We start from the raw sequence: 55,119 nt of genomic DNA on the forward strand, positions 1-55,119 counted from the left end.
GGCGTAGAGCATTGTCTAGTTCTCTCTTTTGAGGGGGCGGGACATCAGCCCCGCGACGACGGTTGTGATGTCGGCCTGCTGTGTCAGCACCTGTTGGACTGCGCCGATCAGCGGCGCGTCGACCCCAAGGCTTCGGGCCAAGGCGTCGGCGACCGGGGTCGTAGCGACGCCCTCGGCCAGCTTGGCGCCCGAAGCGATGATATCGGTAGCGGCCTGGCCGCGACCTAGCGCAATGCCGAACTGATAGTTTCGCGATTGGGTGGAGGTGCAGGTGAGGGTAAGGTCTCCAAGCCCGGCGAGACCGGTGAGGGTGTGGGCGGAGCCGCCCATGGCCGTCACCATGCGCTCCATCTCGGCAAAGGCACGCGCCAGCAGCGCCGAACGCGCGGATAGGCCAAGGCCAGCGCCCTCAACGGCGCCGCAGGCTAGCGCATAGACGTTCTTCAGCGCTCCCGCGATCTCGACGCCGATGCGGTCGTCGGCGGCGTAAGGGCGGAAGCTGGGGCCGGCCAGAGCGGCTGCCAGTTCTGCTGCAAGATCCACACCGTCTCCTGCCAACGTTACGGCGGTGGGGCGGCCAGCAGCGACGTCGGCGGCAAAGCTGGGACCGGACAAAACCAGTGGCAGTGTGTCGGGCGCGATACTGGTGACGATCTCGCTTTGGCGGTCGAGCGTACCAGCCTCAAGGCCCTTGGCTGAAACGATCACAGGCTTGCCTGCTAGCAGCGTCGGCTCCATTTGCTGCAGAACCTGCCGTGTTGACTGCGCCGGTACTGCCAGAATGATAAAGTCTGCCGGTGCGACGGTGGTGGTCGCAACGATGGCAGGATGCAGTGGCTGCGCGCCCAGATAGGTGCTGTTGGTGCGCTGGTTGTTCACCTCGTCAGCTTGTGCGGCGTTCCGCACCACCAGCGATACATTGCGCCCAGCGATCGCAGCCGCCTGGGCAAGCGCCGTGCCCCAGGCGCCCCCGCCGATGACACTGACTGTCTCAAGCCGCATTGGGTGACACCTTCATGTCCTCAAGATCGAGCGGCCAGCGCGGGCGGGCCGTAAAGTCCAGCGCGTTGCTGGCGCCCAGCACTAGCCGCTCGGCGCCTGCCCAGGCGACCATGGCGCCATTGTCGGTGCAAAGCGCGCTGGGCGGTACAACAAGATCGGCGTCGCTCCTAGCGCAGACACTCGCCAGTGCCGCGGCGATCGCCTGGTTGGCGGCCACGCCACCTGCCACCACGAGAGTAGGCCGGACGCCTGGCAGTTCCTCATGAAATCGGGAAAGCGCCTGAGCCGAGCGGACCGCAACAATCTCAGAGACTGCAGCCTGGAAGCTCGCCGCTATATCGCACACGTCCTGTTCGCCCAGGGGTGCCAAGGCTTCCGCCTGAAGGCGCACGGCGGTCTTGAGCCCTGAAAAGGAGAAATCGAGCCGCGCTTCACGGAGTAGCGGCCTAGGGAACCTGAAACGGTTGGGATCACCTTTCTTGGCGGCCTGCTCCACCGCCGGACCACCGGGATGGCCGAGGCTCAGCAGCTTGGCCGTCTTGTCGAAGGCCTCGCCAAGCGCATCGTCGATAGTGCTCCCCCAGCGTTGATAGTCACCCACCCCACGGATCACGACGAACTGGCTGTGGCCGCCCGAGACGAGTAGCATGAGGTAGGGAAAAGTCACACCATTGGTTAGCCGCGCCGTCAGCGCATGTGCTTCGAGGTGATTGACGGCAATGAGCGGCTTACCGAGGGCCGCCGCCAAGGCCTTTGCTGTCGTCAGCCCCACGAGAACTCCGCCGATTAGGCCCGGTCCAGCCGTTGCAGCGATGGCGTCGACCTCCGACAGCTCGATCCCAGCTTCACGCGTAGCCTGTGCAATGATGTGGTCGAGATAGGTGATGTGGGCCCGGGCGGCGAGTTCCGGCACCACCCCACCGAAGGCGGCATGCTCGTCGAGTTGGCTTCGGACCACGTTGGAACGAATCGAACCTCTGCCGGATTGGTCGCGTGAGACAATGGCCGCGGCGGTTTCGTCGCAGCTGGTCTCGATACCCAGAATTGTGGCTTGCGCTTGCCCGGTCACGACGAACTGGTCTACTCCCTCGGGGGTGCCATTGCCTACTATAGGACCTTAACACATTGCAATCTTCGACCCCCTTTGCCCGGATCGGAACGCGCGGTAGCCCGCTGGCCCTTACGCAGGCTCGATTGGTCCGAAGCCTGCTGGTCGAGGCGCACGGCGTTAGCGAAGACGACATCGCCATTGAGGTGCTTTCAACCGGTGGTGACCGGACGCAGGCTTCCAACGTCAATTTGACCGAGCTCGGAGGCAAGGGGCTCTTCACCAAGGAAATCGACGAGGCGATGCTCGACGGGCGGGTCGACATCGGCGTCCATTCTTCCAAGGATGTAGCAACCCGCCTGCCGGATGGCATCATGCTGGCCGCTTTCCTTGAGCGGGAGGATGTGCGCGACGCCTTTATGTCGGTCAAGGTGCAAAGCCTCGATCACCTAGCGGAGAACGCAAAGTTCGGAACGTCCTCGATCCGGCGGGCGGCGCAAGTGCTGCGGCAGCGTCCGGACCTCCAGATCGTCCCTTTTCGGGGCAATGTGGGAACGCGATTGCAGAAGCTACTCGACGAAGTCGCCGATGCCACTATGCTGGCAGTGGCTGGCCTCAACCGTTTAGGGGAAGCTCATCGGGCAACGGCCTTGCTTGACCCCGAGATCTTCCTGCCCGCTCCCGCACAGGGGGCGATCGGCCTTGCGGTGCGTAGCGATGACAAGCGGATGGCCGAGATCGTGACGCCGCTTGATCATGCTCCCACCCACAAGATCATCCTGGCAGAGCGTGCTATGCTGGCGGTGCTGGATGGCTCGTGCCGCACGCCGGTGGGGGCGCTGACCCGCACGGATGGTGACACGCTGACGCTCAAGGGTGAGATCCTGAGCCTTGACGGACAGACTGCCTATGACGCGGTGGCGCGGGATGAAGACCCCATCCGGCTGGGTCGCGCTGTGGGCGAAGATCTGCTGGCGCAGGCGGGCACCGAATGGCTTTCGCAATGGGCTCGCACATGAGCCGCATGCTGGTCACCCGCCCGGAGCCGGATGCACAATCAACCATTGCACGCTTGCGGGCGCTCGATATCGAGGCGGTCAGCGCACCCCTGATGGAGCGTCAAGTGCTGGAGGTGAGTTTGCCTCCGGCTGATGGGTTCGTGGCCATGGCGGTGACCAGCGCCAATGCTATCCGCAGCCTTGCCGATCGGGGCGTGATCGACGCGTACCGCCATCTGCCGGTTCTCGCGGTGGGAGATCGGACGGCGCAGGAAGCAAGCGAGGCTGGGTTTGAGCGGGTCAGTAGCGCCGCAGGGGCTTTCCAGGACTTAGTCAACGCCATCTCTATCTCGGGGCTCAAGGGGCCTCTGTTCTACCCGACGGGCAAGCATCAGAGCGGCGACCTCGCCAAGGCGCTCGCACCACTTGGTGTGATGGTTGCAACCGCAAAGCTCTACGAGATGGTTGCCTCCCAAAACCTTCCTCCAGATGTGCTCGCCGACCTCGCCGCGGGAACCATTGGGGCGAGCCTTGTTTATTCCCGTAGGACTGCGGAGATTTTTGCCGACCTGACAGGCTCGCTAAATCCCGAGCAACGACGGCGGATCGCCATGCTCTGCATGTCCGAGGCCGTTGCCGAGCCTTTGCTGGAAGCGCGCTTCAGCCGCATCAGCCTGGCGGACCGTCCGGATGAGGATGGCATGATGGCACTGGCATTGGCTTTTGCCCGGGAGCAATCTGGGCCATGATCGGCGCCTGAGAAGAGGAATGGACTAGGCATGGCGGACCCAAAGGGCAGCGATCCCAAACCGAATGATGGCAAGCCGACCGAAGAGCGGAGCGGTCCAGTCAAGCCGCCTGTGCTCGACTTAAAGGCGCGGGATACCGCCGGCGAGACCAAGAAGCCGGCTGATGCTCAACCCAAGCCCACGCCCGAGGAGAGTGTCGCCAATAAGAATGCCGCGCCGCGCAGCCAGGCTGATCAAGCGGGCAGGAAAGCTGATGAGGCCGAAAAGAAGGCGGGTGGTTTCGCCTTCGGTGCGGCCATTGTGGGTGGTGTTCTGGGCTTGGCTGGAGCCTACGGATTGGCTTGGGCCGGGCTGTGGCCCGCCCCGACAGCACCTGCGCCCGACCCGCGGCTGGAGCAATACGGATCGGCGCTTGCCGAACTCGAGACAGAAACGACGGCAACGCAGTCAGAGCTGATCGCGTTCACCGAGCGGCTCGGCGCTCTTGAAGCGGCTCCGGCTCCCGAATCGACTGACCCAGTCGACCTGCAGCCGGTGCAGACTGAAATTGCCGAATTGCGCGAGCGGGTACAAGCGATCGCCGAAGCTTCACCGGAAGCAACCGAGCCCTCGGCTCTGGAACCGTTGCGCGCAGATTTGCAGTCGGTAATCGGCCGTATCGACGAGGTTGCGGCGCGGCTGGGAACCGTGGAAGCGGAATTGCGGACGGTGGATGCGGCAGTCGGCGAGGTGACTGCCACGCTGGCCGAGCAACCGGACGATCTCGGCGCGGTGCTGCAATTGCCGCTGATCCTGTCGGGTCTCGAAAACGCCTTTGCGACGGGGCGGCCGTATCTGGTGGAACTCGCCGCTCTTCGGGCCGCCTTGCCCGAGCTGGACGTTCCTCCGCCCCTCACCAACGTGGCTGATACCGGCTTGCCGCGACCAGAGGTTGTCGTGCGCCGTTTTAATGAAGTGCTGCCGTCGATGTTGGCCGGCCGTCCAGCCGAGCCAGGCGCAGAGTGGCGGGAGGGCGCGCTCGATTGGTTGTCCTCGGCTATAGCGCTGCGCCCAACCGGGGAAGTGGAGGGCGATGCTCCGTCCGCCATAGTCTCGCGCCTGGAAGCGGCGATTGAGCGCCGCGATTTCGTAGCTGCCGAGGAGCTGCTGCAGGCGCTACCGGCGCCTATGCTTGCGGCGGCGAACAATGTTCCGGTACTGATCGCCAGCCAGGCGGAAGCCCATCGGTTCCTTGAGACTGTGCGGACGCAGGTGATCGCCGGCGAGGTCCTGCCATGATCAGGCTAGCCTCCTGGATTATAGCGAGCCTTGTCATTGCTGCGCTGGCCGCCTGGCTCATTGCGCTGCCAGGTACGATGACAATCGAGGTGGCGGGTTATCGTATGCAGCCCCGATTGGGTACCGCGGTCTTCATGCTGATTGTGGTGGCAGTCGTGGTGATTGCCCTTTGGGCCATTGTTCGCCGACTTATCTCCGCGCCCGGCGCAATCGCGCGCCACAATCGCATAAAGCGCCACGAGCAAGGCATCGAGGCGCTGACCGATGCAGTGGTTGCGCTACAGGCTGGTGATCCGGCCAGGGCACGCTACCTGGCCCGGGAGGCCCAGGCGCGGCTCTCTGCGGGACCCCATTCTGCAGCGCGATTGCTCGAGGCACGGGCCGATATCGCGCTGGGGGACATGCCTGCCGCGCGCGAACATTATCGCGCGTTGATCACTGACGAACGTACCGCCGTGGCAGCGCTGGCGGGATTGTATGACCAAGCCCGCGCGCAGCACCGGCCCGAGGCAGCCCTGACCTTTGCCCGCAAGGCGCTGACGCTGTCACCGTCTAATAGCTGGGCCGCAGAAGCGGTGTTCGGTGATCTGGTGGGGCGCGGGCAGTGGACTGAAGCGGTGGCAATGGTCAACCAGCAAACTGCCACGTCCCGCGAGGACCGCGCTCGCAAGCGCCGCCGGCAGGCCGTGATCGAGACCGCACGCGCCCGGGAGGCGGAGGTTACCAATCCGTTGCCAGCGTTGGACCATGCTCTGACCGCGCTCAAGCTCCTGCCCGATTTTGTGCCGGCGGCATTGATCGCCGCGCGCATTCAGATCAGCCGCGGCGATTCCCGCAAAGCCATGAGCCTTCTACGCCGGGTGTGGCGCGCGACTGGGCACCCCGACATCGCTGAGCTCTATGCACATGCCCAGCCAGGGGCTTCTGCCGTCGACCGTCTCAAGCGGCTGGGCGAGATCATCGAAATGCCACCCGAGCATCGAGCCGCTGCCATTGCCATGGCGCGCGCCTCCATCGAGGCTTACGACTGGCCGCGCGCTCGGCACGCGTTGGCGCCATTCGCTGGGTCCGACGCCACCCAGGTGGTGGCCATGCTGATGGCGGAAATCGAAGAGGGCGAGAACGGGGACCAGGGCAAGGCGCGCGAGTGGCTGGCCCGTGCGGTGCGAGCGCCTAGAGATCCTGCCTGGACGGCGGATGGCATCGTGAGCGACGAATGGGAGCCAGTTTCTCCCGTCACCGGACGCCTCGATGCCTTCGAGTGGAAAGTGCCGGTGACGGCGACCAGCCGCCCAGTAATTGGCGCCAGCCCGAGCACAGCGCAATTGCCGGCCCAGGTCGCGTTGCCTCTTGCACCGGCCGGAAACGCGACGTAAAAGGCCAGTCGTCGCCGCAGTAGCTCAGTTGGTAGAGCACATCATTCGTAATGATGGGGTCGGGGGTTCGAGTCCCTTCTGCGGCACCACGCTGCCAATTTCATGCTGAACTTATGTGCACCCACCCTTGGGAATGCGCGTTGTGATGTCTCAATGGAAATTTCGTCCGCCTGGCAGCGCTTGAAAAACGCGGCGGCGCTCGTCGTCGCTGTCGCGGGCCGTCGATCGACTGCCATAGGGTCCTGACTTGCCCTCGTCGGCTCGGGCCATGATTGCATCGCCAAAGCTGGTGCCGTCCGCTAGGGCTAGAAGATCACCAGTCATATCCGTGAAACTCTTGGCCACAAGGTGGGTTACGCCATCGGCGCTCTGAAGTTGACCGCGCACCGAGATCATGCGCGCGCCTAGAACAATTCGGCGGTTCTCTTCAAAGATCTTGGGCCATATGATGAGATTGGCAATACCCGTCTCATCCTCGATGGTGGCAAAGATCACTCCACTTGCCGTGCCCGGCCGCTGCCGCACTAAGACAAGCCCAGCCACTTCTACCGTCTGGCCGGGTGGTGTTTGGAGCAGGTCGGCGCACCGCAGGATACGCCTTTGCGTGAGCTTATTGCGGATAAACTGCACTGGATGACCCTTGAGCGAGAAACTCAGCGTGCGATAGTCATGAATAACGGACTCCCCAGGCGGCATGGCAGGAATTGCGGCGTCGGGTTCCTCCTGACGGCGCGGCTGCTCGGCGGCTAGGAATAGCGGCAAGGTTTCGGCGCCATGGGTGCCAATCAAACCTCGGACCGCCCAAAGGGCATCGCGGCGGCTCAGCCCGAGCGAGGCAAAGGCGTCGGCTTCTGCGAGAATGGCTAGGGATCTTTGGGTCAGCCGGGTGCGAAGCCAGAGATCACGCACCGAGTCATAACCGTTGCGGCGGCAGGCTAGGAGCTTCATTGCTTCGGCCTCTGCCAGTCCCTTGACATAGCGTAGACCCAGCCGCACGGCATGGCTGGAGCGGATATCGCCCGCCATTTCCCGATGCTGCTGCCAGACACGATCAGCGGCTTTGACGCCTGGCTCCAACACGCAGTCGAAGTCGGAGAGATTGATGTCGACGTCCCGGATTTCGACGCCATGTTCGCGAGCATCACGGATCAATTGGGCCGGCGCATAAAAGCCCATGGGCTGGGAATTGAGCATGGCAGCGCAGAAAACGTCGGGGTAATGGCATTTCACATAGGCCGAAGCCCAGACCAGAAGGGCAAAGGAGGCGGCGTGGCTTTCGGGAAAGCCATATTCACCAAAGCCCTCGATCTGACGGAAGCACTGCTCGGCAAAGGCGGGGTCGTAGCCGTTCTTGCGCATTCCCGACATGAAGCGGGCGCGGAATTTCTCGATGCGTCCATTGCGCTTGAATGTGGCCATGGCGCGCCGCAACTGGTCGGACTCGCCAGGGGAAAAGCCTCCTGCGATAATGGCGATCTGCATGGCCTGCTCTTGAAACAGGGGCACGCCTAAAGTTCTCTCCAGGACGGCCTTCAACTCCGGCTTGGGGAAGGTCACCTTCTCGCCGCTGATCCGGCGTTTCAGATAGGGATGGACCATGCCCCCTTGAATGGGTCCGGGGCGGACAATGGCCACCTCGATGACGAAATCATAAAGCTTGGTGGGTTTAAGACGCGGCAGCATGGTCATCTGTGCGCGGCTTTCTATCTGGAACACCCCAATCGTGTCGGCTCGCTGGGTCATTCTGAAGACGCTGGCGGCTTGTTCGGGATTATGGTCCGCGTCTGCGATCAACCCGGCAATGGTATAATCCTTGTGGTAATTGCGATGAAGCATCTCGAAGGCGCGGCGCAATGCGCTCAGCATGCCGAGCGCCAGCACGTCGACCTTGAGGATGCCGAGCGCATCGATGTCATCCTTGTTCCATTCAACAATGGTGCGCCCTTCCATGGCCGACTTGCCAATCGGAATGAGGCGATCAAGTGGATCACGGGTGATGACGAAGCCGCCCACATGCTGACTGAGATGGCGTGGAAAACCTCGAAGGGCGCGCGCCACTTCCAGCACGCTGGCCAGTATTGGCTCGCTAGGATCAAGCCCGATCTCCTTGAGGGTCTCGGGGCGGATGCCATCGGCCCAACCCCAATGAAGCTGATTGAGCGCACAGATCGTGTCCTCTGAAAGTCCGAAGACTTTCCCCACTTCGCGCATGGCGGCCTTGGTGCGGTAAGAAATGACATTGGCGGTGAGGCCAGTACGCGCGCGGCCATATTTCCCGTAGAGATATTGGATCACCTCCTCGCGTCGCTCATGCTCGAAATCGACGTCGATATCGGGCGGCTCGTCGCGCTCGGTGGAAATAAAGCGCCCGAAGACGAGGCTATGGATAGTGGGGTCTACCTCGGTGATTTCCAGGCAGAAACAAACCGCTGAGTTGGCAGCCGAACCTCGCCCCTGGCAGAGAATCTGGCGCTCGTAACGAGCGAAGTGGACGATGTCACGGACAGTAAGGAAGTAAGCTGCGTAACGCTTGTAAGCGATCAGGCACAACTCTTCCCAGAGCGTATGCTTGATCTTTTCGGTCAACCCATGAGGGTAGCGTTTGCGCGCCCCTTCCCAGGTGAGGCGCTCCAGCGTCTCCTGCGCAGTTTCGCCATTTCCCACTGTCTCGGTGGGATAGTTGTAGCGCAGATCATCCAGCGAGAAATGGATGCGGGCAGCAAAGCGGCGCGTTTCGGCAATAGCCTGGGGGTGCTCACGAAATATACGGCACATTTCTGCAGGGGTTTTGAGGTGCCGCTCGGCATGCTTTTCCAGTCGCCGCCCGGCTTCATAGATGGTCAGGTGCTCGCGAATGCACGTCACGACATCCTGCAGCACCCGCCGTTCGGGGGCATGATAGAGCACGTCACCGGTCGCCAGGAGAGGGGTGTGCTGGCAGTGAGCTAAGTCAGCCAATCGGTTGAGACGAGCCCGATCGATGCCATCGAAGCGTGGGGCTGCAGCCAGCCAGGTGCGGCCCTGAGCGCGCGCGGCGAGGGTTCTGAGGGTCGCTTCGGTTGTGCGCCAGTCCGTCTCGTCGGGCAGGAGAATGAAAAGTTGCCCGGCTGATAGGTCTTCCGATCCCTCTTCCGCAGGATTTTCCCATAGATCGGCGAAGTGCAGCAGCGGCTTGCCCTTGTTGCCGCGCATGTTGGCCTGGGTAAGGAGCTTGCAGAGCCGGCCATAGGCTTCCCGATCAGTTGGATAGGCGACGATGTCCGGCGTTCCGTCGGAAAAAACGAGCCGGGTGCCCACCAGATAGCGGTAACCTGGAAATTCCGGTCCAATTTCGCGGTAGGCCACGAGCCCCCGCACCACGCCGGCAAAGGAATTTCGATCGGCAAGGCCGATGCCCGCTAAGCCCAGAGCGGCGGCAGCGGCAACATATTCCTCCGGATGTGAGGCGCCGCGCAGAAACGAGAAATTGGAGGTGGCGACGAGCTCAACATAGTCGCTTTCCAGTTCGGGCGGGCGTTGCCGATATCGAGCGGTGAACTCGAGCACCTCACTCATGGAAAGAACCCGTGGAGGTACCAAAGGGGGCTAGCCTGCACTTCATAAAGCCCCTGCCGGAAGAGCCAAAAACGCCGGCCTGTCTCATCCTCGGCAAGATAGTAATCGCGCGTATCAGCGCCTTCTAGGTAGGGCGGGGTTTCGAGTGCTTCCTGAGTGGGGGCGGGCAGCCCCGAAAGATCGCGAATCTTGCGGTCAGGCTCGGAAGGTTCGGCATTGGGCACCAACTGCAGTGGCCTGCCGCTCCGCCACCACTCAGGTGCAATGCGCTCCGGCCCTGCGGCCTTGGTAAAGCGATAGCTGACACGTCGCCATACCATAAGGGCGGGTGGACCATCTGGAACCTGGGCCGTCACTGTGATGGGCTCGGGCCGGGGCAAAAGGCGTAAGGGCCGGATAAGCGCTTGGTCTGGCGCTGTGGCGGGATCATCCGGTGTTCGGGCGACTACCGGCTCCAAAACCACTGCTTGTTCTGGCTGGTGCGTGTTAGCAAAACAAGAGCGGAGCACCGCCATTACGCCAAGCCGGCTGCTCATGCGGTCTAGGAGCTTTTCGAGGTCCGCCGAGGCGTCGCTGCTTTGCAGGGCAGTGAGCTGGGCCGCCTCAAGCGATGAGATCGAGCTGGCGGCCAAGCGCACTATGTCTATGCCGAAGCCTGCATCATATTCCCCGATCAAACGCTCGGAGCGGTGCTTGAAAAGACGGGCAATGTGCGCCGGATCGCGCGTGGCCCGACCGGAATTAACCGAAAGTGTCATGACCTTATGGTCGACGCGATAGAGGAAGAGGTGAAAGGCTTGGGCGCCCTCACCAGCGGTTTCAAGATGGCAAGCGAGTTGCACGGCCAGATCGTGTGCCGTCATCAGCACGTCGTCCATCAGAGCGATTGGGTCGGCAAAACGGCGCTCGGCATAGCGCTCTGCCGCTGGTAGGCGGGGCACCAGGCGTTCCTCGATTGCGCCGTAGGCTTGGTCCAGCCGGACAAGCAGGCTTGCACCAAAGCGGGCCTGCAAGGGCTTGCGCGGACGCTCCCGTACCTGGCCGATCTGCTTGAGGCCCATCTGCATAAGGCCGGTGGTCTGCTCACTAGTGAGGCGCAGTGCAGCCACGGGAAGCGCATCGAGGAAGGTGTGCGTTCGGCCTTCCGAAATGACAGCTCCCGGAGAAAAATGGGCTGTAGCCCATGCCAAACCAATCGTGCTGCCAATGGCACCACGAACGTGATAACCCAGTTGAGCAAGACGCTGGGTCAGTTGGTTTAGCATGGCTGCTTCGCCACCGAAAAGGTGCTCCACACCGGTAATGTCGAGAACTAGATCGCCATAGGGCGCGCAATCGGTATGGACTGCTACCAGCGGGCTGGCATTAGAGTGCCAATCGGCAAATTCAGCAAATGCGGTAGCAAAAGCTTGGTGGTCGATTTCCCGGGTCAGCAGTTGCGGTGCTATGCTGCGGGCGTCAGCCAAGGACTGGCCGATGCGGACGCCAAACCTGGCAGCCGCTCCGTCAAGGGCCGCTACGCGCAGACCCCCTTTGATGCGTTCATAAAAGGCCAGAGGTGCTTCCCCCAAAGTGGGGTCATGCCGTTTGGCGTAGTCGGTCACCCAGCTGGGGAGATGGAGCACTAGGTAACGTCGTGCCGGTGCGCCTTTCCGGTGCATGATCGGCAGCTGTATCGACGATGTAAAAGCCATTTTCCGACCAGCCTAAAATCCATTCCTGCTGTTCCCTTTGGGCTAGTGCCCCCTTTTCTCTCACCACCCGCCATCGGGTTTCGCCGGGCGCGCGGGGATCATAGGGCATTTCTCCGCTCCGGGCCCCGCCGATATGCCAGCGAAACTGAGCGGCGCTCGCTTCTCGGCCGGTGCCATAGCGGAGGAGGAAAATCGAGGTTTTGGAGGCCTGAGCACGCAGGCTGAGGCGCCGACTGGCTGTGAAATCAAGGATTTTGGGCTGACCACCGATCTCAGCCACCACGGCAGCAACACCCCGGCACGCTAAGGCTTCTTCGGCGGCCCAGAGCAGTTCCACCATGTCTTTGGGGCGGACCAGGATCAGCTGTGCTGGATCAAGGCCGAAGGACAGCAGGCCTGCGCCGTAGGGAACACCCAGTTCCTGGGATTCCCCAGCTAGTTGGAGATAGACGAGAACTTGGCGGGGGCCGCCCAGCAATTGCTGCCCCAAGCCAAGGGCAAAGCCCAGGCTGGCACCGCAGTTACGGTGTTCATCGGTAAAGATTTCCTGGACCATACCCGGGCCAAGCACCGGAAACTGCCCGGCACCGACCGTATGGCGCACTGCTGCATTGGCCAGCGCGGGCTTGCGCTCGATATTGGCAATGGTATCCCGCAGCGCGGCAAGGCGCTGTTGGCGATCAGACGCATCCATCGCGGTTTCCCGTGTTCTTGTGTGAACAAAACGGGAACATTTAGACTCCGTTCCGTGACAGAGTCGAGTCCTTTCGTGACCTTTCCGCTGTGGCGCTTGTGCACCATTGAGGTCAAGAGCGTGTGAGTGCCTCATCCAACCTATTGAGCTCGGCGTTTCCCGTGCCCACTCTCAATTCGCTTGCCTCCCGCATGCATTTGAGAATCACCAATCCTGCTGCCCCCCAAGGAGGCTCAAGCCATGTTCGAGGCCATTGCCCGTCTGTTCCAAAAGCCCGATGGGGTGCGCGACGCCCATGACCCCAAGCTGGCCGTCGCGGCGTTGCTGGTGCACCTGGCCGCTGTGGACGGGCAGATGACGGAAGACGAAAAGCGCACCATCAAGAGCGCCCTCAAGCAGCATTATGGGCTGGACGACGCCGAGGTGGAGAAACTGGTCAAGGAAGCGGCCTTCCGCGACGCCGAGGCAGTGGATTTTTATCGCTTCACTTCAGGCCTGATCCAGCTTGAAATGGAAGATCGCATCGAGATCATCCGGCTGATGTGGACAGTGGTCTATGTCGACGACACCAATCACGAACTCGAAGACAACATGGTCTGGCGCATTGCCGAGCTGCTCGGCGTGTCGAGCCGCGACCGCACCATTTTGCGCAACCAGATCAAGAACGAACAAGCGGCCGAGTAGCTACCAGGCTGTCCACTCACCGATAATTTCGACCTCGTCAGCCAGACAATCGAAATCGCCGGCCTTATCGGCCGCCGCGCGGGCCAGGTCATTGGCATCATCATTGGCTCGGGCGTCGACATAGGCGATGTGGCAGGAATTGCCTTCGGCAATTTGGCTCACCACCAAAACCTGCCCGCTATCTTTCCCCGTGTCGGGATCGGCGGTGTGATAGCGCACAATGGTAGCGACCGGAAACCAGCGGCCCATGGCGTTGGAGAGGCGCCATTCGAGCTTTTCGCCCAGGCGGTTAAAGGGCGGCAGGGTTTGACTACCGCTCTGGTTGTTGTCACCAAAACCATAGGCAAGGGAATAGCGGAGATCCCCTTCCATCACCTTGAGCGGAAAGCCTTTATAGCCGGGACAGGCCCAGCTGGCGCCGAAATCGTCGGCATCGAGGACGAGGCACTGGTCGAGATTGATGTCGGTATAGGCGCTGTTGAAGGCGGCATAAGCGGGCAGGGCGCAGCAGAGGGCGAGGGCGGTGCTCAAGAGCCAGGATTTCATCAGCAACTCCAATGTGAGAGGGCAGGTTTGCGCCAAAACTGACTTGCCTTTGCGGCTCAAGCTAGGCACAACGCAGCCACTTTTCCGCCTCCGCGATGAACGGGACCTGAACGCAAAAAATGAACATCGACGCGATCCCAACGGGCAAGAACCCGCCGCACGACCTCAACGTCATCATCGAAGTGCCGCTGGGCGGCGAGCCGATCAAGTACGAGATCGACAAGGATAGCGGTGCGCTGTTCGTCGACCGCTTCCTCTATACGCCGATGCGTTATCCCGGCAATTACGGCTTCGTGCCTCACACGCTGTGTGGCGATGGCGACCCGCTCGACGTGATCGTCATGAACTCCCGGCCGCTGGTGCCGGGGGCCGTGGTACGCTCGCGTCCCGTGGGCGTCCTCTTCATGGAAGACGATGGCGGCCAGGACGAGAAGATTATTGCCGTGCCGGTTTCAAAGCTCACGCGCATGTATGATAATATCAAGGATATCGAGGATTTCCCCGAGATCCAGCTCGAGCGCATCAAGCACTTCTTCATCCACTACAAGGATCTCGAGCCCGGCAAATGGGCCAAGATCGACCGGATTGGCAATCTCGCGGACGCGACCAAGGTCATTCTCGATTCCATGGAAATGGCCAAGACTGCCAAATAAGCCGATGCTTGTCGTCCCAGCCCTCCAGAGTCATAAAAGACTGGCGGGACGGGAGGCGCGGCGAAATGAAGTTGATCGCAACCACTATGGCTGCCCTGCTGGCGCTGGGCAGCCATTGCTTTGCCCAGGCGGCGCCCATGCCGGCTGATCCCACCCAGATCTTGTCGGACCGCCTCGAACGGGACGGGCAGGGCACCGGGATTGCCGCGGCCGTGGTGGAAGGTGGAAGCCCCGAGTTCTTCAGCCGGGACGTTCTGAGGGTTGGCACCGCGGTGCCAATTAGCCCGCAAACAGTCTTCGAAATCGGTTCGGTGACCAAGGTCTTTACCAGTCTCCTGCTCGCGCAAATGGTGCTGGAGGGCAAGATGGACCTGCATGCTCCGGTGGAGGATTATCTTCCCGAAAGGGTGGAGATCGGCGCGTTCGAGGGAACGCCGGTTACGCTGTTCGACCTCGCGACGCATCATTCTGGCCTGCCGCGCATCCCGCCCGAACTGATGTTCGCCGATCCGGCGAATCCCTACGCTGTCTACAGCGAGGATATGCTCTACGACTTCCTTGCCGCCTACCCGCTGCAACGCCGGCCGGGCGAGCGCTTTGAATATTCAAATCTTGGCGTGGCACTCCTGGGTGCCGCCATCAGCCATACGGCTGGCGTTTCCTATGGCGAACTCCTGGAGACGCGTATCTTCGAGCCGCTTGGCATGCTCGACAGCGGGCTTGTCACTGTCGACGCGGCGCGGCTTGCCAGTGGTCACGACCCATCCGGCACTGTCGTGCCGCATTGGGATTTCGACGTCTTTGCGGCCGCTGGTGGGGTCCGGTCCACGGCCACCGACATGGCGAGGTTCGTGGCGGCGGCTTCCGGGCAGACGGAAACGCCGTTGCGTGATGCGTTCGAACTCATGCTCGCCGAACGGCACCCAGCCGACGCGCCGCAGATGGAAGTTGGTCTTGGCTGGATGATCCGAACCGGCGAAGGGGGTGAGATCATCTGGCACAACGGCATGACCGCGGGGTTCAATGCCTTTGCCGGCTTTGCTGCGGATGGCACAAGGGGGAGCGTGGTGTTGGCCAACCAGATCACCCAAACCGGCATCGAGGATATCGGCTTTCACCTGATCGACCCTGACCTGAAGCTGACGCCGCAGCCCCAGCGGAGGGAAGCCATAGAGATCGATCCAGCCCTCCTCCAAAACTATGTTGGCCAATATCGCCTCAGCCCATCCTTTATTCTGACGGTCACCGCCGAAGACGGTCGGCTGTTCGTCCAGGCGACCGGGCAGGAGCAGTTCGAGGTGTTCCCCGAAACAGAGACCGAGTTCTTCTATTCAGTGGTGGATGCGCAGATCAGCTTCGTGCTTGGGGTGGACGGAAAGGCAAAAGGGCTCGTGCTGCACCAGAACGGACTAGACGTTCCCGGCGAGCGGCTGTGAGCGGGCGCATCGTCATCCTCAATGGTGCGCCGCGTTCGGGCAAGTCGACCATTGCGGCGGCGCTGCAAAGCAGTGAGCCGGGCGCGTGGATCAATCTGGGTGTCGATGCCCAAAACCGCATGCTGCCGCCAGCGCTGCGGCCCGGCATTGGCCTCCGGCCCGGCGGGGAGCGGCCGGACTTGGAGCCGACGGTGGTGGCGCTCTATCTCGCGCTCTACGACAGCATCGCTGCCCACGCACGACAGGGCTTCAATGTGGTCGCCGATGTGGGGCACCACGACTTCTATTCGCGCTCGCTTGGTATCCTGCCGCAATGTGCCCAGCGCCTCGTGGGCCTCGACGTGCTGTTCGTGGGCGTGCGCTGCCCCATCGAGGAGATCATGCGGCGGCGCAATGCGGACCCGCAGGGTGGGCTTTATCTTGGCGGCGACACGATGCCCGAGCCGGTGCGGCGCTGGCAGGAGGCTGTGCATGTGCCGGGTACTTATGATGTCGAGGTAGATACCGGAGCAGTGGATGCGGTCGGGTGCGGGGCAGTGATTGCGGCGGCACTGCGGGAGTGGCGGCGACCCAGCGCGTTCGAACGGCTGGCGGGGGACCCCCACCCGGCCTCCCGAAGTTGTACGCCCCGCCTACGGTAGTCATCATAGGGTGTCAGCAGGCCTCAACACTACTGGACATAAAAAAGGCTCGGCAGGGCCGAGCCTTCTCTGATCCATCGAAGATTGGTCAACACGCTATCAGCGTCGACATCAGGCGTCAGTTGCTGATGCTCTCAGCGCCGCTATCATCAGCGTCAACGGTTCCTTCGATCACGCCCTCACCGATCCCGGGGAACCGGTCACCGTCATTGCATTCGTCGACAGGAATCTGACCATCGTCGATATCGCTGTCGTCATCTCCCGTACCGACGCTGTCTTCATCCACCAAGGACTCGCCCATTGCAGTGGCAACGCCGCTCTCGGTCTCAACACCTTCCGTGTTGATAGGGCAATCATCGACTGGCACGAGTGGGGCAAGGACAACAGTCTGAGCGAGAGCTGCGCCAGAGACGCCGAGCGAGAGCGCGGCGGCAGTTACAATCGCGACAAGAGAGGATTTCATGGTGATTTACTCCAAATGTTGTTAGCGGGTCCGCCACCCCTGCCAAAAAGAACGCGCACCTTCCGGATTCGATCCACGCATTCAGGTCACCTCATGCTGTACAGTTCGCCCGGCGATTCTGGTGATCCAAGCTAAGGCTGTTGCGTATGCCGGTCACCTGCAACTAGCCACTTCTCGATACATTGATACAGCGGGCCACGACTAGGCTCAGGGCGGGCCGCGCGTGCATTGATCTCCCGCGATGGCCCGCCTTTATTGGAAAGCTCTCTACAAGGCTTTACCAATGCTTGATGATCCACATATTCTCATCGGTGGAGCGGCACATCGGGAGGTTGCGGTGGCTGGGGAACTCTCGCCCCGGCTGTGGAATTTTGTCTTGCAACCGAAGGAGGACATCATGCCGGCAAAATCCAAGGCGCAGCAGCAGGCTGCGGGGGCGGCGCTCTCGGCCAAGCATGGCGACACGAAGGTCAGTGAGCTGCAGGGTGCGTCCAAGTCCATGTATAAATCGATGAGCGAGAAGGAGCTGCACGATATGGCTTCGACCAAGCGCAAGGGCAAGCCGGAGCACGCTTCGAAGTCTTGAGCGAACTGGTCCAGGCGCGGCTGGTCAATCCGGCGTTCGATGATCCGGGGCTGATCCTCGATTTCCGCCACGGCGCCCGAGCAATCCTGTTCGACCTGGGTAATCTCCATTCGCTCTCGACACGCGAGCTGGTGCGGGTGGAGCAGGTCTTTGTCTCTCACCTCCATGTCGACCATTTCGTCGGCTTCGATCATCTGCTGCGGCTCAATCTGCACCGGCCGCGTACCATTTCAATCGTTGGTCCACCCGGGCTGACCGACGGGGTGGAAGCCAAGCTGCGCGGCTATCACTGGAACCTTCTCAACGAGACCTCGCCCAATTTTGTCATTCAAGCCGCCGATTGGCTCGATGGCTTTCGGGAGGGCGCGTGCTTTGCGGCCCAACGGGCTTTCCGGCCGGAGCCCTATGCGCCACCAGCGCTCACGGGCGCCCTTGTGCATGCCGAGGATGATTTCGCCATCCATGCCGCGGCGCTTGATCATGGCATCCCAAGCCTTGCCTTCGCCTTTGTGGAAGCCAGGCGCGTCAATGTCATCAAGCCGCGTCTGGATGCGGAGGGGCTGCCGGTCGGTGCCTGGCTGACGGAGGCCAAACGCGCTATCCGTGGCGGCCGGCACGACAGTCGAGTGCGTGTGGATGGCGGGGAGTTGGTGGTGAGTGAGCTTCTGGCGGCAGGCATATTCCGCGAGGCGCGCGGTCAGCACATTGCCTATGCCACTGACTTCGCCAACAGCCATTCCAACCGGCAGAAGGTGCTCGAGCTCGCCCGCGACGCGCACCAGCTGTTCATCGAGGCGGTGTTTGCCGACGAAGACGCGGAACTGGCAATGCGGAGCCTGCATCAGACGGCGCGACAGGCGGGGCTGCTGGCGCGGGAGGCCGGGGTGCACCGCGCCATGCCCATGCATTTCTCGCCGCGCTATCTCGACCAGCCAGAGCGCTTGGCCGAGGAGTTCCTCACAGCGTTCAAGCGCGGCTAGCGCTCGTAGGTGCCGATCAGTTCGGCCTCTTCGATCAGGTGCTTTTGTGCCTCTTTCCAGATGGCGGCTACGCCGGCTTTGGCGGGAAGGGACAGGTGATCGGCATCAAGGGCGGCCAAGCGAAAATGGTAGTGATGGACGCCATGCCCTATAGGCGGTTCGGGTCCATCATAGGCTTCGCCGCCAAAATCGTTTTCACCAAAGCGCAGGCCCGGAGCGGGTGCGGTATCCACACTCTCCTGTAGGTGCGTGGCATCGCCCGGGATGTTGTAGATTGCGCAGTGGCGGAAGGTGCCATTAGGTGCGTCAGGATCCTCGACGATCAAGACGTAGCTCTTTACGCGGTCGGGCGCGCCGCTCCACTTGAGCGGCGGAAACAGGTTCTCGCCATCGCGCGCATGCTTGGTGGGGATGCGTTCGCCATCGGCGAAAGCGGGACTGATCAAAGTCAGGGCCATAGGCTTTCTCCGTTGAGTGAGTGGGTGAGGAGCCCGGGCCTTGGGCCCCTCGGAACCTTCGCGTCAGATATAGCCGCCATTGCCGGGGGTGGTGCGTTCGCCCGATTCCCCGACCGGCCGCTGCACCCGCAGACTGTTCTGGACATGGGTGACGCCCGAAACAGCATCGGCGAGGTCCTCGGCGCGGCGCTTTTCCGCGCGGCTGCTCACGGTGCCGCTGAGGGTGACCTCGGCTTCGCTGACTTCAACAACGATCTCGGAGGCATCCACCTGCCAATCATCGGTCAGCCGGTCGTTGACGTCCTCGAGAATACGCTGGTCTGAGCGGCGATAGCCCTTGGGGCCGCGGCCATAGTGACCATCGCGGCGGCGATCCACGTCGCGGCGCTCGGAGGCTTCCTCGCTGCCGAACCAGGAGGCCATTTCGTCGCCGGCCTTATCCATCCAGTTGCGATCGCCGCCGCCATAGCCGCCACGACCGACGCGATCGGGATATTCGCTGGAGCGCGGGTCGGGGTCTGTGGTGAAGCGGGGGCGTTGGCCCCGAGGCTCAAAGCCGCGCTCGTCGCGATAGTTGCGCGCGGGTGGCAGGCGATCGTTGCGATCCCAGCTGTCGCCGGCGTAATCGGAGGCGAATGGGTCGCTGGCGAAATCGCGCCGCCGGTCAGCGCCGAAATAGGAGCCCGGCCCATCGGGGTAATGGGGGCCACGGCTGCCGAAATCGGTGCGGTCATGTTCGCCTTCGCCATAGCGATTGTCCTCGGCGCGGCGCGGCTGCTGCCGCCAGCGCCAGTCGTCCCTACGTCCATCGGCCATGATGTTCTCCTGTCAATTCGTGCGTTGTGGGGAGAAACGAGAAGCGCAAACCGCTGTTCCAAAAAATAGCTGGTTCGGACTGGTTGATAGCGCGGCCTGCGACTTTGGTCGGGATGCATGCAGCTTGACAGCCCAACTTGCCCTATGGTGGCGTAGCAGCAGCCTGTTGTGCCAAACAAAACACCAAAACGGCAGCAGCAGACCGCGATCAGCCGGCCCGGCATGATGAGGGCGGCGATTTAGGAGGAACCAGACAAATGAAGAAGTCCCTGTTCACGCTCGCGCTTTCAGCGGCGATGGTGCTGGGTGCCGCATCGGCGCACGCCCAGGTCAATGTGATGCTGCCCGCCAATCCCGGCGGCGGCTGGGATTCCACCGGCCGGCAGGCTTTCGCTGCCATGAACGAAGCCGGGATCTATACCGATGGGGTCAATTTCTCCAATGTCGGCGGGGCCGGCGGCACGATCGGGCTGGCACAGTTCCAGTCCACATCGAGTGGCCAGGAAGATGCGCTGGCCGTCTTTGGTGCCATCACCGTGGGCTCGATCATCCTCAACGATTCCCCCATTGATCTTTCCGAGTATCGCCCGCTGGCGCGGCTGACGGCCGAGCATCTGGTGGTGGCGGTGGCTGCCGACAGCGAAATCGAAACGCTGGAGGAGCTCGTCGCCGCCATGCAGGAAAACCCGGGCGCGGTGCCGGTGGGTGGCGGTTCGGCGGGTGGCGTCGACCATATCGCCTTGGCGCTCCTCGCGCAGGAAGCCGATGTACCGGTTGCCGAAATCAACTACATCCCGCAGGCCTCGGGCGCTGAGACGGTGACGGGCATCGTCAATGGCACGTTGACCGCCGGTATCTCGGGCATTTCCGAGTTCCAGCAGTTCGCCGATCAGGGCCGCATCCGTATTCTAGGCATCACTTCGGCCGAACGCATGGAAGGGCTCGATGCGCCGACCTTCCAGGAAGCAGGCTATGACGTCGAGATCGCCAATTGGCGCGGGATCCTGGGCGCACCCGGCATGCCCGACGAAAACTACCAGACCTGGGTCGATCGCTTCACCCAGCTCAACGAGAGCGAAGCCTGGCAGGACGTGCTCGAAACGCAGGGCTGGGACCAGTATTTCCTGGCCGGCGAGGAATTCGGTGAGTTCATCGCCAATGAACGCGAGCGGATCGCTGGCATCCTTGAGGACGCAGGTCTTGCCGAATAGCCCACACGCACAGAGGGAGGATGGCGTCCGCGCCGCCTCCCGTCCCTTCTGGCTCGCCGGGGCAGTAATCGCCATTGGCGGGCTTTGCCTTTACGGTGGGCTGCAATTGCCGCAAGCGAGCCGCTATGCCGCGGTGGGGCCGGGGTTGTTCGTAACCGTTTCCGGTTCGGCACTGATTATCCTAGGTATCATGCTGGGGGTGCAGATTGCACGGGGCGAGCAGTTCGAACCGCAGGATGCCGAAGATGCTACGGGCACCGAGCGCGCCGATCCCAAGGCGCTGCTGCTGGCGCTAGCGGCTGCGTGCGTACCGATTTTCACCATCCGATATCTGGGCCTGCCGATTACGGCGACACTGTCTTTTGTGCTGGTAGCGCGGGCTTTCGGGTCCAGGCGCCTGGTGCTTGACGTGGTGAGCGGCGCGCTCCTCGGAATTCTGGCGTGGTTCCTGTTCACCCGACTGGGCCTACAGCTTGGTAGCTTCCTCCCCATAGCGGGACTTTAGATGCAAACCTTAGAATATCTGCTGCAGGGCTTCGGCGTCGCTTTGCAGCCCGTTAACCTGCTCTGGGCGCTGCTCGGCTCGGTTCTGGGGACCGCCATCGGTGTGCTGCCGGGGATCGGGCCGGCGCTGACCATCGCGCTGCTCTTGCCGGTGACAATTTCGGTGGCGCCTGAATCGGCCTTCATCATGTTTGCCGGCGTGCTCTATGGCGCCATGTATGGCGGCTCGACGACCTCGATCCTGATCAATACGCCGGGCGAAGCGGGGTCGATGATGACCGCGCTCGAGGGCAACAAGATGGCCCGGAACGGCCGCGGTGCGGCAGCACTGGCGACCGCGGCGATCGGCTCGTTCGTGGCGGGCACAATCGCGACGATCCTCCTGACCTTCGCTGCGCCGGTGATTGCCGAGTTAGCGTTCTACCTCAAGCCTGCGGACTATTTTGCGCTGACGGTGCTCGCTTTCTGCTCGGTGGCGGTGGTGATGGGGTCCTCGCGCGTGCGGGGTTTTACCTCGCTATTCCTGGGCATTGCGCTCGGAACGGTCGGTATCGACCAGATGACCGGCCAGCCGCGGCTGACCTTCGGCGCCTCGGAGTTGCTGGGCGGCATTGAGCTTACCGTGGTGCTGGTGTCACTCTTTGCCATTGGCGAGATCCTTTACGTCGCCAGCCGCTATCGGGGCAGCTCGAGCCAGGTCATTGGGGTGAAGGGCCAGAAGTGGTTTACCCGTGCCGATTTCAGCCGCTCGTGGAAGCCATGGCTGCGCGGCACAGCCTTGGGTTTTCCCATGGGAGCGCTGCCCGGCGGCGGCTCGGAAATCCCCACCATGCTGTCCTATACAATGGAGCGGAAGCTCACCAAGCACCCCGAGGAATTCGGCCATGGTGCCATCGAGGGCGTGGCCGGACCCGAGGCGGCCAATAATGCGGCGGCGGCTGGCATCCTCGTGCCGCTCCTGACGCTAGGCCTGCCAACTTCCGCGACCGCGGCGGTGCTGCTTTCAGCGTTCCAGAACTATGGGCTGCAGCCTGGCCCCTTCCTCTTTACCTCCAATCCGCAGCTGGTCTGGGGGCTCATCGCTTCGCTTTATATAGGCAATGTGATGCTCCTGGTGCTGAACCTGCCACTGGTGGGCATGTGGGTGAAGCTGCTCGCCATCCCGCGGCCGCAGCTCTATGCCGGTATTCTGGTGTTTGCGACCATCGGAATCTGGGGCGTATCGGGGTTGGTGAGCGATCTCATCATCATGGCGGTAGTGGGTGTGGTGGGCTATGTGATGCGTGTTTATGACTTCCCGATTGCGCCGGTGCTGATCGGGCTCATTCTTTCGCCCATGGCCGAAACCCAGCTGCGCACGGCGCTTGCTGCCGGGCAGGGCAATTGGGGTGTACTGGTCCAGACGCCGCTGTCGATCACCTTCCTCCTTGTTGCCGCCCTTTTCCTTCTCGTGCCGGCCGTGCTCAAAAGGCTACGCGCCAGCGCCTAATCCAACCGCCATCTTCTTATCGAGTGATCAGCCGAATGCAGACATACTCCGTCAAGGTTCACCCCTCCGCCGCCAACCTGCCGCGCGAGCAGCAATTGGCCTGGCATATCGCCGCGTTTGCCGCCAATTGCGGACCTCTCGAGGACGACGTGGTCGAGATGATCGCCTGCCGCATCGTGGACAATGCCAGCGTTGGCTTGGCCGCAATCAACCGGGCGCCTGTTGCGGCAGCCCGGGCCATGGCGCTGGCTCATCCGCGCAAGGGCGGCGGCACGCTTTATGGCCTGCCCACCAGCATCCGTGTCGACGCCGAATGGGCCGCCTGGGCCAATGCGACGGCAGTGCGTGAGCTCGACTATCACGACACGTTCCTGGCGGCTGACTACTCGCATCCGGGCGACTGCATTTCGCCGCTGGTGGCGGTGGCCCAGCAGATGGGCCTCGATGGCGCAGCGCTCGCGCGGGGCATCGCCGTGAGCTACGAAGTGCATGTGGCGCTGGTCAAAGCCATTTCGCTGCACAAGTACAAGAAGGACCACGTGGCCCACCTTTGCCCCGCAACGACGGCCGGCATAGGCGCGCTGCTGGGCCTGTCCACCGAAACCATCTTCCAGGCGGTCAACCAGGCCGTGCACCTGTCTTTCTCGACCCGTCAATCGCGCAAGGGCGAGATCAGTTCGTGGAAGGCCTATGTGCCGGGCTTTTCGGGCAAGCTGGCCATCGAGTGCATCGACCGGGCGATGCGCGGGGAGGCAGCACCGTCGCCGATCTATGAGGGCGAGGATTCGGTGATCGCCTGGATGCTGGGCGGCAAGAACGACGCCTATGAGGTTAGCTTGCCAGCGCCGGGCGAGAGCCCGCGCGGCATCATGGAGACCTATACCAAGGCCCATTCGGCCGAGTACCAGGCGCAGGCGCTGATCGACCTCGCAATCGGCCTTGCCGGAGAGATCGATGACCTCGCCGAAGTCCGCGACATTGTGCTCGAGACCAGCCATCACACCCACAACGTGATCGGCACGGGCGCCAACGATCCGCAAAAAATGGATCCCGAAGCGAGCCGCGAAACGCTCGACCACTCGATCATGTATATCCTGGCGGTGGCCCTGGAAGACCGCAAATGGCACCACGTGGACAGCTATAGGCGCGAGCGGGCGCGCACCCCCTCCACGGTCGCGCTGTGGCACAAGATCCGCACCGTGGAAGATCCGAACTGGACGACCCGCTACCTTGATCCCGATCCGGACAAGCGTGCCTTTGGCGGCAAGCTGATCGTCACCATGAATGATGGCAGGGTGATCGTGGGCGAGCGGGCCGTGGCCGATGCCCACCCCAATGGCGCCCATCCCTGGACCTGGTCCGACTACCAGGGCAAATTCGAGATACTCACCCAGGGTGAGCTCGGTGAAACGGAGCGCCGGACATTCCTGGACGCGGCCAAGCGCTTCGCCAGCCTTGCGAAGGGAGAACTGGACGATTTGCTGCCAGCCCTGCCCAATGGCAGCGTCACGCCAGCGGCGCCGACCGGACAGGGCATTTTCGACCACGGGCTCTAGTCGGCGAATGCGAGTGCTGGCCGTGATGGCCAGCACTCCACCACTAGGAGCGAAGAGGGAAGAGGGCGCGCAGGCGTGCGTCTCGCAGCCACAGCCCACCCCAGACGAAGAGGCCGAGATAGCCGCCGAAGAGGAGGTGGCTGAAGAGCGGATTGAACACCCGCAACTGCGTGGCCATCGCGCCGCCGAAAAGGCCGGTGAGGAGCACCGCACCCAGCACCGATGTGCGGGGCCAAGCGTAAAGCAGCGTGCACACCAAAGCCAGCACCCCGATGCCTTGCGCGGTTTCGGGCGGGTAGCCCAGCGCGTTCATGGTATCGATCACCGGCTGGATGACGAGGAGCTTGATGGCCGCGTCGAACAGCAGGAAAGCAGTGACAAGGCCGCTCAAAACCCAGCCGATGCGGTGCGACCAGTTGCTGGTTGAGCGTGCAGGCGGGCTGAGGTCGAGCGTGGTCATGATGCGCTCTCCCCAACCTGCGACTGGCCGATGGCCCAGGTGACGCCATAGGGGTCCTTGAGTTGGCCGTAAATGTCGCCCCAGAACTCGGTCTTGAGAGGCTGGAGAATGGTGCAGCCAGCGGCCACTGCGCGATCCCACCAGTGCTGGGCATCATCGACATGGATATGCATGTTGAACGCCTGGGGCGGCACCGGTGGATAGCCGTAGTCGGGAAAGAAATCGGCGACGAAGACGGGGCTGCTATTGATCTCGACTTGTGCATGCATGAGGCGGTCGCCGGACTCGTTGGGTAGTGCCTCCCGCTCAATGGCGCCGAAGGCCTTGCCCCAAAAGGCAATGGCGTCCCGCGCGCCATCAACGCTGAGATAGGGTGTTACGCCGGTTTTTGGTCGAAAGCTCGTCATGGCTGGTCTCCCGTGTCTTGCCTGATGTCAGCACGACGAACGATCGCCGCGCATTCAGACAGCTTCGGAGGTTTTTTCCTGTGGACCCGCCTTGGCGCCTTTGGGCTCCCCCGGGAAATAGATCGAGAGCGGTCGGATTTCGTAGGAGCCGCCATCGGGATTGGCCTTGGCGAGGTCCTTGGCGAAGGCGATGGCCTCGTCCAGCGTGTCGCAATCGGCGACATAGAAACCCAGGAACTGCTCCTTGGTCTCGGCGAACGGACCGTCCATGATGATCGGCTCGCCCGAAGTTTTACGCAAGGTCGTGGCGCTGGTGGTGGGATTGAGCCGCACGACGGGGCCGAGCTTGCCCTTGGCGCGCATGGCATCCTGCACCAGGCCGAGCCGCGCCATGCAGGCGTCGTCCTCTTGCTTGGTCCAGGTGCCGACGTGCTTCTCATCATTGTAACATAAAATGGCGTAGAGCATGGGTCTCTCCCTCCCGCACAAAACCATTAGGGTAGGCAGGCTACGCCGGAAATGACGGGCGCTCCAGTGCTTTGTCAGGCGACCGGTGGTGGGGTTGTGCGGGCAATGGTGGCGGTAGCGCCGAGCGACGCCGCGACAATGGCAAAGATGCCAAGCACCTGCCAGTTTGACAGCGCCTCGCCCAAAATGACGAGCCCGGACAGTGCTGCAAAGGCTGGCTGCGCGCTCATGAGAATGCCAAAGAGCCGCGCGGGAATATGGGGCAGTGCCACCATGTCGAGCGCGTAGGGGATAGCGCTTGAGAGCAGTGCGACGGCAAGGGCGATCGGCAGGATGGCGGGATCAAGCAGGCTGGTGCCAGCGGTGGCAATGCCGAAGGGCAAAGCCAGGATTGCAGCAGCGCCCACGCCAAGCGCGGCAATGTGGGGTCCGCCACCGGTGCCGGCGCGCTGGCCGAAGATGATGTAGCCCGCCCAGCAGGCGCCGGCGCAGAGGGCAAGGAGCACGCCCCAGGGATCAAGGCCCGTGGTGCCCTCCCCGATGGGGAGGAGAATGACAAAGCCGATCACCGCCAAGGCGATCCAGATGAAATCGGCAGGCTTGCGGGCGCCAGCCAGGGCCACAGCCAGGGGGCCGGTGAATTCCAGCGCCACGGCGACACCAAGAGGGATGGTAGCCAGCGCGGCATAAAAGAAGAGGTTCATCGCTCCCATGGCGCCGCCATAAAGCAGGACAGCGCGCCATTGCCGCCGATCAAGCCGCTTGCGCCAGGGCCGGAAGGCAATGACCAGGACCAGCGCGGCCAGGGTCAGCCGCAGTGCGGTAGCGCCGGGAGCGCCAACCAGCGGGAACAGGCCTTTGGCAAAGGAGGCGCCGGTTTGCGTGGCGACCATGCCCAGGGTGACTAGGGCGACGGAAAAGGGAACACTTGGCTGCCGCACAGAAGGGCTTTCGAGGAGACCCCTGCGCTCTAGCAGGGATCGGAGGCGGCGCGAAGGGGTCCATTGACCTCCAAGGAAAGGGCGATTAGCCCTAAGCACACCAGAACAAAGGAGGAATGGCGGATGGAATACCGGTATCTGGGGCGTTCGGGCCTCAAAGTCTCCACCCTCACCATGGGCACGATGACGTTTGGCGGCTCGGAACGGGTGGGCCATACCGACCAAGCCAACGCCACCCGCCAGATCGACCTCTGCCTTGATGCAGGGATTAATCTGCTCGACACCGCTAATGTCTACAATGCCGGCGTTTCCGAGGAGATGATCGGCGTGGCGCTGGGCGAGAACGGGCGCCGGCAGCGGACGCTGGTCGCCACCAAGGTGCGCTTCCCCATGGGCGATGGCCCCAATGAAGGGGGCTTGTCGCGCCACCACATCATCGAGCAGTGCAAGGCCAGCCTGAAGCGGCTTAAGACTGACCATATCGACCTCTATCAGGTGCATGAGTGGGATGGCATGACTCCCATCGAGGAGACCATGGAAGCGCTCGATACGCTCGTGCGCCACGGTCACGTCCGCTATATCGGCTGCTCCAACTATTCGGGCTGGCACATCATGAAGGCGCTGAACGCGGCCGAGCGGCGCGGGGGCGAGCGCTTCGTCAGCCAGCAGATCCACTATACGCTCCATTCGCGGGAGGCTGAATACGAGCTGCTGCCCATCACCAAGGACCAGGGGCTGGGTGTGCTGGTGTGGTCGCCCCTGGGGGGTGGGCTGCTGTCGGGCAAATATCGCCGGGAAGGCGGGCCCGATACCGGGCGGCATGTCGGTGGGTTCCGGGAACCGCCGGTCTATGATTGGGAAAAGCTCTACGACATCATCGATGTGATCGTCGAAATCGCCGAAGCGCGCGGCGTGTCGGGAGCGCAAATAGCCCTCGCTTGGCTGCTAGGCCGACCCGGCGTGACCTCGGTCATCATCGGCGGGCGCAGCGAAGAGCAGTTCCGCGACAACATCGCGGCGGCCGAACTCAAGCTCAGCGATGAGGAACGGAGCCGCCTCGATGCGGTGAGCCAGCCGCCGCTGCTTTACCCCTATTGGCACCAGAGCTTCACCGCGCAGGACCGGCTGGGGCCGATCGACCGCGAGCTGATCGGCCCCTATGCCGAGGAATTCAAGCGTGGATGATTTCCTCTTCGCGCTGCCCAGTCCAGTGACGGTGCCGATTGCCCGCGGCGGGCTGTTTGCGGTCCGGCGCATCTATTGCGTGGGTCGCAACTATGCCGAGCACATCCGCGAGATGGGCAATGACGAGCGGGAACCGCCATTCTTTTTCGGCAAGCCAGCTGACGCCGTGCTTGTGGGTGGTGCGCCCATGCCCTACCCGCCGCAGACGGCCGACCTGCACCACGAGGTTGAGCTGGTGGTCGCGATTGGCAAGAACGGCGCAGACATTGCGCCTGAAGATGCCCTTGGCCACGTCTACGGTTACGCGGTTGGGCTGGACATGACGCGCCGAGATCTGCAGGCCACCGCGAAGAAAACGGGACGTCCATGGGAGATGGCCAAGGGGTTCGACCATTCGGCGCCGATTGGGCTGATCGAACCGGCAAGCCAGATTGGCCATCCCGAGCGCGGTGAGATCACGCTGTCGGTAAACGGCGCTGAGCGGCAGCGGGGCGATCTGGCCGACCAGATCTGGAACGTATCGGAGACCATTGCCCATCTGTCGCGCTTCGTGGCGCTGAAGGCCGGCGATCTTATCATGACCGGGACGCCCGCTGGGGTGAGCGCAGTGGTGCGGGGCGATGTGCTGGAAGGCACCATCGCTGGCATTGGCTCCGTGCGGACGACAATCGTCTGATGCCCGTCTGGTCACCGCAACAGGACGAGGCGCTGGTCGCCGTCTCGCGCTGGCTCAAGGATCGCAATGGCCCGCAGGTATTTCGCCTCTTCGGTTGGGCGGGGACGGGCAAGTCGACCCTGGCGGTGCATCTGGCGCAGGACGTCAAAAGCGTCAAATATGCCGCGTTCACCGGCAAGGCGGCGCTAGTGATGCGCCGGCGTGGGTGCAAGGGCGCCCAGACCATCCATTCGCTGATCTATACGCTGGTGAGCGAAAAGGAGGGCGAGCCACGCTTCGTGCTCGATGACGAGTCACCCGCGGCCGACGCCGATCTCATCGTCATCGACGAGGTCTCGATGGTGGACGAGCAACTCGGCAAGGACCTCCTGTCCTTCGGCACCAAGGTGCTGGTGCTGGGTGACCCGTTCCAACTACCGCCAGTGCAGGGGGCGGGATTTTTTACGGCTGACGAGCCGGACGTGATGCTGACCGAAATCCACCGGCAGGCAGCCGACAATCCAATCATTCGCCTTTCCATGGATGTGCGGGAGGGTGGCTATCTCGAGCGCGGCAGCTATGGGGATTCCCTGGTGGTCAGCCGCGAGAGCGTGGATCGGGATGCGGTGCTGCAGGCCGACCAGGTGCTGGTGGGGCGCAACAAGACACGCCTGCAATATAACGACCGGCTGCGTGAGCTGCGGGGCCTGCCGTTCCATGAGCCGGTGGTGGGTGACCGCATGGTTTGCCTCCGCAACAATCCGCGCAAGAAGCTGTTGAATGGGCAGATCTGGATCGTCACCGAGGTGACGCGGCGCAGCAATGGCAAGTTCTCGCTGCTCTTGGCCGACGACGAAGGCAAGGGCGAGACGCGCGTCCTCACGCACAAGGCGTTCTTCTCGGGTGAAGAAGACGCCATGAGCTGGCCCGAGCGACGGCAGTTCGACGAGTTCACCTTCGGCTATTGCCTCACCGTGCACAAAGCGCAGGGCAGCCAATGGGACAATGTCTATCTGTTCGACGAGAGCTTCGTGTTCCGCGAGGAGCGGGCGCGCTGGCTCTATACCGGCATCACCCGCGCGGCCGAGCGGATCACGGTCGTTTCCTAGGCGGCTAAGGGCGAGGCGGCCATAACAAAGCCAAACTTGACCCATCCGGTCGAGATGGTGACACGCTGCCATGCGCCGAATGGCTAAGCCATTCTATGGAAAGGACTGCTTGCCCCCTGCAGCAGGCTCCGCCATCTTGCCCAGCGCGATCCAATAGTTGCAGCAGACCCACCCGCCGGAGGCACCATGCATCACGATACCCCCCTGATCACGATGATCGTCGCGGGTTTGGTGCTGGCCTATATCTTCGGCATGGTGGCCAATCGGCTGCGCCTGCCGCCGCTGGTTGGCTATTTGCTGGCGGGCGTGCTGGTGGGACCATACACGCCGGGCTTCGTTGCCGACCAGGCGCTGGGCGCCGAACTGGCCGAACTGGGGGTGATCCTCCTGATGTTTGGCGTGGGCCTGCACTTTTCACTCAAGGACCTCCTCAGCGTGCGGGCGCTCGCAATCCCGGGGGCGCTGGTGCAGATCGCCGTCGCCACCCTGCTCGGTGCCGGGCTGGGCACGCTGCTGGGCTGGGGGCTGGGCGCCAGCGTGCTGTTCGGCCTTGCGCTTTCGGTGGCATCCACCGTCGTGCTGCTTAAAGCACTGCAGGACCGGCGGCTGATCGAGACGGAGCGCGGCCGTATCGCGGTTGGTTGGCTTATCGTTGAAGACCTCGCCATGGTGCTGGCGCTGGTGCTGGTGCCGGCTTTTGCGAGCTCCGCAGGCAGTGTCGCTGGAATCCACGACCCCTTTGTCTCGTTCGTCGAACGCGTGCTGCGGACAGATGTGGGGCTGTGGGGCGCGTTGGCGCTGACGCTGCTCAAGCTAGCCGCCTTTGCGGGCTTCATGATGATCGTGGGCCGCAGAGCCATCCCCTGGGCGTTGCACATTACGGCCCATACCGGCTCGCGCGAACTCTTCCGTTTGGCGGTGCTGGCGATCGCGCTGGGCGTGGCGCTCGGCTCGGCCGTGCTCTTTGGGGTGTCACTGGCGTTGGGCGCGTTCTTTGCCGGCATGATCCTGAGCGAAAGCGAGCTTAGCCATCGGGCGGCGCAGGAAACGCTGCCGCTGCGGGACGCCTTTGCGGTGCTGTTCTTCGTGTCGGTCGGCATGCTGTTCAACCCGGCCATCCTCGTCACCGATCCGCTGCCGGTCCTGGCGACTGTCTTCATCATCGTGGTGGGCAAGTCGCTCGCCGCCTTCGGCATCGTCCTCCTGTTCCGCCGCCCAGCGGGAACGGCCCTCACCATCTCCGCCTCCCTGGCGCAGATCGGCGAATTCTCCTTTATCCTGGCGAGCATGGGCGTTGCGCTGGCGATCTTTCCGCCAGCGGCGCAGGACCTGATCGTGGCCGGCGCGCTGATCTCGATCGTGCTCAATCCGGCGGTGTTCTGGGCAGCCGAACTGTTGCGGCCCCATGTGGAAGCCCGGGTGGCGCAGAGCCGGGCCGCACAGATGGAGCGGGACGGGGTGATCGAACCACCCATGACTGCCGCGGATGGGCCGGCACCTTCAGGGCCGCTGACGAGTGATGCACCCACCAACCCCGACTCCGTTCTCGGCGAAGACGAGGTGGCTGAACCGACCGAGCAGAAGGACCACACGGTGTTGGTGGGTTATGGACGGGTTGGCAGCGTGGTGGGCCAAGGCCTGCACTCCGCCAATAGTCCCGTCGTCGTCATCGAAGACTCCGACCATTCTATTGCCGCTGCCCGCGAGGCAGGGCTGGAAGTGGTAGTTGGCAACGCGGCAAGTGCCGAGGTGCTCAATCTCGCCAACGTGGCGGGAGCGCGAACGCTTCTTATCGCCATCCCTGACGGTTTCGAAGCGGGCAGCGTCTGCGAGCAGGGCCGCAAGCTGGGACCCGCCGTCCGCATCATCGCGCGGGCGCATTCGACCGACGAAGAGACGCATCTTCGTAGCCTGGGCGCTGACGTCGTCATCATGGGTGAGCGGGAAATTGGCCTGGGCATGCTGGCCTGGCTGCGCGGGGAGCGAAACGGAAACCGTCCGGAGGGAGATGCTCCCGCTGAACCCAAGCTACCGGTGAGCGATAACCTGCTGGCGCGTGCTGCCGTTGCTGTGCCCGCCCATGGTGAGCCCGTCAGCGCCGCCATGCTGGCCAAACCCCAAACGCCAGAAGATAATCTGGGCCTGGCGCAGAGCGATGGCACGGAGCCTCCGCTTGCTCCCGTTGCCCAGGAGCCCACAGTTCCCGATGGCGCGGCTGCGCCGGCGATGGACACGATTGCCATAGAAAGCCTGGCTGAGCCCACCGATGCTGAAGCTCCAGTGGCGCTGCACGATGCGGACGAGCCTAGGGTGGAGTTGGAAGACGCCGAGCAGCCGAAAACTTCGGCCGTGGGGGTCCTCGAACCCGATGAACCCTGGATGGAAGCGCCCGAGACGGACCAAGATGCCGAGGGCGGGGTCTCAGACACGATCGAAGTGGTCGAGGCGCCCGTCCTTGAGGCCGATCGAGGCGAGAGCACACCACCGGAGGAGGGTGAGCCCACGGAAGTCGAGACAGCGACTCCGCCGGCGGAGTTGGTCGAGGTGACGCAGCCGGGCGATGAAATCCCCGCCGCAGATGAAGGCACTGAAACGGCGGCGCCAGTTCCGCTGGAAGATGAGCAGCCCACCGCGGCGGCCGAGGCGGCAGAGCCCCAGTCACCCCTCGATGAACCTGGCCTGGATGGTCCGGAGCAAGATGCCGGGGAGCAGAGTGCCGAGGAGCCTGGCGAAGAGGCGAACGGCGAGAGCGCCGCGCCACCGGTATTGCCCGAGCGGAAAGACTAGCGGCGAAAGGGGATGATCTCACAAAAGGCCAAATATGCGCTGCGGGCGCTGGTTTCTCTGGCCCGGATCGGGCGAGGCGAAACCATGATGATCGGCGAGATCTCCCGGACCCAGGCTATCCCCAAGAAGTTCCTCGAGCAGATTTTACTCGAGCTCAAGCGGGCTGGCTATGTGGGCAGTCGTCGGGGACGGGCCGGGGGTTATGAACTGGTGGTGGCGCCCGAGCACATCATGTATGGCGAGGTGCTGCGCCTGATCGACGGCCCGATTGCGCCGCTGCCCTGCCTTTCAAAGATCGCCTATCGCAAGTGCGAAGACTGTAAGGACGAGGCCGCCTGCGAAATCCGCCATGTGTTCGAGCGCGTGACGCTAGCGACGCGGGCCGTGTTGGACCGCACGAGCCTGGCTGACTCGCTTCATCTCGAAGACCTGCCGGTGGATGCTGCCTGACCGCGCCCTTAGCGTCCGCCGACAAAGGCGAAGAAGGTGTCGGCCAAATTATCCAAGAGGACAGGATTGGTCCAGAGCACCAGGCCAGCAAGAACAATCGCGCACACCAGCACCAGCCCGAAAACCTTCTTGACCAGCGAAAACACCATCCAGGCGATCAGCAGGGCGGCAAAGCCCAGGCCGATCAGCAGGTAGTTGTCGGTTATGATTGGCACCTAGCCGAAGACCACCGTCTTGCGGCCATTGAGCATGACGCGGCTTTCCAGATGCAGTTTGACCGCGCGGGCCAGCACGCGGCTTTCAATGTCGCGGCCCGCGGCAACCAGATCGTCGGGGCTCATGGCATGGGTCACCCTGGCGGTCTCCTGCTCGATGATAGGGCCTTCATCAAGATCGGGTGTCACGTAATGGGCGGTCGCGCCGATGATCTTGACGCCGCGCTCATGGGCCTGGTGGTAGGGCTTGGCTCCTTTGAAGCTGGGCAGGAAGGAGTGGTGAATGTTGATCACCCGCCCGAAAAGACGCGTGGAGAGATTGTCCGACAGCACCTGCATGTAGCGAGCCAAGACGACAAGGTCGGCGCCGGTCTCCTTGACGATCGCCATGACCTGCTCTTCTTGCTGCGCCTTGGTGGTCGGCGTCACGGGCAGGAGGTGGAAGGGAATGCCGGCATCCTCGGCAATCTTTCTGGCCGCGTCATGGTTGGAGATGACGGCGGCGACTTCTGCGTCGAGCCAACCCACGCGGATCTGGTAGAGCAGGTGCAGCAGCGTGTGATCGAACTTTGAGACCATGATAATGATGCGCTTCTTGCGCGCCTCCTCAACCAGGGTGGTCTTCATGGAGAACCGCTCAATTGGGGACTTCAGTGCGCGTTCGAGGGCGTCGCGGCCGGCGCCTTGTGGGGCAGCAAAGGCGAGGCGCATGAAAAAGCGGCCGGTCTCGCGATCCCAGAACTGGTTGGATTCAGCGATGTTGGCATTGAGCGCCGCCAGTTCCGTTGTGACGGCGGCGACGATGCCGGGGCGGTCTTCGCAGGACAGGGTGAGGACGAAATTGGCCGAGGACATGAAGCACTCCGGAAAACTGGGCTTCGGTATCAATGGCTTGGCCCCTTCCGTCAAGGGCAAGCAAAAAGGGCTGCCCGATGGACAGCCCTTCCTGAGTTTCTTGGGCCCTGGAAGGCCGAAGGAGGTCGGTGTCTAGGCGGACACCTCCGCAGTTACAGACACCTGAAATCCAAAACCTTCTTCGAGAGCCGAAATCTCATAAGACACTGGATCACCTCCTTTGCATTCGTTGAACATGGAGGGAGCATGAACCCCTTCGTCCCTGCTGTCTAGTCACCGTTTTCTGAACGAAGATGAACAGAACTTGAGTGCTGATGAACGGCTTACACCCGCGCCTTTTTGGGGCGCGAGCGCAGTTGGACGATGGTGGCCGCGAAAACGCCGAGGGCCACAAAGCCGATGATGATGGTGGCCAGCGCATTGACATCGGGCGAAACACCCAGGCGGACCTTGGAGAAGATCACCATGGGCAGGGTGGACGAGCCCGGGCCCGAGACGAAGCTGGCGATCACGAGATCATCGAGCGAGAGGGTGAAGCCCAGGAGCCAACCCGAGACAAGGGCGGGTGCGATGATGGGCAAGGTGATGTCGAAAAAGACGCGGACGGGGGTAGCCCCCAGATCCTGCGCGGCTTCTTCGAGACTGCCATCGAAATCGGCGAGGCGCGACTGCACGACGACTGTCACATAGGCCATGCAGAAGGTGGTGTGCGCGATGATGATTGTGACCATGCCGCGGCCCGAAGGCCAGCCCAGGGTTGCCTCCATCGCCACAAAGAGCAGCAGCAGCGCCAGGCCGGTGATCACATCGGGCATGACCAGCGGGGCGGCCACGGTGCCCGCCAGCACCGTGCGACCGCGGAAGCGGCGAAAGCGGACCAGTGCTACGGCGCACAGTGTGCCGAGCACGAGCGCGATGGACGCGCTGAAAAACGCGATCTGCAGGCTTCGCCAGGCTGCGTCCAGCAGTTGCTGGTCCTGCAGAAGCTGGCCGTACCATTTGGTCGAAAAGCCGGACCAGACGGTGACCAGATTGCTTTCGTTGAAGGAGAAGATGACCAGCGACACAATCGGCGCGTAGAGGAACGCGAAGCCGAGTGCTGCCGCAATGGGGAGGAACCAGCCGCGCCGCATCTTAACGCTCCACCACGGCGTCTTGTGCCCGCTGCAGCAGCATGATGGGCACCACGACGACAATCAGCATGGCGATAGCGACGGCGGCGGCGCGCGGCCAATTGGTGTTGGCAAAGAACTCGTCCCACAGCACACGGCCGATCATCAGGGTAGAAGGGCCGCCCAGGAGCGAGGGAATGACGAACTCGCCGATAGCCGGGATGAAGACCAGCATGGAGCCGGCAATGATGCCGGGCATGGAGAGCGGCAGGGTTACCGAGAGGAAGGTGCGCACGGGCCTAGCGCCCAGATCGGCCGAGGCCTCGAGAAGCGAACCGTCGAGCTTCACCAGATTGGTGTAGAGCGGCAGGATCATGAAGGGGAGATAGGTGTAGACGATGCCGACATAGACGGCGAAATCGGTCTGCATCATCACCAAGGGCTCGACGCCGAAGAGGCCGAGGAACTGGTTGATGACGCCGTTGCCGCGCATGAAGCCGCTGAGGGCATAGACGCGCAGAAGGAACGAGGTCCAGAACGGCAGGATAACCAGCATGAGCAGAATGTTGCGCCAGCGATCGGGCGAGCGCGCGATGGCATAGGCCATGGGATAGCCAATGCACAGCGTGATGATGGTGGAGATCAGCGCGATGCGGATCGAAGAGAGATAGGCGGCGACATAGAGGCTGTCGGTGAACAGCAGGATGTAGTTGTTGAGGTGCAGGGTAAGCTGCACCGTGCCTTCCTCGGTAGTGAGGAGGGGCGTGTAAGGGGGGCGGCCGAACTGCTTAAGGGTCAGGGAAATGCCGAAGACCACGGCAAGCGGCACCAGAAAGAAGATCGCCAACCACAGCGCCGGCGCGGCGATGACCAGCGCCTTGCCGGAGAGACCAATGGCCGTAAGCCCGCGCTCGACCATGTTCCAGGGGCGGCGACGCGGTGGCGCGGGGTGTTCGGCGTCGAAACTGCTCATGAGGTCAGTACCGCTCCGGAGGTATCGCCCCAGGAGACATAGACCTGCTCGTCCCAGGTGATGGCATCGGGATTGCCGCGCACCGTGTTGGTTTGGGTGACCCGCAGGCGTTTGCCGCTATCGAGCACGATTTGGTAGACGCTCATATCGCCGAGATAGCCGATCTCCTCCACCATGCCCTTGGTGATGTTGGCTTCCCGGATGTTGAGGGGGCGCTCGCGGGTGAGGAGCATTTTTTCGGGGCGGATGGCCCACCAAAGGACCTGATCGGGCGCGCAGTCGACGCCATGGCCCACGAAGATGTCGCATCCCAGTTCGCTCGAGCGGATGCGTACATGGTCGGGCTCATCTTCCACGACGAAGCCTTCAACCATGTTGACCGAGCCAATGAAGCCGGCGACGAAGCGAGAATTAGGGTATTCGTAGATGTCAGTGGGCTCGCCGATCATGGCGATCTCGCCATAGTTCATGACGCCGATGCGAGTGGCGAGGGTCATCGCCTCTTCCTGATCGTGCGTCACGACAATGAAGGTGACCCCCAAAGATTCTTGGATCTTGACCAGCTCGAACTGGGTTTCCTCGCGCAGCTTCTTGTCGAGCGCGCCAAGGGGTTCGTCGAGCAGCAGCAGCTTGGGCCGCTTGGCGAGGGAGCGGGCGAGGGCAACACGTTGGCGCTGGCCACCCGAGAGCTGGTCGGGGCGGCGCTTGCCATAGTCCTGGAGCTTGACGAGGGTGAGGAGCTCGGCGACGCGGTCGGCGATCTCGCCCTTGGGCAGATGGTCGCGCTTGAGGCCATAGGCGATGTTCTGTTCCACATTCATGTGTGGGAACAGCGCATAGCTCTGGAACATCATGTTAACCGGACGATTATACGGAGCTACGCCGGTCATATCCTGGCCGTCGATCTCGATGGTGCCGGAGGTTGGCTCCTCGAACCCGGCCAGCATGCGCAAGAGGGTCGATTTGCCCGAGCCCGAGCCACCGAGCAGGCAGAACAATTCGCCTTTGAAGATGTCGAGCGACACGTCCGAGACAGCGAAAACGTCACCAAATTTCTTGGTGACGTTCTTGATGCGGACGAACGGCTTGGCGTTCGGGTCTCGCCAGGGACGGGTGTCGATGGCGATCTGAGGCTTCTTGGCCATGGCGGGACTCGAAAAGGCTGAAGGGGCGGCTTCCGGGCCGCCCCTTGCATAGATTTACTGGCCGGTTTTGATGCGGGTCCAGGTGCGGGTCAAGAGCTCTTCGAACTCAGGCGTGTGGGCCTGCATCACAAAGGCCTTCTCAATGGTCTCGGCGGGCGGGTAGATGCCCGGGTTGGACTTGACCTCTTCGTCCACGAACTCGAGTGCCGGCAGGTTGGGGTTGGCGTAGAACACGTAGTTGGTGATATCAGCCACGACCTCGGGCTCGAGGATGTAGTTGATGAACTTGTGAGCGTTCTCCGGATGCGGAGCATCGACCGGGATCGCGAGGAAATCGAAGAGAGTGGCAGCGCCTTCTTCGGGGATGAGGTAGTTCACCTCCACGCCCTGCCCAGCCTGCTCGGCGGCGTCCGAAGCGATGAAGATGTCACCGGAATAGCCGAGCGCCAGGCAGATTTCACCATTGCCCAGATCGTCGATGTACTGGGAGGAATTATAGTAGCGGATCGAGGGTTTGATGGAGTTCATCAGTTCCTCGGCCTGCGCCAAGTCTTCCTCGCTCTCGGAGTTGGGATCAAGACCCAGATAGTGCAGGGCAATGCCCATAACTTCTGAGGGGCTATCGAGCACGGCCACGCCGCAATCGGCAAGCTTACTGACGGTCTCTGGATCAAACAGCAGGTCCCAGCTCTGCGGCAACTCGTCGGTACCCAGCGCCTCGGCGACCTCGGCGACGTTGTAGCCCAAACCGATAGTGTTGATCATGTAAGGCACGCCATGAGCGTTGTCCGGGTCCTGCGCTGATGCAGTGTCCATCACGGCCGGATCGAGATTGCCCAGATTGGTGAGCTTGGACTTGTCGAGCGGCAGGATGAGGCCCGCCTGGATCTGGCGCTCAAGGAAATTGCCCGAGGGCACCACGATATCATAGCCCGAATTGCCGGCCAGCAGCTTGGCGTCGACGATCTCGTTGTTGTCGTAGACGTCGTAGTTCACCTTGATGCCGGTTTCGGCTTCGAAATTGGCGATGGTGTCTTCGGCAATGTAATCGGACCAGTTGTAGACGTTGAGGACCGGCTCTTCCTGGGCCAGCGCGGGGGCCGCGACCATGAGAGTGCCGAAGGCAAGGGCGAGCGATCTATTCATCTGGATTGAGGCTCCTGTTCGGGGTTTTTGTCTTTGCGACTGGTGAAGTGCGGCCGGCCGCAGAGTGGGTGTGCAGCCGGCAAGGGCTGCAAAGCAGGCTCAAGCGCCGGCGCTCATCTGGGAGTGCCCGTGCCATCTGGCGTGTGCGCTAGCGGTGCAGAAAACAAGCGCTGGAAAGCGCTGGATAACTCGGCTGACATGGACCCGTATCTGGGTGCGTATCGATCGGCGGACAGGGCGCGATCAACGATGTCGGTCTGCAGCGAAGTACCCTTTCCCGCTGGAGTTACTCAGGCAAACTAGAGGCAAAAGAGCTATACGACAAGGGACATGGCACCATGTTCTTGCGGGGGTTGACGCCCTGCGGCATCAGGGCGCAAAAACCCGCGCCGACCCAAGGCCGAGATCGGCCTTCTGCTCCTTTCAAGAAAGCTGTTTTTCCATGACTGCTAAGGCCTATCTTTCCATCAGCCCGGACGTGAAGAAGGCCCTGGCCGATGGCAAGCCGGTGGTGGCACTGGAAAGCACCATCATCACGCATGGCATGCCGTACCCGCAGAACCTCGAAATGGCCAAGAAGGTGGAAGGGATCGTGCGCGAGCATAGCGCGGTGCCCGCCACCATCGCAATCATGGATGGCCGCTTCTGCGTGGGAGTCTCCGGCGAAGACCTGGAGCGGTTGGCACTGGAAGGCCTTAAGGCCGCCAAGGCCTCCCGCCGCGACGTTTCTGCCCTTCTGGTGCAGGGGGTGATCGCCGGAACGACCGTGGCGACCACCATGCAGATTGCAGCCTTGGCGGGTATCCATGTGTTTGCCACTGGCGGCATTGGTGGCGTGCACCGCGGGGCCGAGGAGACTTTCGACATTTCGGCCGATCTCCAGGAACTGGGACGCACCCCCGTCGCGGTGGTTTGTGCCGGCGCCAAATCCATTCTCGACATCGCCAAGACGCTCGAAGTGCTCGAGACCAATGGCGTGCCTGTGCTGGGCTATGGCACCGACCAGTTCCCGGCGTTCTGGGCGCGCGAGAGTGGTCACAAGGTGGATCACCGGTTCGATGCGGCCGAGGATATCGCCAAAATCGTGGCCCTGCAGATCGATCTGGGGCTCGGTGGCGTTCTCGTCGCCAACCCGATCCCGGAAGAAGACGCACTTGATCCGGCCGCCATCGAGGCGCGGATTGCCGAAGCCATCGCAGGAGCCGAGGCGGAAGGGGTTTCCCGCAAGGAGCTGACGCCTTTCCTGCTCAAGCGCATCTTCGAATTGACCGGTGGCAAGTCGCTGCAATCCAACATCGCGCTGGTAGAAAATAACGCCAAGGTGGCAGCCCACATCGCCGTGTCCTTGGCCGGCCGGATGCCGGGCAAGCCGGCAGCGCGCCGCGCATGAACGACCGCGTCCTGGTCGTCGGCGACGTGATGACCGATGTCATCGTGGCGCCGGAGGGTCCGCTGGTGCATGGCAGTGATCGCCGAGCCAAGATCCGCAGCCGCCCGGGCGGGTCGGGTGCAAACCAGGCGGTGTGGCTGGGCGCCATGGCCACCAAGGTGGTGTTTGCCGCCCGCGTGGGCGCGGACGACAAGGCCATGTACGAGGAGTATTTCCGAAGCTTGGGTGTTATTCCTGCGCTGGCAGGGGATGCAAACGAGCCTTCCGGCGTACTGGTGACCATTCTTGATCCCGATGGGGAACGAAGTTTCCTCAGTGATCGGGGGGCCAACCTCCATTTGTGCAGCGCCGACTTGCCCGAGAGCCTTCTTGCCGAGATCGGCATGGTGATGGTGTCGGGCTATAGCTTTTTTGCGCCGGGCCCACGGGCTGCGGTGAAGAAGTTACTTGGGGCGGCCAAGGCGCGCGGCATTGCCGTGGCCATTGATCCCGCCTCGATCGGCTTTCTCGAAGAGGTTGGGGCCGCAGCTTTCCTGGAATGGACGGCGGGTGCCGACTGGCTCTTTGCCAATGAAAGCGAGGCCGAACTGTTGTGCGGCGAGGCCGATTTCGAGGCCTGCATGCGGTGCTTGGGCAACCGCTTCGCCAATGTGGTCATCAAGCGCGGACGCTATGGCGCGGCTCTGGGCGGCAAGGACGGCGCGCGCGTGGCGCTTTCGGCGCCGGTGGTAAACGTGGTGGATTCAACCGGGGCAGGAGATGCCTTCGCCGCCGGCTTCATCGCCGCGCACCTATCGGGCAAGGATGAAGCTACCGCCTTGGCGCAGGCCGTTGCCGCTGGCGCCAAGGCCGTACAAAAGCTGGGTGGGCAGCCGGACTAGCCGGCCAGCGCCGCCAGCACCCGCACCCAGGAGCGGATGCCGCGGTGGTAGCTTTCGAGGTCGTATTTCTCGTTGGGCGAGTGGATCTGGTCGTCCACATGAGCAAAGCCGATGAGGAGCGTGTCGAGCCCCAAGATCTTCTTGAAATCGCCCGCGACAGGGATGGAGCCGCCCGAGCCGGTAATCACGGCGTCCTTGTTCCACTCGGCGGAAAGACCGGCGAGGGCCTGGCACAGATGGGTGCCGTCGCTGGGGACGGTGATGGCTGGCGAGCCGCCATGGGGCGTGAACTTGACCGAACAATCGGCAGGCAGGCGTTCCTCGACATGCTTGCGGAAGGCGGCACGGATCTTGGCCGGATCCATGCCGGATACCAAGCGGAAGGAAATCTTGGCGCTCGCCTTAGCGGGGATCACCGTCTTGAAGCCGTCGCCGGTATAGCCACCGATCATGCCATTGATCTCGCAGGTAGGGCGGGCCCAGAGCATTTCGAGCACGGAGCGGTTCTGTTCGCCGGCGGGAACGGAGAGACCCACCTCGCCCAGGAATTTTGCCTCATCAAAGCCAAGGCTGGCCCATTGCGCCTTGAGCTCGGGGCTGATCTCGGCAACGTCGTCGTAGAAGCTGGGGAGGGTCACCGAACCATCGGGGGCGCGGAGCGAAGCAATGATCTCGGCCAGCACCTGGTTGGGGTTGCGCGCGGCATTGCCGAACATGCCCGAATGCAGGTCCTTGTTGGCGCAAGTGATCTCGATTTCGTCGGCGACGAGGCCGCGCAGCATGGTGGTGATCGAGGGCGTCTGGCGGTTCCACATATCCGTGTCGCAGACCAGCGCAATGTCAGCGGCGGCGAGTTCGTCGCGATGGGCCTCCATGAAAGGCGGCAGGTTCTTGCCACCGGACTCCTCCTCGCCCTCGAGCATCAAGGAGACCTTGACTGGCAGGGTGCCGGTCGCGGTTTTCCAGGCGCGGCAGGCCTCGATAAAGGTCATCATCTGACCCTTGTCGTCGGAAGCACCGCGCGCCACGATGATCTTGCGGCCGTCCGCCCCCTCCTTGAGCTGCGGCTCGAACGGATCGGAATGCCAGAGTTCTACAGGGTCGACCGGCTGCACGTCGTAATGGGCGTAAAACAGCACATGGGGGCCGGCCTGGTCGGTCCCGTGGCCAACCACGACGGGGTGGCCTGGCGTCGGCCGGGCGGCGGCATCAAAACCCAGCCCGGCCAGTTCGCTCACCAGCCAGTCGGCGGCCCGCTGGCACTCGGCGGCATAGGCCGGGTCGGTGGAAATGGACTTGATGCGAAGCAGTTCATAGAGCCGCTCGAGACTCTGCTCGAGCCCGGCGTCCACCTGGGCGAGAACGGCATCGACTTGGCTCTGAACTGGCATGGCGCGAATCCTTGCTTGGCGTTGGGCGGCACCTTGGCGCGGCGCTGCGTGGCTGTCCACCGCCCGAGAAAGTGTTATTGTATGACCAAGGCTTACCAAAAGGGGCGGGATGACCGAAGAGCGGCGGACCACGGGGGAGTTGATCGCGGCGATTGCCGGCCGCGTGCCGCTGCGCAACCTCCACTCGCAGGTGCTCTGGCAGCTGGGCGTCGCCATCGTACGTGGGGATTATCAGGAAAACAGCATCCTGCCGCCCGACGCCGACCTTCTGGGGCGCTTTGGCGTTTCCCGCACCGTGTTGCGCGAAGCCCTCAAGACCCTTGCGGCCAAGGGCATGATCGAGCCGCGGGCGCGCATCGGCACCCGCGTGCTGCCGCGACGGCGGTGGAACCTCTTCGATGCGGACGTGCTGTCTTGGCACTTCGAAACGGGGCCGGACGTGGCGTTCCTCCGTAGCCTTGCCGAGGTCAGGATCGGGGTGGAGCTTGAGTCGGCCGCTCTGGCGGCGGAGCGCCGAACCGAAGAGCAGGCGCGGGCTTTGCTCGACTGCGCGGCGAACATGGGTGCGGCGACCAGCGCAGTGGAGTTCGCGCGCGCCGACCTCGCCTTTCACCGGATCGTGGCGGAGGCTTCGGGCAACCCGTTCATGGCCTCGATTAGCGCTTTGGTAGAACTGGCGCTGACGGCATCCTTCACCATCAGCTCACCGGTCGAGGAGCCGGCGCTGCTCGAAGCGGCGGTGCTGTCCCACCGGCGCATCGCCACGGCTATCGCCGAGGGGCGGGCGGACGAGGCGCGCGCCGCCATGCGGACGGTGATTTCCGAAGGGCTCGCCCGGGCCGCAGGCAAACTGGAAGCAGCTTCTCCTCTGCGGTAGTTTTTTTCGGCGACCGGCGTCGAAACCGAGCACCTCCAATCGTCGTCAGGTACAGCAAGGGAGTTCCGAACATGAACACGATGGCAGTGCAGGGAATCTTCGCCTCATCCGTGGTCCGCGACATTGATGCGGCGCTAGCCTGGTACGAAAAGCTGCTGGGGCGGCCCGCGGATGACCAGCCCATCCCAGGCATGGCGCAATGGCGCAACATGGGAGCCGCAGGCTTCCAGCTCTGGGCGGACGAGACCCGTGCCGGCAAGAGCATCACGACTATCGTGGTATTAGATCTGGCGGCAGAGCAGGCACGATTGGCAACTCATGAGATCTCCCTGGTGAACGAAGCCCAGGGACCATTCGGCGCCGTAGCACAGGTGTTCGATCCCGAAGGAAACAGAATAAACTTCGCCCAGCCACCGCAGGGCTGACGTTCTGTAGGGATGCCGGAATGGTGGAGCTGAGCGGGAAACCCGCTGACCTCGCTATTGCGAACGACGCGCTCTCCCAACTGAGCTACAGCCGCGTTCTGACGGTGTCAGATATGGACAAATCGGCACTGAGGGCGAGGGCTCCGGCTCTAGACGAGGTTGAACTGCTCCAGGCTCTTGCCAGTCGCAATGGCGCTCTCTCCAGCGGGAATGAGAGGGCGGTTCAGACGGGCGGGGGCGCGAGTGCCGTCCAGACGCTTGATGGCACCGAGCTCGGAGAGATTGTCGCGGATCTCTGAATTGAACCTTGCGGCTAGGCGCACCACCCAATCGGGTATTTCGTGCCGGGCAATGCGCCGGTGAGGGAAGGCGGAGCGGAGGAGATCGGCGATCTGCTTGAGCGAGAGCGTGTCGACGGCGGCGATGCAGCGCTGGCCGCCCGCTGCGGGATTGATCATGGCATCCACATGGAGGGCGGCTATGTCTCGAACGTCCACCACAGAGGCATGGATACGCGGCAGGACGGGCATGAAGCCTTTGAGCATGCCCTGGATGATGGCGGCCGAGGTGCCCGGATCCTCATCCAGGAGCGGCCCGAAAATGCCCGCTGGATTGATGACGGCGAGATCATTGCGGCGGCCAGCGGCCTCCATGAGCCGCCAACCCTCCTGCTCGGCTAGGGTCTTGGAACGAGCATAGGCGCCGACTCGGGCATTGTCCGTTTTCGTCCAATCGGCCTCGCTCAGCGGGCGGTCGTAGGAGGCGTGGCCATATTGGATGGCCGCAATCGAGGAGGTGAGCACGACCCGTTCGACCTGCGCGGCGAGCGCGGCCTCGATGGCGCGGCGGGTGCCTTCCACCGCTGGGCGGATCAGCTCCTGCGGGTCCTTGGGGACGCGGAGCACGAAAGGCGAGGCTGTGTGCTGGAGATAACGGCAGCCGGCCATCGCTGCGGCCCAGCCCTCATCCTCGAGCAGGTCCAGCGCGACGAATTCCAGCCGAGAGACGTCCGCGCCGGCGCGGGCGAGCGTATCGCGAACCTTGTCGGCCTTATCGAGGCTCCGCACGCTGCCGCGTACCATGTAGCCAGCCTGGAGCAGTTGCAGGGCGACATGACCGCCGACAAAGCCGGAGATGCCGGTGAGGAGAACGCGATCTGACATGGACAGTCCTTCGGTTGCACTCACCGGCATATGGGTTTGATTAGACCTTAGCCCAAGCCCCGGTCTTCTCGCTTTCAAAGATCGCGTCCAGCACTTTCATGGAAGCAACGGCATCCTCAACGCCCCAAGGCAGCTTCTGCTCCCCGAGGACGGCGAGCGCAAAGGCTTCGGCCTGTTCGGTATACTGGTCGCAAGCGGGCAGAATTTCGCGACGGGCGAGCGAGCCGTCAAAAGGCGCACCCGTGTCGACCGTTATCGCCGTGCGTTCATTGGGTGGCGCGTTGAAGGGGATGATGATTTCAAGCTTGGCCTTGGTGCCCAGCACCTGCACGCGCTGGTGCCCGGCGGCCTGGGTGGAGCAGACAAAGCTCAACTGCCGGCCACCGCCGAAGTCCGCGATGACGCTGGCGAGGCGATCGGTTTTGAAGCGAGGGTCGCGCTCCACCAGCGAGACCACGCGCTCGGGCTCACCCTCGAAAAGGAAGCGCCCGGCGGTCACCGGATAGCAGCCGATATCCATGATGCCGCCGCCACCGATATCGGCCATGTTGCGCACATTTTGCGGATCGTCATTGTGATAGCTGAAGATGGCGTTGATGGCGCGCACCTTGCCCAGCTCGCCCGAGCGGATGATTTCGCGGGCACGCTGCCACTGGGGATGAAAGCGCACCATGAAGGCTTCGAGCACGATGCGATCGGGCGGGCACTCGCGCAGTTCCTCGGCCTGCCTGGCGTTGAGCGCGATGGGCTTTTCGCACAGCACATGCTTGCCAGCCTTGGCCGCTGCCACGGTCAAGGGCACATGGAGGTGGTTGGGGAGCGGGTTGTAGATCGCATCGATCTCGGGATCGGCAAAGAGCTCCTCATAGGAACCGTAGGCCTTGGCAATGCCAAGCTGGCGGGCTGCAGCCTCGGCTTTGGTGAGGTCGCGCGAGGCAATCGCCACCACTTCAGAGTGGGGTGACTGCTGGATGGCAGGGGTGACCTTTTGCATGCCGATATTGGCGGTCGAGAGAATGCCCCAGCGAACTTTCTTGGTGCTCATGCTTGCCTCCGATTTTCGGCGGAGACTTAGCCGGGGCGGAAGGCCTTGGCTAGGCGGCTCAGTGTGGTTCCTGTGCGTCGGCGACGCCAAGCAGCCAATAGCCGGCCGCTTTGACATATTCTGGATCAAAGCCGCGCTCGCTGGTGAGGTGCTCGCGCACCGCTTTGCTCATGCGGCTTTCGCCTGCGATGTAGGCGTAGGCGACGCCCTCCGGCAGCTGCATGGCCTTGATGGCCTCGAGCAGGAGCGTGTTGTTGCCGGCCGGTGCCCCATTGCGATTGATGTAGGTGAGCGCGAGATCGGCTTTGGTGTCGAAGCCCTGTTCTTCCGCCGCATCGGCGACCTCGATAACCGCAACAACCTTGCTGTCGGCGGGGTATTGTTCGATGGCCCGTCCCATGGCGGGAAGAGCCGTTTCATCGCCAACCAGCAGATACCAGTCAAACGTGTTGGGGATTACCGAAGAACCGCGGGGACCACCGATGACGAGCTTGTCGCCGGTCGTGACCTGGGCCGCCCAGGAGGAAGACGGGCCATCCCCATGGAGCACAAAATCCAGCACGATGGTGCCGGCTTCGACATTGAAATAGCGCGGCGTGTAGTCGCGCATTTCCGGCCGCTCGCCCGGCGCGAATTCAGCGCCGCGGGGGCCAATGGGCACGATCTTGGGCTCTACGCCCTTGGGAAAGAAGAACGCCTTGATATGATCGGCATAGGCGGGGGAGGCGAACCCTTCCATGTCGCCGCGTAGACTGATCCGACGCATCAGAGGGGTAATGTCCTCTACTGCAGTCACCTCGAGCAGGCGCATGCGGGTTTCGTGGCGCATGCGGATGGGCGCGCGGGGATCGGTAGCGGTTTCGGACATGTGACATATTCCTGATCGTGCTCATCAGGATTTATCGAAGCGAGTGGCGGCGATCAACCCCTCTGGTCTCTTTGGGCGCACTCCCCTGTTGCTGGGGAAGGGCAATGCCTATCTGGCAGGCAGACAATTTAAAGGGAAAACCACATGCGCAGTGTTATTTACGAGGCTTTCGGCGCGCCGGAGCAGGTCCTGCAACTTGGTGAGCGGCCAAGGCCCACGCCCGGGCCAGGCCAGGTGCTGGTGCGAATGACGCTGTCGCCCATCCACAATCATGATCTGATGACCGCTGCCGGAAGCTACGGGTTCAAACCCCCTTTGCCCGCGGCGGGGGGAACCGAAGCGGTGGGGGTAGTCGAGGCCTTGGGCCCGGGTGTCGAAACGCTTAAGGTGGGCCAGCGTGTAGCCGGCGGCGGCAGCGAAACCTGGGCGGAATATTACCTGGTGGATGCCGAACGAGCGCTTCCAGTGCCCGATAGCATTGACGATGAAACGGCGTGCCAATTGTTGTCCATGCCGCTTTCGGCCAAGATGATCTTGTTTACGCTGGGGCTCAGCAAAGGCGACTGGCTGGTGCAGAACGCGGCCAATGGCGCGGTGGGCAAACTCGTGGCGCAGTTCGGCAAGGAACAAGGGTTCAAGGTCTTGGGCCTCGTGCGGCGCGACGGAGCCGTCAAGGAGATGGAAGCACTGGGCATCAACCGGATCGTTTCCACCGAAAGCGATGGCTGGGTGGAAAAGGCGCGTGGTCTGGTCGGGAATGGCGCGATCCGACATGGCATCGACTCGCTGGGCGGGGACGGCCCGGCGCAGCTAGCCGAAGTAATGGCAGACGGCGGTACCATCACCAATTTCGGTGCGATGACGGGCCGGAGCTTAAGACTAGCGCCGAGCCTATTGTTGTTTCGGCAGATGACGGTGAAAGGGTTCTGGGGCGCCAAACCGGGTGTGCCACCCCAGGAAATTGGCCGCATGCTCGGCGAGTTGGTGGCAGATGCCGCCGCGGGCAAGCTGCGCCTGCCCGTTGATGGCATTTATCCGCTGGCCGATATTGCCGCGGCGGTGAAAGCCAGCGCCGAGCCCGGCCGCAAGGGCAAGGTGGTGCTGAAGGCCTAAACGAGCCCCAGCATGCGATCCTGCTCCTGACGCAGGGCGAAGAGCCGCGTGGATGTGTCCGGCTGGCTGTTGGCGCTGGTGAGAAGCTCGCCCTTCTTCACCGGCGCAGTGACCTTGCCACCCTCGAGGAGGCCAACCGGTAGCGCTTGCTTGTCGCGGGCATCGGCAATGGTCATGGTGAAAGAGCGGTAGCAGGTTTCACCGATGGCATCGAAGGCCTCGCCAGGGGCAAGATCGCGCTTGGCAACGGCACAGACTTCCGCAACCGGCCTGGGCAGCGGCACCATGTCGGGCTTGCCCGTCAGCATGATGCGCGCACAGGTCAGCGGGACCTCGAGGCTGGTCAGGTGATAGGGCCGGAAGAAACTATAATAAGGGCCGCGTCCGATATGGAGGTCATCCATGCGCTCGATGATGCGCGGATGCTCGGCCTTGACGATGACGAAGACGCCAGGGGCGACGCCCTTGCCGACGGTGAAATCGACAACGCCGGGCTTGTGGAGGATACCACCATCCTCGCGCGGGATCAGCACCTTGGCCATGTCGTCGCGATCGGCGGCCGGTCCGTGCATGCCTGGCACGTCGGGCACGAGACCGGTGGCGTTGGCGATTGCGCACATCTCGACCATGGTCTTGGAGCCATCGACGAACTCTACCAGCATGCGCGGGTTCATGTTCCGCCGCTCGGCTTCCGCGCGATAGTCTTCCGGCACGGCATCATGCCGCAGCGGATTGTTCTTGCCCTTGCCGGCCGCCACGATGGGTAGGCCCAGCGCCGAGACGAACTCGATCAGCTCCATGCAGGAGCTGGGTTCGTCGCCCGCGCCCACCGAATAGACCACGCCCAGCCGGTCGGCCTGGGCCTTGAGATAGGGGCCAATGGTAACGTCGGCCTCGACATTCATCATCACCAGATGCTTGCCATGTTCCATGGCGAGCAAGTCGTAGTCGGCAGCAACGCCCGGCTTGCCGGTGGCATCGATGACCACGTCGATATTGGGTGTAGTGACCAGCGTTTCGGCCGAGGTGATGGCGATCTTGCCCTGTTCGATAGCCGCCGTCGCGGCGGCGGGGCTGTCAGCGGTCTTGCCCTTGCTGTCTTCGCCATAGGCAATGCGCATAGCCTCGAGCGCCGTATGCGGGCGGCGGGTGGCGATAGCGGACATTTCGATGCCGCGCATCAAACTCATCTGGGTGACAAGATCGGTCCCCATCTCGCCCGAGCCGATGACGCCAACACGGACGGGCTTGCCGGCATCGGCGCGGGCCTGGAGATCACGGGCGAGGCCGGTGAGGGCGATTTGAACGGTCATTGGCAGTTCCGGCTAAAACACCTTTCTGCGTTACCCTCCCGCTTGGCTTCACCGCAAGGAAAAGCTGTGCGAGCCGCTTAGCACTTCTTAAACCGTTCCGGGGGAAACTGTCGGCGGAGAGAACTCCAGGGGCATTCAGAAATATGGTCAGCAAAGCCACGAAGCCGGTTGCTTTGCCAGCGGTGGTCGATCTCGACTCGCTGGACGGCATTCGCGATCAATTGCTTGATGCGATCGAGGAGGGGCCGGTCAGCGTCGCGGCAGATGGGGTGGAGCGCGTGTCGACCAACGCCTTGTTCATGCTGCTGAGCGCAGCGGAAACCTCGCGGAGAAGCCATTTCGAGTTCGCAATTGAGCGGCCGAGCGCGGCGATGTCAGCCGCCATCGAGCGCCTGGGCCTGGGTGCTCAGTTTTCGGGGATGATCAGAGGATGACGAGTTTGCGGGTTCTGACGGTGGATGATTCCAGGACCATCCTGGCAATGTTGCACCACACGCTGAGCAATGCGGGCTTTGAGGTGCTGCAGGCCGAGGACGGCAAGCAGGGGCTGGACATGCTCAAGAACGAAACCGTGGACGTGGTGATCACCGACATCAACATGCCGGTGATGGACGGCATCGAGTTCATCAAGCAGGTGCGCGCTAGCGGGCAATATCAGAGCCTGCCGATCCTCATTCTGACCACCGAGACGAGCCAGGACAAGCGCGACCAGGGCAAGGCTGCTGGCGGCACCGGCTGGATCGTGAAGCCCTTCGACCCCGAAAAGCTGATTTCGGTCATCCACCGCGTGGTCCACTAGCCTTTTTATTCGAAAACCCAGAAGGGTTGGATTGAACGCAGATGAGCGACCTCGACGACTTCAAAGCCACCTATTTCGACGAGTGCTCCGAGCTCCTTACCGAGCTTGAAGAGCAGTTCGCGGCGATCGAGGCTGGTGAACGCGATGCCGACCGGCTCAATGCGGTGTTCCGCGCCATCCACTCGATCAAGGGTGGTGCCGGTGCCTTCGGCTTTTCGGCGCTGGTCGGGTTCGCCCATGCCTATGAGACGCTGCTCGACTATGTGCGGGATGGCCGCATCGAAATGAGCGACGACGTCGTGGCGCTCTGCATCCGGGCCAACGACATCGTGGCCGATCATGTCAACGCAGCCCAGACCGGGGAAGCTCTGCCGGGAGATTATGGGCAGGAAGAAAAGGCCCGTTTCGACGCGCTGGCGCGGGGCGAAAAGGCCGACGACGAGGACGATCTCTCGGGTGAGCCGATGGACGAGTTCGACATCGAATTTACGCCGGTGCGGGTCGATCTGGATGCGCCCGCGGCCGGTGAAGCGCCGGTCGAGGACGCCTTCGACACGCCGCCGCTTCAGGCCGAAGCTGGACACTGGGAAGTTCGGTTCACGCCGCATCGTGCCCTCTACGCCCGTGCCAACGATCCGCTCCTCTTGTTCCGGGAACTCGGCGCCCTGGGCGAGATGGATGTCCGGCCGATCCTGCGCGACATTCCCGCTCTCTCCGATTTCGAGCCCTTTGCGGTCTATTGCAGTTGGGAGATCACGCTGGTGGCTCCCGGTCTCAGCGAGGCGGCCATCCGCGAGGTTTTCGAGTTTGTCGATGGCGACTGCGAGATCGTGGTGACGCAATTGGGTGACGAGGCGGCACTGGGTGCAGCCTCTGCGTCCCTTTCGGCGGCGATCGAGACGGCAGTCACCGCTCCGGTCGTCCAACTGGGTGCGGCCGACCTGCTGGCGCTTGCCGATGACGAAATGGAAGACTTGGCAGATGCCGCATTTGCGCCAGAGGCAGCAAAACCGGCCGAGGCAGACGAGTTCGAGGAAGCGCCGGTCTTGAGCTTTGCAGCGATTGCCGAATCGATCGCACCACCGCCTGCGCCGGTCAAATCAGCGCCGGCGGCCGTCAGCAAACCGGCGGTTGCCGCTCCAAACGAGGGTGATGAGGGGCATGGCCGCAGTGTCGGCGTACAGTCCATCCGCGTCGATCTCGACAAGGTGGATCGCGTGGTCAACATGGTGGGTGAGCTGGTGATTACCCAATCCATGCTGACCCAGCAGATGGATGAGACCCTGCGGGCCCGCTATACCGAGCTGGTTCGTGGCCTCGAAGTGCTGGCGCAGACCACCCGCGGGTTGCAGGATTCCGTCATGGCAATCCGAGCTCAGCCCGTGAAATCGGTGTTCAGCCGCATGCCCCGTCTGGTGCGCGAACTCGCCACCAAAACCGGCAAAAAGATCAAGCTCGAAACGGTGGGCGAGAATACCGAGATCGACAAGACGATCATCGAGCAACTGAGCGATCCGCTCACGCACATGATCCGCAATTCAGCCGATCATGGCATCGAAACCCCGGACAAGCGCACCGCGCGCGGCAAGGCCGAAACCGGTGTCATCAAGATTTCCGCCGAGCAGGCTGGCGGCAACATCCTCATCGTCGTGGAAGACGATGGTGCCGGCATCAACCGCGAACGCGTGCTGCAACTGGCCCGCGACAAGGGCATCGTTGCCCCCGAACTGCAGCCGACCGACGAGCAGATCGACCAGCTCATTTTCGCCCCTGGCTTCTCCACAGCCGAAGCGGTGAGCGATATCTCTGGCCGCGGGGTCGGCATGGACGTGGTGCTTTCCAACATCAAGAAGATCGGCGGCTCCGTGCATGTCCGCTCCTGGCCGGGCAAGGGCACGCGGATGACCCTGCGCCTGCCGTTGACGCTGGCGGTGCTCGACGTGATGCTGGTCAAAGTCGGGGTGTCGCCCTATGTGGTGCCGCTCTCCTCGATCGTTGAAACCATCCAGTGTTCGCGCGCCAGTTTTGAGCGCGTGCCCAGCGGCGGTAAGGTGCTGCAGGTGCGCGGGGAATATGTGCAGGTCATCGACCTGGCCCAGCGCTTCGAGTTGACCACCACGGTCGAAGAAGACAACCGCTTTGTCGTGCTCTGCGAGGCAGAGGGTTCCGCCAAGGTGGCGCTGATTGCCGATGACATAATCGGGCAGCAGCAGGTGGTCATCAAATCGCTGGAAGAGAATTTCGAGCGGGTCGAGGGCATTGCCGGCGGCACGATCCTGGGCGACGGCAATGTCGCGCTGATCGTCGACGTGCAGGGCCTCAGAACCTCTATCGTTCACCGAAATGCAGCCTAAGCGGCTGATTGTACATGCGTAGCCGACCAGAAGGGCGGCAGAAAGGCTAGACTATGGAAGCGCTCAGTCTCAAGGACGACCTCGGCGACAAGACGGCGATGGCGGCGCACAACAGCCTGCAACTGATCGCCTTTTCGATCGGCGAGCAGACCTATGGCGTCGAGATCACGACCGTGCGGGAAATCCGCGCTTGGAATGGCGCCACGCCCCTGCCGAACACCCGTGAGTTCGTGCGCGGCGTCATCAATCTGCGCGGTACCATCGTGCCGATCTTCGACCTCCGCGCCCGCTTCGGCGATGGCCAGACTTCGCCCACCAAGAACCATGTCGTGGTGGTGATGAGCGTAGGCGAAAAGTGGGTCGGCATCCTCGTCGACGCTGTCTCGGACATTTTGACGGTCAGTCGCGATGACATCCACAATGTCCCGGAAGGCAATTCAATCGACACCGAACTGCTCAACGGAATCGTCACCCATGATAGCCGGATGGTGGGTCTGATCGACCTTCATGCGGTGGTCAGCGGCGCGCGGATGGATGGCTGAGCTCAGCCGACGATGATCTTGAATAAGGGGCGCTGAGGCGCCCCTTGTCTTTTCAGCGGCTCAGATCAGCTGAGTGGCATGTGGAACGTGAAGCACGTCTCCTCGGCATCTGAAGTGACCTCCAGATGACCACCATGGGCTTCGGCGATCTGCGAGGAGATGTAGAGCCCCAGCCCCAGGCCTTCGGACGACCCAAACTCGCCGCGCTGAAACGGCTGGAAGAGACGCGGGATGGCGGCCGGCGGAATGGGGGGGCCGGAATTGGCGACGGCCAGAAGCAGGCAAGTGTCGGTCGTCGAGAGCTTCACCCGAACCGGCTCATGATCGGCGCCGTGGGTCACGGCATTGCCTAAGAGGTTTGAGAACATCTGGGCGATGCGCCCATGATCGACATTGGCCACGATACCGGCGGGGATTTCGGCGGAGATCTCGACCTCGGGGTGCCCGCTCCGGATTTCGGCGATGACTTGTTCCAGGGTCTGAGCTAGGGGCTGATCGGCAACTCGATTGAGGCCCAGCCCGCCGCCGAGGCGACCGCGGGCAAAGTCCATGACATTGTCGATCAAGCCGGACATGCGCGTGACGGCGGCACGCATGAGGTGGATGGTCTTGGTCGAACGCTCGGATTGCGGCTCGCGCAACAAAATGTTGGTGCCACCCTGAAGCGAGGCGAGTGGATTGCGCAGATCGTGACCAAGCACGGCGATGAATTGCTCGCGCAGATCCGATGATGCTTGCTGGTCAAAGAGATTGGACTGTGCGGCGGCAAGCTTCTCATTGGCGTCGAGGTGGTGGGCGATGAGCTCGGCGAAGACTCTGAAGGTGCCAATAATTTCCGGCGACTTCACGCTCGCGGGCGCTGCACTGATCGCGCACACTGTGCCGAAGAATCTCCCATCCGGAAGAAGAATGGGCACTGAGATATAGCTTTGCAGCCCATAGAGCTTGGGCGTGTGGTGCTGGGCATAAATCGGGTCATCGGCCACATTGTCGATGGCGATGACTTCCCGATGCTGGCGAATCTCATGGCAGAGGGTGGTTTCAACCTTGAGTTCCCCGCCGTCGGGCAGCCCGAAGTCGACATTGTCCAGCACCTTGCAAGCGATCCAGCGGTCCTCGGTCACCCGAGCGACTGCGGCAAAGCCCATGCCGGTAAGCCGGCAGACGATATCAAGAATGGTGGGGACGGCCGCGACAGCGTGCACGGCATCTATGTCGGATTGAAAGTCGTGGCTCATGATCTCAGGTCGTCGCTCGTGCGAAGACGTTAGACCATCGCTATGGGTCTGTCATGCCAGCAGAAGCCGGAAAATGCCTGATGCGGATTGATCCAAGCTAAAAGAGCTCGGCGTCGCCATGGCTCTGATGGGCTGCTACGCCAGACAACCCGGGCACGCGGAGCTCGTCAAGCGTCAGACTGGCCCAAATCTCGTCATAGACGCTATCGGGTGCATTGGGCGGGAGGAGCGCGAATTGCCGAACGGCAAGAGCCATGTTGTGGCAGCGCTGCTCGATGCGGTCTTGGCCCTGCAGGGCCGTCACGATCATCTGCACTGCTTCGCGGACCGTGGGGTCCTTGCTCAGGTTCCGGTCTGCCAGCATCGCGAGGGCATCGGTTATTCCATCCACCATTGAGGCCGTCTGGCGGGCGGTCTCGTCGAGTTCTCGCGCAAGCTTGTGCAGTGACATTCGGTAACTTCCTATCCCGGTCCTACAATAGCGGGACATTCCTAAAGCACTTCTTGCCGGCCGCAGTCTTGCCACAGGCTTGCCCGGCTTGGTTAGCGATTGGCTAACGGGTTGCGGCTAGTGTGCCTGGGTTGGCGCTTATGGGTACGTACAAAGACTATGGCACTACCGACTTCTCTGCCGCCCGAATTCGATCGCGGGGTGGTGACGACCGTACATCAAGGCGACTGCCACGTTTCCGATGCTGCTGACCTCACCTACTCAACCGTATTGGGGTCGTGTATTTCGGCCTGTGTCCGGGACCGGGTAGCCAATGTGGGCGGCATGAATCACTTCCTGCTTGCCGAACAGTCTGGCTCGGCCAAGGACCGCTATGGTGCCTCGGCTCGCTACGGAGCCTTTGCCATGGAGCAACTGATCAACAAGGTGCTGACGCGCGGGAGCGGCAAAAAGGCGAACCTCGAGATCAAGGTGTTCGGGGGCGGCAAGATCAACGCGGCCCTCGACGACGTGGGAGCCAAGAACATCGAGTTCGTCCGCGAGTTCCTGTCAGCGGAAGGCTATATCGCCGCCAGCGAGGATCTGGGCGGGACCTTCGCTCGGCGCGTGCTGTTCAAGCCGCATTCGGGGCGCGCCTTCGTCAAGCGTCTCGACAGCGATCTCGGCGCCAATGTGGCGCGCGAAGAACTCGCGATTGCCCGCCGTCGTGTGGTGGTGCCAGCGCCAGTGGACGATATCGAGCTGTTCTAGCATCTCCTCGGGTGCCAAGGGCGAGCCGTTCTGACTGCTCGCGGCGCCGCAAAGTGTTACGGCAATGTTCATCTTCCTTGCCGAAGTGTTCGACCCGTTCGGCCTCCTAGAGGTTTGATTAACCATTCCGGTTATATGGTCCTTAACCATGTTGAACACGCCTATGCTCAGTTTTGGACGGGACGGCCATGGCT

Annotated in this window: 56 protein-coding genes, 1 tRNA gene and 1 pseudogene (2 of these 58 only partly in view); 31 read left to right on the forward strand and 27 right to left on the reverse strand. The window is 62.7% G+C overall.

The annotated features are described in order from the left end of the window. The 3 genes in view from QOV41_RS01715 to tsaD are tightly spaced (at most 3 nt apart) and all read right to left on the reverse strand, a layout consistent with a single transcriptional unit that may run on beyond the window. Positions 1 to 12 carry the beginning of a YciI family protein gene (locus QOV41_RS01715; RefSeq protein ID WP_284579114.1) on the reverse strand. It extends 282 nt beyond the left edge of the window, so 12 of the gene's 294 nt are visible here — the first part of the coding sequence; it begins with the start codon at positions 10 to 12; the stop codon falls past the left edge of the window. 3 nt (positions 13 to 15) lie between these two features. Further along, the gene (locus QOV41_RS01720; protein ID WP_284579115.1) at positions 16 to 1,002 is read right to left on the reverse strand and encodes an NAD(P)H-dependent glycerol-3-phosphate dehydrogenase; all 987 of its coding nucleotides are present in this window, start codon (positions 1,000 to 1,002) and stop codon (positions 16 to 18) included. Next, entirely contained in the window at positions 992 to 2,047 is a 1,056-nt protein-coding gene (tsaD, locus tag QOV41_RS01725) for a tRNA (adenosine(37)-N6)-threonylcarbamoyltransferase complex transferase subunit TsaD (protein WP_284581421.1), read from the reverse strand. The genes QOV41_RS01720 and tsaD overlap by 11 nt, the downstream gene beginning before the upstream one ends. 80 nt (positions 2,048 to 2,127) lie before the next feature. On the opposite strand from tsaD, the gene hemC reads away from it, so the two are divergent. The 5 genes from hemC (at position 2,128) to QOV41_RS01750 (ending at position 6,540) form a co-directional block, all read left to right on the forward strand. Beyond that, positions 2,128 to 3,069, forward strand: coding sequence for a hydroxymethylbilane synthase (hemC, locus tag QOV41_RS01730; RefSeq protein WP_284579116.1), 942 nt, complete (start codon positions 2,128 to 2,130; stop codon positions 3,067 to 3,069). After that, complete coding sequence (locus tag QOV41_RS01735; RefSeq protein WP_284579117.1) at positions 3,042 to 3,797, forward strand: uroporphyrinogen-III synthase; 756 nt, start codon at positions 3,042 to 3,044, stop codon at positions 3,795 to 3,797. Before hemC ends, QOV41_RS01735 begins: the two co-directional genes overlap by 28 nt. 30 nt (positions 3,798 to 3,827) lie before the next feature. Next, positions 3,828 to 5,075, forward strand: a complete 1,248-nt coding sequence (locus QOV41_RS01740; RefSeq protein WP_284579118.1) for a COG4223 family protein — start codon at positions 3,828 to 3,830, stop codon at positions 5,073 to 5,075. Beyond that, entirely contained in the window at positions 5,072 to 6,451 is a 1,380-nt protein-coding gene (locus QOV41_RS01745; RefSeq protein WP_284579119.1) for a heme biosynthesis protein HemY, read from the forward strand. Before QOV41_RS01740 ends, QOV41_RS01745 begins: the two co-directional genes overlap by 4 nt. A gap of 13 nt (positions 6,452 to 6,464) precedes the next feature. Continuing rightward, a tRNA-Thr gene (locus QOV41_RS01750) sits at positions 6,465 to 6,540 on the forward strand. 61 nt (positions 6,541 to 6,601) lie between these two features. Here QOV41_RS01750 and QOV41_RS01755 read toward each other — a convergent pair. Genes QOV41_RS01755 through QOV41_RS01765 form a run of 3 tightly spaced genes read right to left on the reverse strand, consistent with a single transcriptional unit; the run spans position 6,602 to position 12,394 of the window. Beyond that, a complete protein-coding gene (locus QOV41_RS01755; RefSeq protein ID WP_284579120.1) occupies positions 6,602 to 10,006 on the reverse strand; it encodes an error-prone DNA polymerase in 3,405 nt (1,134 codons plus the stop codon). Beyond that, entirely contained in the window at positions 10,003 to 11,631 is a 1,629-nt protein-coding gene (locus QOV41_RS01760; RefSeq protein ID WP_284579121.1) for a Y-family DNA polymerase, read from the reverse strand. The genes QOV41_RS01755 and QOV41_RS01760 overlap by 4 nt, the downstream gene beginning before the upstream one ends. Further along, positions 11,585 to 12,394, reverse strand: coding sequence for an ImuA family protein (locus tag QOV41_RS01765; RefSeq protein WP_284579122.1), 810 nt, complete (start codon positions 12,392 to 12,394; stop codon positions 11,585 to 11,587). Before QOV41_RS01765 ends, QOV41_RS01760 begins: the two co-directional genes overlap by 47 nt. Positions 12,395 to 12,634: 240 nt before the next feature. On the opposite strand from QOV41_RS01765, the gene QOV41_RS01770 reads away from it, so the two are divergent. Next, positions 12,635 to 13,078 (forward strand): tellurite resistance TerB family protein, encoded by a 444-nt coding sequence (locus tag QOV41_RS01770; RefSeq protein ID WP_284579124.1) that lies wholly within the window; start codon positions 12,635 to 12,637, stop codon positions 13,076 to 13,078. On the opposite strand, the gene QOV41_RS01775 is transcribed toward QOV41_RS01770, so the two are convergent. Next, positions 13,079 to 13,624, reverse strand: coding sequence for a hypothetical protein (locus QOV41_RS01775; RefSeq protein ID WP_284579125.1), 546 nt, complete (start codon positions 13,622 to 13,624; stop codon positions 13,079 to 13,081). It lies immediately after the preceding gene. A 119-nt stretch (positions 13,625 to 13,743) separates the two neighbouring features. Between QOV41_RS01775 and ppa the strand changes: the two genes are divergently transcribed. The 3 genes from ppa (at position 13,744) to QOV41_RS01790 (ending at position 16,354) form a co-directional block, all read left to right on the forward strand. Beyond that, entirely contained in the window at positions 13,744 to 14,277 is a 534-nt protein-coding gene (gene ppa / locus QOV41_RS01780; protein ID WP_284579126.1) for an inorganic diphosphatase, read from the forward strand. A gap of 65 nt (positions 14,278 to 14,342) precedes the next feature. Beyond that, positions 14,343 to 15,713: a serine hydrolase gene (locus QOV41_RS01785; RefSeq protein WP_284579127.1), complete on the forward strand. Its 1,371-nt coding sequence runs from the start codon at positions 14,343 to 14,345 to the stop codon at positions 15,711 to 15,713. Beyond that, a complete protein-coding gene (locus tag QOV41_RS01790; RefSeq protein WP_284579130.1) occupies positions 15,710 to 16,354 on the forward strand; it encodes a chloramphenicol phosphotransferase CPT family protein in 645 nt (214 codons plus the stop codon). Before QOV41_RS01785 ends, QOV41_RS01790 begins: the two co-directional genes overlap by 4 nt. A gap of 118 nt (positions 16,355 to 16,472) precedes the next feature. Here the strand turns inward: QOV41_RS01790 and QOV41_RS01795 are convergent, their stop codons facing one another. After that, positions 16,473 to 16,817 (reverse strand): hypothetical protein, encoded by a 345-nt coding sequence (locus tag QOV41_RS01795; RefSeq protein ID WP_284579132.1) that lies wholly within the window; start codon positions 16,815 to 16,817, stop codon positions 16,473 to 16,475. 397 nt (positions 16,818 to 17,214) lie between these two features. Here QOV41_RS01795 and QOV41_RS01800 point away from each other — a divergent pair, with 397 nt between their 5' ends. Together QOV41_RS01800 and QOV41_RS01805 are read left to right on the forward strand one after the other, a co-directional pair. Beyond that, positions 17,215 to 17,403: a DUF3008 family protein gene (locus tag QOV41_RS01800; RefSeq protein ID WP_284579133.1), complete on the forward strand. Its 189-nt coding sequence runs from the start codon at positions 17,215 to 17,217 to the stop codon at positions 17,401 to 17,403. Then, positions 17,400 to 18,383 (forward strand): MBL fold metallo-hydrolase, encoded by a 984-nt coding sequence (locus QOV41_RS01805; protein ID WP_284579136.1) that lies wholly within the window; start codon positions 17,400 to 17,402, stop codon positions 18,381 to 18,383. The genes QOV41_RS01800 and QOV41_RS01805 overlap by 4 nt, the downstream gene beginning before the upstream one ends. Here QOV41_RS01805 and QOV41_RS01810 read toward each other — a convergent pair. Beyond that, positions 18,380 to 18,841 carry a YbhB/YbcL family Raf kinase inhibitor-like protein gene (locus QOV41_RS01810; protein ID WP_284579137.1) on the reverse strand — a complete coding sequence of 154 codons (462 nt, stop codon included), beginning with the start codon at positions 18,839 to 18,841 and terminating at the stop codon, positions 18,380 to 18,382. The two genes, QOV41_RS01805 and QOV41_RS01810, sit on opposite strands and share 4 nt — an antisense overlap. Positions 18,842 to 18,904: 63 nt before the next feature. Then, the gene (locus tag QOV41_RS01815; protein ID WP_284579138.1) at positions 18,905 to 19,657 is read right to left on the reverse strand and encodes a BON domain-containing protein; all 753 of its coding nucleotides are present in this window, start codon (positions 19,655 to 19,657) and stop codon (positions 18,905 to 18,907) included. A gap of 257 nt (positions 19,658 to 19,914) precedes the next feature. Here QOV41_RS01815 and QOV41_RS01820 point away from each other — a divergent pair, with 257 nt between their 5' ends. The 4 genes from QOV41_RS01820 to QOV41_RS01835 are packed head-to-tail and all read left to right on the forward strand — an operon-like array spanning position 19,915 to position 24,417. Beyond that, complete coding sequence (locus QOV41_RS01820) at positions 19,915 to 20,868, forward strand: Bug family tripartite tricarboxylate transporter substrate binding protein (RefSeq protein WP_284579140.1); 954 nt, start codon at positions 19,915 to 19,917, stop codon at positions 20,866 to 20,868. Further along, positions 20,858 to 21,373: a tripartite tricarboxylate transporter TctB family protein gene (locus QOV41_RS01825; protein ID WP_284579141.1), complete on the forward strand. Its 516-nt coding sequence runs from the start codon at positions 20,858 to 20,860 to the stop codon at positions 21,371 to 21,373. The genes QOV41_RS01820 and QOV41_RS01825 overlap by 11 nt, the downstream gene beginning before the upstream one ends. Next, the gene (locus QOV41_RS01830) at positions 21,374 to 22,861 is read left to right on the forward strand and encodes a tripartite tricarboxylate transporter permease (RefSeq protein ID WP_284579142.1); all 1,488 of its coding nucleotides are present in this window, start codon (positions 21,374 to 21,376) and stop codon (positions 22,859 to 22,861) included. A 35-nt stretch (positions 22,862 to 22,896) separates the two neighbouring features. Beyond that, on the forward strand, positions 22,897 to 24,417 hold the full coding sequence (locus QOV41_RS01835; protein ID WP_284579143.1) for an MmgE/PrpD family protein: 1,521 nt from the start codon (positions 22,897 to 22,899) through the stop codon (positions 24,415 to 24,417). A gap of 43 nt (positions 24,418 to 24,460) precedes the next feature. Here the strand turns inward: QOV41_RS01835 and QOV41_RS01840 are convergent, their stop codons facing one another. The 4 genes from QOV41_RS01840 to QOV41_RS01855 all read right to left on the reverse strand — a co-directional run bounded on the left by QOV41_RS01840 (position 24,461) and on the right by QOV41_RS01855 (position 26,693). Then, positions 24,461 to 24,877, reverse strand: coding sequence for a DoxX family protein (locus tag QOV41_RS01840; RefSeq protein ID WP_284579144.1), 417 nt, complete (start codon positions 24,875 to 24,877; stop codon positions 24,461 to 24,463). Beyond that, positions 24,874 to 25,284, reverse strand: coding sequence for a VOC family protein (locus QOV41_RS01845; protein ID WP_284579145.1), 411 nt, complete (start codon positions 25,282 to 25,284; stop codon positions 24,874 to 24,876). Before QOV41_RS01845 ends, QOV41_RS01840 begins: the two co-directional genes overlap by 4 nt. A gap of 54 nt (positions 25,285 to 25,338) precedes the next feature. Continuing rightward, positions 25,339 to 25,752 (reverse strand): YciI family protein, encoded by a 414-nt coding sequence (locus QOV41_RS01850; protein WP_284579146.1) that lies wholly within the window; start codon positions 25,750 to 25,752, stop codon positions 25,339 to 25,341. A gap of 74 nt (positions 25,753 to 25,826) precedes the next feature. Beyond that, complete coding sequence (locus tag QOV41_RS01855; protein WP_284579147.1) at positions 25,827 to 26,693, reverse strand: EamA family transporter; 867 nt, start codon at positions 26,691 to 26,693, stop codon at positions 25,827 to 25,829. Positions 26,694 to 26,816: 123 nt separating this feature from the next. Between QOV41_RS01855 and QOV41_RS01860 the strand changes: the two genes are divergently transcribed. From QOV41_RS01860 to QOV41_RS01880, 5 genes and pseudogenes are all read left to right on the forward strand, one after another. Further along, positions 26,817 to 27,878 carry an aldo/keto reductase gene (locus tag QOV41_RS01860; RefSeq protein WP_284579148.1) on the forward strand — a complete coding sequence of 354 codons (1,062 nt, stop codon included), beginning with the start codon at positions 26,817 to 26,819 and terminating at the stop codon, positions 27,876 to 27,878. Beyond that, positions 27,853 to 28,554: a fumarylacetoacetate hydrolase family protein gene (locus tag QOV41_RS01865; RefSeq protein ID WP_415926737.1), complete on the forward strand. Its 702-nt coding sequence runs from the start codon at positions 27,853 to 27,855 to the stop codon at positions 28,552 to 28,554. The genes QOV41_RS01860 and QOV41_RS01865 overlap by 26 nt, the downstream gene beginning before the upstream one ends. Then, a complete protein-coding gene (locus QOV41_RS01870) occupies positions 28,554 to 29,642 on the forward strand; it encodes an ATP-dependent DNA helicase (protein WP_284579150.1) in 1,089 nt (362 codons plus the stop codon). The genes QOV41_RS01865 and QOV41_RS01870 overlap by 1 nt, the downstream gene beginning before the upstream one ends. Positions 29,643 to 29,828: 186 nt before the next feature. Further along, positions 29,829 to 31,688, forward strand: a pseudogene (locus tag QOV41_RS01875) (cation:proton antiporter domain-containing protein); the annotation flags it as partial. Positions 31,689 to 32,441: 753 nt separating this feature from the next. Beyond that, a complete protein-coding gene (locus tag QOV41_RS01880) occupies positions 32,442 to 32,879 on the forward strand; it encodes an RrF2 family transcriptional regulator (protein WP_284579151.1) in 438 nt (145 codons plus the stop codon). An 8-nt stretch (positions 32,880 to 32,887) separates the two neighbouring features. On the opposite strand, the gene QOV41_RS01885 is transcribed toward QOV41_RS01880, so the two are convergent. The 6 genes from QOV41_RS01885 to QOV41_RS01910 form a co-directional block, all read right to left on the reverse strand. Then, positions 32,888 to 33,094, reverse strand: coding sequence for a hypothetical protein (locus QOV41_RS01885; protein WP_284579152.1), 207 nt, complete (start codon positions 33,092 to 33,094; stop codon positions 32,888 to 32,890). After that, the gene (gene purU / locus QOV41_RS01890; RefSeq protein ID WP_284579153.1) at positions 33,095 to 33,949 is read right to left on the reverse strand and encodes a formyltetrahydrofolate deformylase; all 855 of its coding nucleotides are present in this window, start codon (positions 33,947 to 33,949) and stop codon (positions 33,095 to 33,097) included. Between the two features lie 323 nt (positions 33,950 to 34,272). Next, on the reverse strand, positions 34,273 to 35,082 hold the full coding sequence (locus QOV41_RS01895; RefSeq protein WP_284579154.1) for an ABC transporter permease subunit: 810 nt from the start codon (positions 35,080 to 35,082) through the stop codon (positions 34,273 to 34,275). Position 35,083: 1 nt separating this feature from the next. Next, positions 35,084 to 36,034, reverse strand: coding sequence for an ABC transporter permease subunit (locus QOV41_RS01900; protein WP_284579155.1), 951 nt, complete (start codon positions 36,032 to 36,034; stop codon positions 35,084 to 35,086). Continuing rightward, positions 36,031 to 37,179, reverse strand: a complete 1,149-nt coding sequence (locus tag QOV41_RS01905) for an ABC transporter ATP-binding protein (protein WP_284579156.1) — start codon at positions 37,177 to 37,179, stop codon at positions 36,031 to 36,033. The genes QOV41_RS01900 and QOV41_RS01905 overlap by 4 nt, the downstream gene beginning before the upstream one ends. A gap of 54 nt (positions 37,180 to 37,233) precedes the next feature. Then, on the reverse strand, positions 37,234 to 38,325 hold the full coding sequence (locus tag QOV41_RS01910) for a polyamine ABC transporter substrate-binding protein (RefSeq protein ID WP_284579157.1): 1,092 nt from the start codon (positions 38,323 to 38,325) through the stop codon (positions 37,234 to 37,236). 442 nt (positions 38,326 to 38,767) lie between these two features. Here QOV41_RS01910 and QOV41_RS01915 point away from each other — a divergent pair, with 442 nt between their 5' ends. Both QOV41_RS01915 and QOV41_RS01920 read left to right on the forward strand, forming a co-directional pair. Next, positions 38,768 to 39,715 (forward strand): pseudouridine-5'-phosphate glycosidase, encoded by a 948-nt coding sequence (locus QOV41_RS01915; protein ID WP_284579158.1) that lies wholly within the window; start codon positions 38,768 to 38,770, stop codon positions 39,713 to 39,715. Continuing rightward, on the forward strand, positions 39,712 to 40,596 hold the full coding sequence (locus tag QOV41_RS01920) for a carbohydrate kinase family protein (protein WP_284579159.1): 885 nt from the start codon (positions 39,712 to 39,714) through the stop codon (positions 40,594 to 40,596). The genes QOV41_RS01915 and QOV41_RS01920 overlap by 4 nt, the downstream gene beginning before the upstream one ends. Here QOV41_RS01920 and QOV41_RS01925 read toward each other — a convergent pair. Continuing rightward, the gene (locus QOV41_RS01925; protein ID WP_284579161.1) at positions 40,593 to 41,987 is read right to left on the reverse strand and encodes a M20/M25/M40 family metallo-hydrolase; all 1,395 of its coding nucleotides are present in this window, start codon (positions 41,985 to 41,987) and stop codon (positions 40,593 to 40,595) included. The genes QOV41_RS01920 and QOV41_RS01925 overlap by 4 nt on opposite strands. Before the next feature lie 109 nt (positions 41,988 to 42,096). Here QOV41_RS01925 and QOV41_RS01930 point away from each other — a divergent pair, with 109 nt between their 5' ends. Beyond that, positions 42,097 to 42,864, forward strand: a complete 768-nt coding sequence (locus QOV41_RS01930; RefSeq protein WP_284579163.1) for a FadR/GntR family transcriptional regulator — start codon at positions 42,097 to 42,099, stop codon at positions 42,862 to 42,864. 71 nt (positions 42,865 to 42,935) lie between these two features. Further along, entirely contained in the window at positions 42,936 to 43,289 is a 354-nt protein-coding gene (locus QOV41_RS01935; protein ID WP_284579164.1) for a VOC family protein, read from the forward strand. Positions 43,290 to 43,438: 149 nt separating this feature from the next. On the opposite strand, the gene QOV41_RS01940 is transcribed toward QOV41_RS01935, so the two are convergent. From QOV41_RS01940 to QOV41_RS01950, 3 genes are read right to left on the reverse strand one after another with little or no spacing between them, the layout of a single operon-like run. Further along, on the reverse strand, positions 43,439 to 44,452 hold the full coding sequence (locus tag QOV41_RS01940) for an SDR family oxidoreductase (protein WP_284579165.1): 1,014 nt from the start codon (positions 44,450 to 44,452) through the stop codon (positions 43,439 to 43,441). A gap of 40 nt (positions 44,453 to 44,492) precedes the next feature. Continuing rightward, positions 44,493 to 45,497, reverse strand: coding sequence for a Gfo/Idh/MocA family protein (locus tag QOV41_RS01945; RefSeq protein WP_284579166.1), 1,005 nt, complete (start codon positions 45,495 to 45,497; stop codon positions 44,493 to 44,495). A 58-nt stretch (positions 45,498 to 45,555) separates the two neighbouring features. Then, entirely contained in the window at positions 45,556 to 46,365 is an 810-nt protein-coding gene (locus QOV41_RS01950) for a siderophore-interacting protein (protein WP_284579168.1), read from the reverse strand. Positions 46,366 to 46,509: 144 nt separating this feature from the next. Here QOV41_RS01950 and QOV41_RS01955 point away from each other — a divergent pair, with 144 nt between their 5' ends. Next, a complete protein-coding gene (locus QOV41_RS01955) occupies positions 46,510 to 47,478 on the forward strand; it encodes a zinc-binding dehydrogenase (RefSeq protein ID WP_284579169.1) in 969 nt (322 codons plus the stop codon). Here the strand turns inward: QOV41_RS01955 and QOV41_RS01960 are convergent. Further along, positions 47,475 to 48,791 (reverse strand): NAD(P)H-dependent oxidoreductase, encoded by a 1,317-nt coding sequence (locus tag QOV41_RS01960; protein WP_284579170.1) that lies wholly within the window; start codon positions 48,789 to 48,791, stop codon positions 47,475 to 47,477. The genes QOV41_RS01955 and QOV41_RS01960 overlap by 4 nt on opposite strands. A 143-nt stretch (positions 48,792 to 48,934) precedes the next feature. Between QOV41_RS01960 and QOV41_RS01965 the strand changes: the two genes are divergently transcribed. Genes QOV41_RS01965 through QOV41_RS01980 form a run of 4 tightly spaced genes read left to right on the forward strand, consistent with a single transcriptional unit; the run spans position 48,935 to position 52,486 of the window. Continuing rightward, a complete protein-coding gene (locus QOV41_RS01965) occupies positions 48,935 to 49,225 on the forward strand; it encodes an STAS domain-containing protein (RefSeq protein WP_284579171.1) in 291 nt (96 codons plus the stop codon). Further along, positions 49,222 to 49,590: a response regulator gene (locus QOV41_RS01970; protein WP_284579172.1), complete on the forward strand. Its 369-nt coding sequence runs from the start codon at positions 49,222 to 49,224 to the stop codon at positions 49,588 to 49,590. Before QOV41_RS01965 ends, QOV41_RS01970 begins: the two co-directional genes overlap by 4 nt. Before the next feature lie 41 nt (positions 49,591 to 49,631). After that, positions 49,632 to 51,944: a chemotaxis protein CheA gene (locus QOV41_RS01975; protein ID WP_284579173.1), complete on the forward strand. Its 2,313-nt coding sequence runs from the start codon at positions 49,632 to 49,634 to the stop codon at positions 51,942 to 51,944. Positions 51,945 to 51,997: 53 nt separating this feature from the next. Then, positions 51,998 to 52,486: a chemotaxis protein CheW gene (locus QOV41_RS01980; RefSeq protein WP_284579174.1), complete on the forward strand. Its 489-nt coding sequence runs from the start codon at positions 51,998 to 52,000 to the stop codon at positions 52,484 to 52,486. 65 nt (positions 52,487 to 52,551) lie between these two features. Here the strand turns inward: QOV41_RS01980 and QOV41_RS01985 are convergent, their stop codons facing one another. Both QOV41_RS01985 and QOV41_RS01990 read right to left on the reverse strand, forming a co-directional pair. Continuing rightward, positions 52,552 to 53,724, reverse strand: coding sequence for a GAF domain-containing sensor histidine kinase (locus QOV41_RS01985; RefSeq protein WP_284579175.1), 1,173 nt, complete (start codon positions 53,722 to 53,724; stop codon positions 52,552 to 52,554). Positions 53,725 to 53,821: 97 nt separating this feature from the next. After that, positions 53,822 to 54,175: a hypothetical protein gene (locus QOV41_RS01990; protein ID WP_284579176.1), complete on the reverse strand. Its 354-nt coding sequence runs from the start codon at positions 54,173 to 54,175 to the stop codon at positions 53,822 to 53,824. Positions 54,176 to 54,334: 159 nt separating this feature from the next. On the opposite strand from QOV41_RS01990, the gene QOV41_RS01995 reads away from it, so the two are divergent. Next, complete coding sequence (locus tag QOV41_RS01995; RefSeq protein WP_284579177.1) at positions 54,335 to 54,925, forward strand: chemotaxis protein CheD; 591 nt, start codon at positions 54,335 to 54,337, stop codon at positions 54,923 to 54,925. 188 nt (positions 54,926 to 55,113) lie between these two features. Next, positions 55,114 to 55,119: the start of a methyl-accepting chemotaxis protein gene (locus QOV41_RS02000; protein ID WP_284579178.1), read on the forward strand. It continues 1,509 nt past the right edge of the window; the window shows 6 of its 1,515 coding nt (coding positions 1–6); it begins with the start codon at positions 55,114 to 55,116; its stop codon lies beyond the right edge, outside the window.

The sequence above is a fragment of the Devosia sp. RR2S18 genome (assembly GCF_030177755.1).
In the GTDB taxonomy this organism is placed as follows: domain Bacteria; phylum Pseudomonadota; class Alphaproteobacteria; order Rhizobiales; family Devosiaceae; genus Devosia; species Devosia rhizosphaerae.

Bases quoted from the DNA above. Each gene is read 5' to 3' on its own strand.
- QOV41_RS01720 (WP_284579115.1), bottom strand. From the start codon at position 1,002: ATGCGGCTTGAGACAGTCAGTGTCATCGGCGGGGGCGCCTGGGGCACG.
- QOV41_RS01735 (WP_284579117.1), top strand. From the start codon at position 3,042: ATGGCTTTCGCAATGGGCTCGCACATGAGCCGCATGCTGGTCACCCGC.
- QOV41_RS01740 (WP_284579118.1), top strand. From the start codon at position 3,828: ATGGCGGACCCAAAGGGCAGCGATCCCAAACCGAATGATGGCAAGCCG.
- QOV41_RS01745 (WP_284579119.1), top strand. From the start codon at position 5,072: ATGATCAGGCTAGCCTCCTGGATTATAGCGAGCCTTGTCATTGCTGCG.
- QOV41_RS01755 (WP_284579120.1), bottom strand. From the start codon at position 10,006: ATGAGTGAGGTGCTCGAGTTCACCGCTCGATATCGGCAACGCCCGCCC.
- QOV41_RS01765 (WP_284579122.1), bottom strand. From the start codon at position 12,394: ATGGATGCGTCTGATCGCCAACAGCGCCTTGCCGCGCTGCGGGATACC.
- QOV41_RS01770 (WP_284579124.1), top strand. From the start codon at position 12,635: ATGTTCGAGGCCATTGCCCGTCTGTTCCAAAAGCCCGATGGGGTGCGC.
- QOV41_RS01775 (WP_284579125.1), bottom strand. From the start codon at position 13,624: ATGAAATCCTGGCTCTTGAGCACCGCCCTCGCCCTCTGCTGCGCCCTG.
- ppa (WP_284579126.1), top strand. From the start codon at position 13,744: ATGAACATCGACGCGATCCCAACGGGCAAGAACCCGCCGCACGACCTC.
- QOV41_RS01785 (WP_284579127.1), top strand. From the start codon at position 14,343: ATGAAGTTGATCGCAACCACTATGGCTGCCCTGCTGGCGCTGGGCAGC.
- QOV41_RS01795 (WP_284579132.1), bottom strand. From the start codon at position 16,817: ATGAAATCCTCTCTTGTCGCGATTGTAACTGCCGCCGCGCTCTCGCTC.
- QOV41_RS01800 (WP_284579133.1), top strand. From the start codon at position 17,215: ATGCCGGCAAAATCCAAGGCGCAGCAGCAGGCTGCGGGGGCGGCGCTC.
- QOV41_RS01810 (WP_284579137.1), bottom strand. From the start codon at position 18,841: ATGGCCCTGACTTTGATCAGTCCCGCTTTCGCCGATGGCGAACGCATC.
- QOV41_RS01815 (WP_284579138.1), bottom strand. From the start codon at position 19,657: ATGGCCGATGGACGTAGGGACGACTGGCGCTGGCGGCAGCAGCCGCGC.
- QOV41_RS01820 (WP_284579140.1), top strand. From the start codon at position 19,915: ATGAAGAAGTCCCTGTTCACGCTCGCGCTTTCAGCGGCGATGGTGCTG.
- QOV41_RS01830 (WP_284579142.1), top strand. From the start codon at position 21,374: ATGCAAACCTTAGAATATCTGCTGCAGGGCTTCGGCGTCGCTTTGCAG.
- QOV41_RS01835 (WP_284579143.1), top strand. From the start codon at position 22,897: ATGCAGACATACTCCGTCAAGGTTCACCCCTCCGCCGCCAACCTGCCG.
- QOV41_RS01840 (WP_284579144.1), bottom strand. From the start codon at position 24,877: ATGACCACGCTCGACCTCAGCCCGCCTGCACGCTCAACCAGCAACTGG.
- QOV41_RS01845 (WP_284579145.1), bottom strand. From the start codon at position 25,284: ATGACGAGCTTTCGACCAAAAACCGGCGTAACACCCTATCTCAGCGTT.
- QOV41_RS01850 (WP_284579146.1), bottom strand. From the start codon at position 25,752: ATGCTCTACGCCATTTTATGTTACAATGATGAGAAGCACGTCGGCACC.
- QOV41_RS01860 (WP_284579148.1), top strand. From the start codon at position 26,817: ATGGAATACCGGTATCTGGGGCGTTCGGGCCTCAAAGTCTCCACCCTC.
- QOV41_RS01865 (WP_415926737.1), top strand. From the start codon at position 27,853: ATGCCGAGGAATTCAAGCGTGGATGATTTCCTCTTCGCGCTGCCCAGT.
- QOV41_RS01870 (WP_284579150.1), top strand. From the start codon at position 28,554: ATGCCCGTCTGGTCACCGCAACAGGACGAGGCGCTGGTCGCCGTCTCG.
- QOV41_RS01880 (WP_284579151.1), top strand. From the start codon at position 32,442: ATGATCTCACAAAAGGCCAAATATGCGCTGCGGGCGCTGGTTTCTCTG.
- purU (WP_284579153.1), bottom strand. From the start codon at position 33,949: ATGTCCTCGGCCAATTTCGTCCTCACCCTGTCCTGCGAAGACCGCCCC.
- QOV41_RS01895 (WP_284579154.1), bottom strand. From the start codon at position 35,082: ATGCGGCGCGGCTGGTTCCTCCCCATTGCGGCAGCACTCGGCTTCGCG.
- QOV41_RS01900 (WP_284579155.1), bottom strand. From the start codon at position 36,034: ATGAGCAGTTTCGACGCCGAACACCCCGCGCCACCGCGTCGCCGCCCC.
- QOV41_RS01905 (WP_284579156.1), bottom strand. From the start codon at position 37,179: ATGGCCAAGAAGCCTCAGATCGCCATCGACACCCGTCCCTGGCGAGAC.
- QOV41_RS01910 (WP_284579157.1), bottom strand. From the start codon at position 38,325: ATGAATAGATCGCTCGCCCTTGCCTTCGGCACTCTCATGGTCGCGGCC.
- QOV41_RS01915 (WP_284579158.1), top strand. From the start codon at position 38,768: ATGACTGCTAAGGCCTATCTTTCCATCAGCCCGGACGTGAAGAAGGCC.
- QOV41_RS01920 (WP_284579159.1), top strand. From the start codon at position 39,712: ATGAACGACCGCGTCCTGGTCGTCGGCGACGTGATGACCGATGTCATC.
- QOV41_RS01925 (WP_284579161.1), bottom strand. From the start codon at position 41,987: ATGCCAGTTCAGAGCCAAGTCGATGCCGTTCTCGCCCAGGTGGACGCC.
- QOV41_RS01930 (WP_284579163.1), top strand. From the start codon at position 42,097: ATGACCGAAGAGCGGCGGACCACGGGGGAGTTGATCGCGGCGATTGCC.
- QOV41_RS01935 (WP_284579164.1), top strand. From the start codon at position 42,936: ATGAACACGATGGCAGTGCAGGGAATCTTCGCCTCATCCGTGGTCCGC.
- QOV41_RS01940 (WP_284579165.1), bottom strand. From the start codon at position 44,452: ATGTCAGATCGCGTTCTCCTCACCGGCATCTCCGGCTTTGTCGGCGGT.
- QOV41_RS01945 (WP_284579166.1), bottom strand. From the start codon at position 45,497: ATGAGCACCAAGAAAGTTCGCTGGGGCATTCTCTCGACCGCCAATATC.
- QOV41_RS01950 (WP_284579168.1), bottom strand. From the start codon at position 46,365: ATGTCCGAAACCGCTACCGATCCCCGCGCGCCCATCCGCATGCGCCAC.
- QOV41_RS01955 (WP_284579169.1), top strand. From the start codon at position 46,510: ATGCGCAGTGTTATTTACGAGGCTTTCGGCGCGCCGGAGCAGGTCCTG.
- QOV41_RS01960 (WP_284579170.1), bottom strand. From the start codon at position 48,791: ATGACCGTTCAAATCGCCCTCACCGGCCTCGCCCGTGATCTCCAGGCC.
- QOV41_RS01965 (WP_284579171.1), top strand. From the start codon at position 48,935: ATGGTCAGCAAAGCCACGAAGCCGGTTGCTTTGCCAGCGGTGGTCGAT.
- QOV41_RS01970 (WP_284579172.1), top strand. From the start codon at position 49,222: ATGACGAGTTTGCGGGTTCTGACGGTGGATGATTCCAGGACCATCCTG.
- QOV41_RS01975 (WP_284579173.1), top strand. From the start codon at position 49,632: ATGAGCGACCTCGACGACTTCAAAGCCACCTATTTCGACGAGTGCTCC.
- QOV41_RS01980 (WP_284579174.1), top strand. From the start codon at position 51,998: ATGGAAGCGCTCAGTCTCAAGGACGACCTCGGCGACAAGACGGCGATG.
- QOV41_RS01985 (WP_284579175.1), bottom strand. From the start codon at position 53,724: ATGAGCCACGACTTTCAATCCGACATAGATGCCGTGCACGCTGTCGCG.
- QOV41_RS01990 (WP_284579176.1), bottom strand. From the start codon at position 54,175: ATGTCACTGCACAAGCTTGCGCGAGAACTCGACGAGACCGCCCGCCAG.
- QOV41_RS01995 (WP_284579177.1), top strand. From the start codon at position 54,335: ATGGCACTACCGACTTCTCTGCCGCCCGAATTCGATCGCGGGGTGGTG.